This is a genomic window from Sphaerisporangium sp. TRM90804 (assembly GCF_029846175.1).
Taxonomy (GTDB): Bacteria; Actinomycetota; Actinomycetes; order Streptosporangiales; family Streptosporangiaceae; genus Sphaerisporangium.
The window spans coordinates 114,143-171,026 of the sequence record NZ_JARWAC010000006.1; the positions used below are offsets into that span (position 1 = coordinate 114,143).

Genomic DNA, 56,884 nt, shown 5'->3' on the forward strand with positions numbered 1-56,884 from the left:
CGCCGGCGCCTACCTCACCGGGGCCGTCATCCCGGTGGACGGCGGCATCACCGCCGGCTGACCGCCGAGGCTGTGCGGCGCCGGGTCCCCGCCCGCCCAACGTAAGCGACAAACCGTCACAACCGCCCCACAAGTAACACAGAGGTAAAGAAACTCCCTTGTCAGTGACAATCACCGGTGACACGGTGATCACATGCTCATGCGTCACAAGGTGGTCGCACCCGCCGTCCTGGCACTCGCGATCGCCGTCCCCGCCGGGGTGGCCAACGCCGCCCCCACCCCCGCACCCGCTACCGCCGCCGGCACGTGTGACCCCACGCGGACCCCGGCGGCCTACCTCGGCAAGGTCCCGACCCCCAGGAGCGTCCTCGGCTTCGACCTCGGCGAGCGGGAGGTCACCTCGGCCGAGTCCGACACCCTCGTGGACCGGATCGACCGGTCGAGCGACCGCGTCGTCTCGGGCACCCTCGCCACCACGGCGCAGGGCCGCCCGCTGAAGTACGCCATCGTCGGCAAGCCCTCCAACGTCACCAGGGCCGGCCTGGCCGCGACCGAGCTGGCCGTCAAGGCGCTGCGCAGCCCCCTCACCCCCTCGGTGCTCGTCCGGGAGCTCGCCAAGCGGACGCCGGCCATCCTGTGGGTCACCGGCAACGTGCACGGCAACGAGGAGAGCGGCGCGGACGCCGCCCTGAAGACGCTGTACGACCTGGCCGACCGGGACGACTGCGCGGCCAGGCGCATCCTGGACAAGGCGACCGTGGTCGTGCTCCCCGTGCAGAACCCGGACGGCCGCGAGGCCGACAACCGGCGCAACGCGTACGGGTTCGACATGAACCGCGACTGGTTCGCCCGGACGCAACCGGAGACCGACGGCAAACTGGAGATGCTCCGCAAGTACCCGCCGCAGGTCTACATCGACGCGCACGAGCAGGGCGGCACGGCATACTTCTTCCCGCCGAACGCCGACCCGATCTACCACGACATCGCCGAGCCGGCCTACCGGTGGATCAGCGAGCTCTACGGCCAGGCGATGATCGACGAGTTCACCCGGCGCGGCATCCCCTTCACCAACAGGGACGTCTACGACCTGTTCTACATGGGGTACGGCGACACGGTGCCGACCACCGGCTTCAACGCGGCGGGGATGACGTTCGAGAAGGGCGGCAGCTCCCCGATCCCCACCCGGACCGCCGAGCAGTTCCTCACCCAGTGGGTCACGCTGTCCACCGCCGCGGCGAACAAGGACGCGATCCTGACCACGTGGCACGGCATGTTCACCGAGGCGCTCAAGCAGGGCCTGGCGGGCGAGCTGGAGCCGAACCAGGTGTACAACCCGGGCAACGAGGTCCTCACCCAGGTTCCCGACCGGCCCGTCCGGCACTACTTCCTGCGCGCCGACGACCCGGCGAAGAAGGCGGCCGTGCAGTCGATCGTGCGCCGCCTGCAGCGCATGGACGTCCAGGTGTTCACGCTGGCCAAGTCGCTCACCGTCTCGGACTTCAAGGAGTACGGCAGGGCCCCCTCCCGCACGACGCTGCCCGAGGGCACGTACTGGATCCCGATGGCCCAGGGTCAGAAGCACTGGATCCAGGCCATGCTGAACGAGGACGCCTACACACCGTTCCCCTACTTCTACGACGTCACGGCGTGGAGCCTGCCGCTGCTGGCCAACGTGCGGGGCGGCTCCTCCGGCAGCGTGCTGCTGCCGCGGGCCACGCCCGCCAAGGCCGTCCCCGCGGTGGTGTCGCCGCCCGCTCCCGCCGGGAAGCCGAAGATCGGCGTGCTGCAGCTCTCGGCGACCTCCACCGCCGCGGTGGAGTCGACCGGCTGGCTGCGCCACCGCCTCGACCGCGACTGGAAGCTGCCCTTCACCCTGCTCAGCCCGGCCGACGTGGCCGCCGGGAAGCTCGCCGGCCTCGACGTCGTCCTGGCCCCGGCCGGGCCCGCGTCCACCGCCGACGCCGCGCTCGGCGACGCCGGTCGCGAGGCGCTGCGCGCCTGGGTCGGCGGCGGCGGCCGGTACGTCGGCTGGAGCGGCGGCGCGCAGCTCGCGTCGCTGGCCGGGATCAGCACGGCCACCTTCACCGACCCGACCTCCGACGTGCCCGGCTCGCTCTTCCGCGTGAACGTCGCGGGCGGCCCCCTGGCGGCCGGCGTCGGCTCCACCGCCTGGCAGTTCTACTCCTACGACCCGCTGATGCGCGCCTCGAACCCGTCCCACGTGGTCGCCTCGTACCCGGCCGCGGGCTCCGCCGACTGGTTCGTCTCCGGCTTCCAGATCGGCGCAGAGGAGCTGGGCGGCACGGCGGCGGCGCTGTCGGAGCCGGTCGGCCGGGGCCACACGGTGCTGTTCGCCGCCGAGCCCAACTTCCGCGCCTTCACCGACGGCACCGCCCGCCTGCTCGCCAACGCCATCACCGCCCCCCTGCCCGCCGACGCCGGCGCCCGCGCCCGCGCCGTCACCCCCCGGGCCGCGCCCGCCCTCGTCTCCGACCAGGAGACCCCCATCCGCGTCACCGTCAAGCAGGCCGACAAGCCCGCGGTCGCCGCCGCCCTGACGTCCTTCGGCGCCAGGTGGACCGAACAGCCCGCCCCCGGCGGCGCCGTCAGGTTCGTCGTGGCCAACCCCGAGGGCCTCTCCCTCCACGAACACCCCTGGGCCGCCCGGCTCCCCGCCACTCTCAAGACCGCCCGAGTGACCCCCCTGGCCGTCGTCCTCCCCTGACCCCCATCCCCCGGCCCGTTCCCTCCCGCGAGAGAGGGGACGGGCCGCCGCACGAGAGGATGTCGTCGGCGGTGGTCGACGCTCTCGTCGGCGCCCCCGCCGACCCACGCCTCACTCGGCGCTCCGCTCGTCACCGCGGACGCCGAGATGGAGACGGCCGTGAAGCTGGGCGTCGACGTGCGCGTCATACGCGGCTCCTGAGGTCCTCTCCTCGTGCCCGCGCCCGCCCTTGGGTTTCGCGGGGTCAGAGGAGGTTCAGCAGGGCGGTCGTCAGGCGTTCGGGGGTGCCGGGGGCCTCGCTGAGGTAGAGGTAGGGCTCCACGAGTTCCAGCTCTATGAGGGCGGGGGTGGCGTCGGGGAGCCTGACCAGGTCGACGCGGGCGTAGAGGAGGGTCTCGGGGACTTCGGCCAGCACGCGTTCGGCCAGGGCGAGCTGGTCGGGGGCCGGGTCGCGCGCGAGCGTGGCGACGTGGTTGCCGGCGGGGCGGTTCGGGCCGGTGGCCAGCATGGCGTTGCGGCGGCGGGCGTGGCTGAAACGGCCGCCGAGGTAGATGAGCGAGGTCTCGCCCTCGTCCTCGACCATGGTCAGGTAGGGCTGGATCATCGCGGTGAGCCCCCCGGCGGTGATCCGCGCGGCGTGCTCCCGCGCGACGGCCTGGTCGGTGGTGCGGATCGTCGACCGCGCCCCCGACGAGACGCTCGGCTTGACGACGTACTCCTTCCACTCGCCGTCCCAGTCGGGCAGCGTCACCGGCTCGCCGGGCGCGACCCAGTGCGTCGGCACGACCGGCACGCCGAGGTCGCGCAGGTAGACCTTGTCGGTGTTGCGCTCGATCACCCCGGCGGGGTTCAGCAGCCGCGTCTCCCCCGCGGCCCGGTGGGCCCACTCCACGAAGGCGTCCCGCCGCGTGATGTAGTCCCAGGTGGACCGCACCACCGCGGCGTCGAAGTCCGCCCACCGCACGTCCGGCCGGTCCCAGTGCACCGCCCGCCCCTCGATCCCCGCGCGCTCCCACACCGCCAGCAGCACGTCCCTGTCGTCATCTGGACCGTCATACGTGACATAAGCGATCTTCACGACACTCCCCCGGGGATCAAGCGACCAGTACCGTCAGCATCGTACGGACATGTCCGGCCCCCCGGCCGGGCGGTCGTCCCGGGAGACGCGGGCGTGTCGCCGGCCCGGCCGCTCACGGCCCGGGCGGGGTGACGGGCGTTCCTGGCGCAGGTCAAGGCCTGGACGGCCGCACCTAATGCGACGCCGCCCCCTGTCGGGGAGGGTTCTTCGGAGGCGCCCGTGGCGGGTAGACACCTGGTGACGGGGGGAAGTCATGAAGAACATCGTCATGGTCGTCGCGCTCGCCACAGTCGCGGTCTTCGGGACTATCGCGGCCGGATTGCCCACGGACGGCACCGGGAAGCAACCGGTCAGTCCCGAGCAGTACCGGATACTGACGCAGCAGTGCCGGTACGCCAACACGGTCCAGGCCCGCCGGGAATGCCGGATCGACGTGTCGAAGAGGTATGAGGTCGGCAACGCCCCGGCCAAGCTTGACTGCCGCACGTACTCCAGCGTGACGGTCTGCGGCCGGCTCACGCTGAGCGCGGGCGAGCAGCGCTGCGTCACGCAGTCGGTCGAGAGCGGGCTCTCCCCGCGCCGCGCCGAGGTGGAATGTTACGCCTTCGCCTGAGCGCCCGGCCACGCCTCCTGTCGAGCCGGGCGCACGGGTGTGGCGGACACCCCGGGCGGGGCGCTCAGCGCGCCCGCCCACACGACTGTGCGGCCCCGCCGCCCGCGCACATCCCAGCGGCTGTGAGCACACCCCCGCGGACGACGGCCCCGTCCACCGGCGGCCGCGACCCCTGTACGGCCCCGCCGCCCGCGCCCCAGCGGCTGTGACCGCAGCATCCCGGCGGACCCACCCCGGAGGCCGGTGACCCCCGAAACGAAGGCCTCCCGGCCGAGCGGCGAAGTCGCCCGCCGATGCGTCGGGTCACGCGTCCCGGTGGACCCCCTCGACCGCGTCGAGTCTGCCGGTGAGGGCTTCGGCGGCCGCCTGGCCGCTGACGCGAGCGGCGCCGTGGGTGGCGATGTGGACGGCGCCGAGGTCGGTGCGGCCGGGCAGTCCCATCTCGACCACGATGGCGTCCGGGCGGGCCTCAAGCAGGCGGGCGAGCGCGGCCGCCTGCCACGGGTGACGGTGGGCGTCGCGGACGACCACCACCAGGGGGCGGCCGGCGGCGGGATGCAGGACCGCGCCGTTGTGGTGGGCGGTGGCCGTCCAGCTCTGCTCGTCGAAGCGGGCGACGGTGGTCCCCGGGAGCAGCTCGACGAGCGGGCGGGAGATGCCCCAGGGAGTGTTCTTGTCGATCGCCAGGTTCATCGGCGGGGACAGCTCGACCACGTGGGGAGCGCTGGTGAGCGGCAGCGGCGCGCCCCCTTCCGGACCGTTGATCCGGATGGCGCGGCGCGCGGCGGCGAGCCCGGCCGGCGCTCCTGCGGGCGCGCCGTCGACGGCCCCGGCGGGGCGGAGGGCGCCGGACCACGCCGTCAGGGCCGAGACACGCTCGGCCGCCTCGGCGAGGCGGTCCTCCGGCAGGCGGCCCTCGGCGACGGCGTCGGCGACGGCCTCGCGGATCGTCACCACCACGGCGTCGTCGGCGTTCTCGCCCCCCACGCAGACCAGGTCGGCGCCGGCGGCGACGGCCATGGCGCTCGCGCCGCCGATGCCGTAACGCCCCGCGACGGCCGCCATCTCGATGGCGTCGGTGATGATCACCCCCTGGAAGCCCAGCTCGTTCCTGAGCAGGCCGGTGAGGACGCGGTGACTCAGCGTCGCGGGCAGCTCGGGGTCGCAGGCCAGGGTGAGCAGGTGACCGGTCATGATCATGCGGACGCCCTCGGCGATCGCCGCCTTGAAGGGGAGCAGCTCGACCTCGTGCAGCCGCTCTCCGGTCGCGGTGATCGCCGGCAGGCCGTGGTGGGAGTCGACCGCGGTGTCCCCGTGCCCGGGGAAGTGCTTGGCGCAGGCCGCGACGCCCGCCGCCTGGAGCCCCCGTATCCAGGCGGCGGTATGCCGGGCCACCAGCGCGGGGTCGGCGCCGAACGAGCGAAGGCCGATCACCGGGTTGGCGAAGTTGGAGTTGACGTCCGCCGACGGGGCGAAGTCGACGTTCACGCCCGCGGCGGCCAGGTCGTCCCCCAGCCCGCGGGCGATCTCCTCGGTCAGTGCGACGTCGTCCACCACGCCCAGGGCGTAGTTGCCGGGGCGCGAGCTGCCGTCGCGCACCTCCAGCCGGGTGACGTCGCCGGTCTCCTCGTCGATGCCGATGACCGCGTCGGGCCGTTCGGCGCGCAGCGCGGCCGTCAGCTCGGCGAGCTGCGCGAGGTCCACGACGTTGCGGGAGAACAGGACGACGCCCGGAAGCCCTTCACCCAGCCTGCGGCGCAGCCAGTCGGGCGGCGTCCTCCCCTCGAATCCGGGAAGCAGCACCGAATCGGCTAGACGCAGGAGCTCGGGACTGCGCTTCATCACTCTCCTCGCCTGGCGGCCCGCGCCCGCGTGCGTGCCGGCGGGTCGCGCCGGGGCCGCGGGACGGAGCGGATGGGGGCACACCGCGGACCCGGGCACCCTCGGACAACCCGTTAATCTAATAGGAAACTTTCCTATTATCCATACCACTTCACCATGGGTTTCGCGGCGATCAGACTCGCTCGACGACGATGACGCCCGCCTGCCCGCCTTCCTCGGCCATCGTCTGGAGACCGTAGCGGCCGCCGGTGCGCTCAAGCTCGTGCAGCAGCGTCGTCATCAGCCGCGCGCCCGCGGCGCCGGACGGGTGGCCGAGGGCGAGCGCCCCGCCGTTGGGGTTGACGCGGGCGGGGTCGGCGCCGGTCTCGCGCAGCCACGCCGGCACGACGCTCGCGTAGGGCTCGTCGGCCTCCACGACGTCGAAGTCGGTGATCTTCATTCCGGCCCGGCGCAGGGCGTGCGCGGTGGCGGGGATCGGCGCGGAGAGCATCGACGCGGGATCGGCGCCCCGGGACGACGTGTGGCGGATCCGGGCGCGCGGCGTCAGCCCGTGCGCCCGCACGGCCTCCTGCGAGGCGACCAGCAGCGCGGCGGCGCCGTCCGCGAGCGGCGAGCACAGGGCCGCGGTCAGCCTGCCGCCGGCCGGCGGCTCCAGGGCCGCCATCGCGCCGGGCGTGACGGCGCGGCCCGGGCCCTCGTCCACGAGCAGCCCCGCGTAGGGGGCGATCTCGCGCTCGAAGCGGCCCTCCTCGACGGCGGCCAGGGCCCGCCGGCGGGACTGCGAGGCGAACTCCTCCATCACCTCCCGCGTGAGGTCCCACCTGGCGGCCATCGTCTCGGCGCCGCGCAGCGGGGTCACCTCCCGGCCGCCGAACCGGGCGCGCCAGCCCCTGGACCCCTCCGGCGCGGCCGTCCCGCCGGCCGGCCCGGGTCCGCCGGCGCGGTGCACGCCGGCGGCGACGACCAGGTCGGCGCTCCCGGCGCGGACGGCCAGGGCGGCGAGGTGCACGGCGTGCTGCGAGGACCCGGCCCCCCGGCCGACGGTGGTGCCGGGCACGGCCTCGGGCAGGCCTGCGGCGAGCCAGCAGGCGCGGGCGGGGTTGGCCGCCCCCGGGCCGATCGCGTCCACCTGACCGAGCACGACCTCGTCGACCGCGCCCGGGTCGGCACCGGTACGATCCAGGAGCGCGCGGATGGTATGCGCAGCCAGGTCGACGGGGTGGGCCCCGGCCAGGCCGCCGCCCGGGAGCCCCACGGGGGTCCGCACGGCGCCGACGATGTACGCCTCGTTCATGTGCGAGCGGTCCTCCGGTCCCGGCCGCGGCGCGGGGGCGGCGCCGAATCGGTCCAGGTCAGGGTAGCAAGCGCTTGGTCGATCACGGCAGGCCGGGTGAGCAGGCGACTCGCCTCCCGCATCGGGCGAACAAGCGATTGCGCGTAGGCCCATAATGGAGGACGTGAACACGCCGAAGAACTCCGGAGCGCAGGCGGTCGCGGGAGCGACCGGCGGGGGCGCGGCCCGGGGAGGGGCGCCGGGCAGGCGCCAGGGCGGCACGCGACGCGCCGGGGGGAGCACCGCCTCCGAGCGCCGCGACCATCTCGTCAAACTCGCCGCCGAGCTCTTCGCCCGCAAGGGGTTCCAGGCCACCACCGTGCGCGAGATCGCCGACGAGGCGGGCATCCTGTCGGGAAGCCTCTACCACCACTTCGACTCCAAGGAGACGATCGTCGACGAGGTCCTGTCGACCTTCCTCGCCGACCTCATCGGGCGCTACCGCGCGGCACTCGACCACGGCGGCGACGCCCGCGCCGTCCTGTCCGAGATGGTGCGCATCGGCTTCGGCACCCTCGACCCGCACCGCGCCGCGATCACCGTCATGCAGAACGACTGGAACTACCTCAGGTCGCTGCCCGGCGACCGCTTCGACTACCTCATCAAGGCCGAGGACGAGGTCGAGCGCATGTGGGTGGAGCAGATCAAGCGCGGCCAGGCCGAGGGGTCCTTCCGCGCCGACGTCGACCCCAAGCTCACCTACCGCATGATCCGCGACACCATCTGGGTCGCCGTGCGGTGGTTCCGCCCCGGCGGCCGCCTGAACACCGTCGGCCTGGCCGAGCACTACATCACCGTGCTGTTCGACGGTCTGGCCACGGGCGACCGCACCAGCCAGCGGGCATGACCCCGCTCCACAAGGCCGTGCGGCTGGCCCTCACCGAGGTCGCCGACCCCGCCAAGGCTCCGCTGATGCAGGCGTACATGAAGTCCGAGATGCCCTTCCTGGGGGTCCAGACCGTGCCGCGCCGGGCGGCGCTGCGCCGGGTCTTCGCCGAGCAGCGCCTCGAGAGCGCGCCCGAGTGGCGCAGGGCCGTCCTGGCCCTGTGGCGCGACGCCGAGTACCGCGAGGAGCGTTACGCGGCCGTCGAGCTGACCGCCTCGCGCCACTACAAGAGCTTCCAGACGCTGTACACCGTGCCGATGTACGAGGAGATGATCGTCACCGGCGCCTGGTGGGACTACGTGGACGAGCTGGCGATCCGGCGCGTCGGGGCGCTGCTGGCGGCCTACCCCGACACCATGCGCCCCCTGATGCTCGAGTGGGCGCGCGACGACGACCTGTGGCGCCGCCGCACGGCGATCCTGTGCCAGAACTCCTTCAAGCGGCGCACCGACGCCGGCCTGCTGTACGCCTGCATCGAGCCGAGCCTGTCCGACAACGCCTTCTTCGCCCGCAAGGCGATCGGCTGGGCGCTGCGCGAGTACGCCAAGACCGACCCCCACGAGGTCGTCCGCTACGTGCGGCACAAGGGCCTGACCGGCCTCAGCCGCCGCGAGGCCCTGAAGAACCTGCCGTCCGTCTAGAGCCGCGTGGCGGCGCATACCTCCGACGTCTGCGGGGGTGTTCGCCGTACGGCGACGGGGCCCGGCGAGCTGAGCTGCGCCTTCGCGACTCCAAGTGGCGCGGCTGCGGCGCCGCGAAGACAGAAGATCTGACGAGATATCGCCACATGATCAACAGGGCAGGACCTGTCGGCTATATTCGCATCCAGAGGGGTCGTAGAGCGGAGACGTCCAGACGGCGAGGCAGGCACCTATGAGCGAGCAGGAGAAGGCTCCCCCGGGGATCGATCCACGGACGCCCAGCGTGGCCCGCATGTACGACTACTACTTGGGCGGCAAGGACAACTTCGCCTCCGACCGCGAGTCCGCCGAGAGGATCATCAAGATCTTCCCGCAGGCCAAGGAGGTCGCGCGCGAGAACCGCGCGTTCCTCGGCCGGGCGGTGCGGCTGCTGGCCGAGCTCGGGATCCGCCAGTTCATCGACATCGGCACCGGCCTGCCCACCCGCGAGAACGTCCACCAGGTGGCTCTGGAGACGGCTCCCGGCTCGCGCGTCGTGTACGTCGACAACGATCCCATCGTGCTGGTGCACGCCCGCGCCCTGCTCGCCGACAACCCGCGGACGATCGTCATCGACGGCGACCTGCGCGACCCGAAGGCGATCATGGAGCACCCCGAGGTGCGGGCGCACATCGACGTCGACGAGCCCTACGCCGTCATCCTGTGCGCCATCGTGCACTTCGTCGAGGACGACGACGAGGCGACGGGCATCGTCTCCTACCTGCGCGACGACATCCCGCCGGGCGGTGCGCTGGTGCTCTCGCACGGGTTCCACGGCGATCTCGGCGACAGCACGATGGCGGAGGCGCGCGAGGTGTACGCGCGCACGAAGGGCACGCTGAAGCTGCGCGACCGCACGAAGATCGGCGAGTACTTCTCGGGGCTCGACCTGGTGGAGCCGGGCCTGGTGCACGTGCAGGCGTGGCGCCCGGAATACCCGGTGACGGTCGATCCGGGGGCGTCCGGCGGGCTCGGCGGCGTCGGGCTGGTTCCCCGCCGGCCCTGACCCCCGTCTTGGATAGTGCGATTATCCAAACGGGCGGTACCATCCATCCATGCGGATCTCCCAGCTCAGCGCCGCGTCCGGGGTGCCGATCCCCACGATCAAGTACTACCTGCGCGAGGGCCTGCTCCCCCAGGGCGAGGTGACGGCCGCGACGCGCGCCGAGTACACCGAGGCGCACCTGCGCAGGCTGAGGCTGATCCGCGCCCTGCTGGAGGTCGGCCGCCTGCCCGTCGCGGCGATCGGCCAGATCATCGCGGCGGTGGAGGACGAGAGCCTTCCCGTGCACCAGATGCTGGGCACCGCCCACTACGCGCTCGCCCCGCCGGTCGAAGCCGGCCCGGACGACGACCACCGGCGGGCCCGCGAGCGCGTCGACGCCCTGGTCGCCGAGCTGGGCTGGAGCGTCCACCCCGAGGCGCCCACCCGGGACGAGCTGGCCGGCATCCTGGTGCGGCTCGACCAGCTCGGCATGCCGGCGAGCGAGGAGAGCCTGCGCGTCTACGCCTCGATCATGATGCGGCTCGTCTCCGAGCACGAGATGCACAAGATCGCGTTCGACGGCCCCCGGGAGGCCGCCGTCGAGTCGGTCGTGGTGGGCACGGTGCTGTACGGCAAGGCCTTCGACACGCTGCGGAGGCTGGCCCAGGAGTCGGAGTCGGCCCGCATCCTCGGCGCCTGAACCCCTTACGCGGCATCGGGCCGAGTCCCACGTGACCGCCCGGCCGTGGCGGCGACCCGCGGCGACCGTTCCCCCGGCCCGCGCTCGCGGGTTCAGCCGTCCAGCGGGCGGCGCAGCAGCCACAGGGCGGCGCGGCGCAGCAGCGTGCGGTGGGCGGGGCTGTCGTAGGAGCGCGTGTCGTGGCCGAGCGCGTCGTAGACGAGCCTGCCCTGCCCCGCCGGCCGCGCCCACACCAGCGGCTGCCCGAGCGAGGACGCCAGCGGCTGGACGCCCGTGAGCACGTCGAGGTCGCTGTACACCTCGTCCACCAGCTCGAAGTCCGCCAGGCCGTCCACGATCGGATGCCCGCCGTGGACCTTGACCTCGGCCGGGCCGAGCGGCGGGTGGCCGGAGACGCCCCACCTCCAGGAGGCGCCGAGCGTCCGCGCCCAGCCGTCCCAGTCGTCGAAGCAGATGGACGCGGCGTGCACGGCCAGCATCCCGCCGCCCCGGGCGAGGTGGCGCCGCAGGGTGTCACGGCCCTCCGGCGGCAGCCGGAACGGCGCGCCTCCCTCGCCCGCCGACCAGCCGCCGTCGTTCCAGCACCGCAGCGCGTTCACGGTGATCAGGTCGAACTCGGCGCCGGCGGTGAGGGCTCCGGCGATGTCCTCGGTGACGGTGGACTCCACGCCCACCTCGGACAGCACGCCGGCGAGCGCCGCGGACGTCGCGGGGAAGTCGTGCGCGACTCCCCCGGAAAGGATCAGGTTCGTCGCCACGGGGACACCTCATCACAAGCGCGCCCGTTTCCGCCACCGGACGTGCTCCATGACCGGTCGCATGGCGGATGGGCCCTCTGTGGTGCATCGTCGGCGATTGTTAGGCTCTCCGAGGCCGACCAGCGCCGCTCCTTCCCACGGAGGTCTCCATGACGGCTCAGGGTGTGTGCGACCCCCGGTTCACCCGGGTCCGCGAGGTGTTCGAGGGCCATTTCGCCCAGGGCCTGGAGCTCGGCGCGGCGTTCACCGTCCACCTCGACGGCGAGCCGGTCGTGGACCTGTGGGACGGCGTGGCCGACCGGCACACCGGGCGCCCCTGGGAGCGCGACACCCCCGCCCTCGCCTACTCCTGCACCAAGGCCGTGACCGCGACCGCGCTGCTCCTGCAGGCCGAGCGGGGACTGGTCGACGTCGGCGCGCCGGTCGCCGAGGTGTGGCCGGAGTTCGCCGCGCGCGGCAAGGAGCGGGTCACCGTCGAGCACCTGCTCACCCACCAGGCCGGGCTGCCGGTCATGGAGCAGGAGATCCCGCTGGAGGAGTTCGAGGACCAGCCCGCCATGGCCGACCGGCTCGCCCGGCAGGAGCCGCTCTGGGAGCCCGGCACCGCGCACGGCTACCACGCGCTCACCTACGGGTTCCTGGTGGGCGAGGTGATCCGCCGGGTCACCGGCAAGACCGCCGGCGAGGTCGTCGCGCGGGAGATCGCCGGGCCGCTCGGGCTGGAGCTGTGGCTCGGGGCCCCTGGCGACGTCGCCGCCCGCGCCGCACGCCTGTCCGCCGGAGAGCGTGCCGTCCCGGCGAAGGACGCCCCGCCGGGAGGCGGCACCACCGGCCAAGGGCCGATGCCCGCGCCCGCCGAGGAGATGGCCGGCGACCCGGTGTACGAGGCGTTCATGGCCTCGCAGGACAAGAACAGCCTGATGAACAGGGCCCTGGGCAACCCCAACCCCAACCGGCTGAAGGGCGGGGCCAACCATCCGGTGATCATGAGGGCCGGCTGGCCGGCCATGGGCGTCGTCACGACGGCGCGCGGGCTGGCCGGTTTCTACAGCGCCCTGATCGCGGGGCGGATCCTCAAGCCCGAGACGCTCCAGGACGCCACCCGCCGCCGGGTGCGGGGGCCCGACAGGGTGCTCATCCTGGACAGCTCCTTCGGGCTGGGCTACATGCGACCGGCCCTGACCTTCCTCACCCCCGCGAAGGGCGCCGAGACGGCGTTCGGCCACACCGGTCTGGGCGGCTTCCTCGGCCTCGGGGACCCCGCGCACGGCCTGGCCATGGGCTACACGATGAACAAGCTGGCCAACTCGCTCTCGGGCAGCATGCGTTCCTACCTGCTGGCCGAGGCCGTCTACGACTCCCTCGGCTAGCCCGTCCGACGGCCGATTATTCGCCCAAAACCGCCCACAACCTTGCCTTATGCTGAACCGGCATACTCAACGTAATCAAATCGTCACCCTAACGATCTACCATTGTCGTGACAATCGGCGTATCCGATGAGACCTTTTCTGGGGAGACGGGGACATCATCACTCCAAGGGGGCAATGATGAACGCCTGGTCCGTACCTGGTTACCGGGAAGAACGGCTGCTCGGCTCCGGCGGGAGCGGCCGGGTGATGCTGGCCACCTATGTCGCGACCGGCGCCCACGTCGCGATCAAGTACCTCAACGACGAGCTCAGAGCCGACCCCGCCTTCCTCGCCGCGTTCCGCGAAGAGGCGCGCACGATGGTGGAGCTCGGCAGCTCGGAGATCGTGCGGCTGTACGAGTACGTCGAGAGCCCGCTGGGCGCGGCGATCGTGATGGAGCTGGTCGACGGCGTCTCGCTGCGCAAGATCCTGCACGAGAACGGGACCACCAGCCCCGAGGCCGCGCTGGTCGTGCTGAAGGGCTCCCTGCTCGGCCTGTCGGCCGCGCACGGCGCGGGCATCGTCCACCGCGACTACAAGCCCGAGAACGTCCTGGTCCAGGCCGACGGAGTGAGCAAGCTCGCCGACTTCGGCATCGCCAGCCCGTCCGGCGGCCCCGGGCTGCCCTCCGGCACCCCGTCCTACATGGCGCCCGAACAGTGGAACGGCGCCCCCGCCACCCCGGCGACCGACGTCTACGCCGCCACCTGCGTCTTCTTCGAGTGCCTCACCGGGCGCAGGCCCTACCGCGGCGACCACATCGCCGCGCTGCGCCACCAGCACCAGAACGGCGAGATCCCGGCCGAGGCCGTGCCCGCCTCGGTGCGCACGCTGGTCGCGCGCGGCCTCGCCAAGAACCCGGCCGCGCGGCCCGCCAGCGCCTCCTCGTTCATCGACGAGCTGGAGACCGCCGCCCTCGCGGCCTACGGCCCCGACTGGGAGCAGCGGGGCCGCCGCCACCTGGCGGCGCTGGCCGCGCTGCTCGCGTTCGCCTTCCCCACGGCCGACCCCGCCGCGCCGCAGGCGAGCACCAGCCTGGCGCAGACCGCGCTGCGGCGCCCGCTGCGGCACGCGCGGCGCGTCGCCGCCGGCACCGGGGTGGTCGCCCTGGCCGTCATCGTGGCGGTGCTCGCCGCCAACCGCGACGACACCCCGGTGCGCGACGTCGCGCTCGACTCCTCCAAGCCGCCGGCGCAGGCCGTGGTCGACCCACCGACCGACTCCGCCACCGACCCGCTCGGCGGCGTCGACTCCCCCGAGCCCGAGCCGTCCGGCACCGATCCGGGCGTCTCGGTGACGCCGGGGCCGACGTCGTCGTCGGGCGCCGACCCGTCGGAGTCCCCCGAGCCGGGCCCGCAGACCACCCCCTCGACCACGCCCGGGGCGCCGCGGCCGACCCCCACGCCCACCCCCACCCCCACCCCGACTCCTACGCCCAGCGCGACCCCCACCCCCACCCCGACGCAGCACGGCGTCAGCGGCCTGGCCGTGGCCGGGTTCGACGGGCGCGCCGCCACCGTGCGGCTGCGCGCGTCGACCCCGCAGACCGTCACGCTGACCGTGCGGTTCGCCCAGGGCCCGTCGGCCTCCCAGCTCACCCCCGGCTCCACCAGGACGCTCGTCCTGTCGGGCGCCTCCTCCTACACCCGCGTGGTCGACGGCGGCTTCGCCGCGCCGGCGTGCGGGGTGACGGTCACCCGGCGGGCGACGGTGTCCACCACTCCGGCGGCCGCGGACGGCGCGGTCAGCCGCACCACCACCGTGACCGGCGCGCCGTGCCCGCCGCCGCCGGTGGAGAACGTCTCGGTCGGGTGGAACGGCCGCGCCGCCCAGATCGCCGTGCGCGCCGGCGGCACCGGCGAGGTCAAGCTCGCCGCCGAGTTCACCCGCAGGCAGGGCGAGGGCGCCGCCAGGGTCGTCGACCGGGCGAGCCGCACCCTCAAGGGCCGGACGTCCTACGACGTCTCCCTGCGGGGAGACCTCGGCGAGGTCGGCTGCGGCGCCGTGGCCTTCTTCGGCGTCCGCGTGACCACCGACCGCCCCGCCGCCAACGGCACGCAGTTCAAGGAGACCAGGGTGGCCGGGCCCAGGTGCGCGCCGCCGCGGGTCTCGATCGCCTCCTGGAACGGCAACGCGCTGACCGTGCGGGTCACCAGCTCCACGCCCGACCCGGTGTCGCTGACGGCGCTGTTCCGGCAGACCGTCACCGTGGGCGAGCGGACGATCAGCGACTCGGCCGAGCGGCAGGCCACCCTGTCGGGCGAGTCGGCCTACACCCGCGAGTTCTCCGTCCAGTTCGCCACCCCCAAGTGCGGATACGTGGACACCAGGACGGTCTCGGTGACGGCCTCCGCAGACGCCGGCACCGCCACCGACACCGCCAGGGTCGTCCGAGAGGGAGAGCCCTGCGCCGAGCCCACGCCCGAGCCGACCCCGGAGCCCTCAGAACCGCCCACCCGGGAGCCCACCAAGGAGCCGACACGCACCCAGACCCCGCGCGGCGGCGGCTCGCTGCTCTTCTGACCCGCCTCGGGCCCCCCGCGCCGCCCGGGCGGGGCGGCCCCTACCCGGCCGCCGTGACCTTGTGCGGCGGCCGGGCCCTCGCGTTAGCTGGACGGGCGGCCGGTTGATCCGCCCCCCGGGTGGACACCGTCGCGAGCGACGACGACACCCTCGATGGAGGCCAGCGTGAGCGCGCACGTCCAGAAGCTCGGCAACGTCCTGATCCCGGTCGGCGACATGGACGAGGCCATCGCGTTCTACGCCGAGACGCTCGGCCTGGCCGTGAAGTTCAGGGACGGCGACCGCTACGCCGCGCTGGACGGCGGCGGCACCACGGTGGCCCTGGTCGCCGAGGCCGAGCAGGTCGCCGGCGCGGTGACCGCCCCCTCCTACAAGGTCGGCGACATGACGAGCGCCCTGGCCGACCTCACGGCCGCGGGCGCCGAGGTGGTGAGCGGCCCCGAGGACGGCCCGCACGAGGTCCGCACCGTTTTGCGCGACCCCTCGGGCAACGTCCTGGTCCTCTACGCCCCCCTGTAAACCCGCGCCGGCCGTTACTGTGCCGGTCGTGAGTTCACGGCCGGCCGCGGCCCGCTCACCGGAGCCGGGCACTGCGCCGGCTCCCGGTTCAGCGCGTACGCGAACCAGATCCTCTTGCCCTCGCCGGGCGGCACGGGCGCGACGCCCCACCGGTCGGTGAGGGCTTCGACGATCCGCAGGCCGCGCCCGTGCTCCAGTTCGGTGCCCGCCGCGCGCAGCCGCGGCCAGCCGGGGCCGCGGTCGGTGACCGACCCGGTCAGCGTGTCGCCGTCCACGCCGAGCACCAGGTGGATGGGCGGGCCGCCGTGCAGCAGGGCGTTGGCGAGCAGTTCGGTGACGACCAGGAGCATGTCGTCGGTCAGCTCGCGCAGCCCCCATTCGGCGAGCGTGTCCCGGACCACCGCGCGGCACGCGGCCGTGACGCTCGGGTCTGCGGGTAGTTCCCAGCGGGCCTCGCGGCGGCGGGACGGCATGCTGTTCATCCAGATCTCGGGCCTTTCACGCGTCAGGCGCACCGGCCTCGCGACGGCCCCCGTACCGGTCGCGACGACATGGTGACGGGGCGGACCTCCACTTTCCGCCGGGCGGCGGGCGTGCCAACAGGCGGCTGCGACGGGTACATCTGTCGGCCCCGGCGCCGGATGCGCGCTCCCCGCTTCCGGGCCGGCAGAAACCGGTGGTCGCGCCGCCGATTAACGGCAACCGTGCGTAGCCAAACCCCGGCCTTGGCTACTGTCGGTGTCGGCGATACGCATCCACGGGGGTCGGAGGGTACGCGATGCCACGTAAGCCACGCAGCCTGAAAGAGGAGATGGACCGCCTGACCGCGGAATTGCGCGAACGCGGGGCCACCTGGCCGGAGATCGCCGCCGAGTACCGGCGGCGTTACCGGCTCAACTCCCGGCAGGCGTTCCGCGAGGCGCACCGCCACACCCAGGAGCGGGTCGTCGAGGAGTGGAAACGGCTGTGGCCGTCCGAGCCGTTCAGCGTGCGCAAGCTGGGCTCGTGGGAGGCGTGGCCGGCGCTCACCGGCAACGAGCCGCCGCTCGCCGGCCTCAACCGGCTCGCCCGCATCTACCGCTGCCGGGCGGGCGATCTCATCGACGGGGAGGACCACACGGGCGGCGACCAGAACACGCCCGCGGTCCGCGCCCGGAACGTCCCGACATTACATCTCACCGCAAATCTCAAGTTCAGTGACATTAAGGGCCTTCTTGCCAATGAACCGCTCCACCAGCCGATGCCCCCGGGGGAACAGCGTGAACGGGAGTTCGAGCAGCTCGTCCACGCCTTCACCGCTTGGGCGGCACAGATGAACCGGCGTGACGCCCTCGCCCTGATCGGCGCCGCCGCCACGTCCGCCTACGCCTCACCGCTGCTCGACCGCTTCGACGGCGACGAGCCCCGGCGCGTGGCGCTGGCGGCGGCCGATCCCAGCAGGGTGGACGACGCGACGATCGGCCACATCGAGGCCGCGCTGCGCCACTGCATGCGCCAGGAGGACGCGCTCGGCCCGCAGGCGCTGGTGGCCACCGTGCTGGCCCAGCAGAGCCTGGTCACCTCCCTGCTGTCGTCGGGAGTGCCCGAGGGCGCGCGGTCCAAGCTGCTCTCACTGCTGGCCGACATCCGCCGGTGCACCGCCTGGATGCTGTTCAACCTCAACGACTTCAAGGGCGCCGACTACTACTACTCCCAGGCCCGAAAGGCCGCCCACCAGGCCGCCGACGACGCCATGTGCAGCATGGTCCTGGCCAACTGGAGCCAGCTCGCCACCTGGCGGGGCGACCCCCGCCTCGGCGTGGAGCACGCGCTCGGCGCGCTCGCCTGGAGCCGGCGGGCCGGCAGCAAGATGCTCACCGCGTACGCCTGCGACGTCGGCGCCCGCGCCTACGCGGCCGTGGTCAGGCGCTCGGCCAAGGGCGAGCGGCGCGAGGACCACGCGCGCTGCCACCGGTCCATGGAGCAGGCGCGGCGCGAGCTGCACGGGGCGGGGCAGGACGACCCCGGCGCCCGGCTGGTGCACTTCTACGGCGAGGGCCAGTATCTGTCCACCCGCACGGGCTGCCTGCTCGACACCGGCGACGCGGCGCAGGCCCTGGAGGTCGCCGCCGTCGCGGCGGCGGGCATCGACCCGGCGTTCGTCCGCAACGTGGCCTACATCCGGCTGAAGACCGCCCAGGCCCACCTGCGGCTGCGCCACATCGACGAGGCGTGCGAGCAGCTCGGCGACGCCGCGCGCCTGGCGGGCCGCAACACCTCGCCCCGGCTGGTCCGCTCGGTCGTCGAGACGCGCGAGAAGCTCAGCCCGTGGCAGCGCACCCGGAGCGTCACCGACCTCGACGAGCGCCTGCACGCCGCCCGCCTGACCGCCTGACCGCCCGGCGCGGCCGGCCGGGGCCGACCGGCCCGCACCCGGGAGGGCCGGCGGGGTCAGGGCCAGGCCGGCAGGGCGTCGCCGGAGGGCGCGGGGCCGGGCCGGTGCCTGCCGCGCGGCGGGAGGCGCGGGACGCCGGAGGGCAGGAACGCCTCCGCCCGCAGCGCCGACAACCCGATGCGCGGCAGGTCGCGGGCCGCCGGGTACACCAGGAACCTCGGCTCCCAGTACGGCCGGAACTTGGCGTTGAACCGGTACAGCGACTCGATCTGGAACCACCGCGAGAGGAACACCAGGACGCGGCGCCAGGCGCGCAGCACCGGCCCCGCGCCGAGCCGCTCCCCCCGGGCGAGCGCCGAGCGGAACATCGCGAAGTTGAGCGACACCCGGGCGATGCCCAGGGACGGCGCGGCCTGCAGGGTCCTGACGATCAGCAGCTCGTTCAGCCCGGGGTCGGCGGAGCGGTCACGGCGCATCAGGTCGAGCGACACGCCGTCCGCGCCCCAGGGCACGAAGTGCAGGACGGCCCGCAGGCCGCCCCCGGGCATCCGGTGCGCGGTGACGACCAGGCAGCGGTCGTCGGCCAGGTCGCCGACGCGCCCGAGGGCCATGGAGAAGCCGCGCTCGGTCTCGGTGCCGCGCCAGGCCTCGGCGGCGGCGCGCACGCGCCGTCGCTCCTCCTCGCCGAGGTCGCCGACGCGCCGCACGCGGCACTCGTATCCCGACCGCTCGATGCGCTTGACCATCTGGCGGACGTTGCGCATGGCGCGGCCCTCCAGGGTGAACTCCGCCACGTCGACGACGGCCTCGTCGCCGATCTCCAGCGCCGACAGGCCGGCCTCGCGCGTCCACACCACACCGCCGGTCTCCCCGCAGCCGACGACCGCGGGCACCCAGGCGTGCCGCCGGGCCTCGTCCATGAAACACCTGATCGCCGCGGGCCACGCCTCGACGTCCCCGATGGGGTCGCCGCTGGCCAGCATGACCCCGCCGACGACGCGGTAGGCGACCGCGGCCTTGCCCGACGGCGAGAACAGCACGCTCTTGTCGCGGCGCAGCGCGAAGTAGCCGAGCGAGTCCTGCCCGCCGTACCGGTCGAGCAGGTCGCGGACCCGGCGCTCGTCCCGCGGGCACAGCGCGGCGACCGGCCGTTCGGGGCGCAGCACGAGGTAGGCCGTCGTGATCGCGGTGAGCGCCCCCAGGCCGGCGAGCGCCGTGTACACGAAGTCGGCCGCGAGCGCGGAGGAGTACCGCACCTGGCCCTCGACGCCGAACAGGCCGAGCAGGACCTGCCGGAGGCGGTCCCCCGCCGGGACGCTCTCGGCGTAGCCGTGCAGGCCGACGATCACCCAGCCCACGGCCAGGTCGAGCACGGCCAGCGCGAAGAACGCCCACAGGGCTCGCCAGCGCGAACGCGGGTCGGACAGCGCCTGGAACCGGTGCCGGTTGACCAGCAGCACCACGAACAGCAGCACGCTGACGGCGCCGGCGAGGGGGTGCCGCCAGTGCAGGAGCTCGGCGAGCGCGCCGAGCGGCAGCAGCAGCATGACGGCCCGCCAGGCCCGCACCTTGCCGCGTCGCAGCGCGTGCGCGAGCATGATCAACAGCACCCCGACCAGCAGCGAGCCGGCCCTGGCCAGTGTCGTCACCGTACCGGGCAGGACGCCCGCGACCACGCCGACCAGGCCGCCGCGGAAACCGGGGATCACGCCACGCAGGATGTCGAGCAAGCCCACCAGGAGCGCGGCGTACCCGGCGGCCGCCGGCACCCAGGGCCGTGTGACACGCACGCGCGCCGGGCGCGCACCGTCGTCAGGACACACCGGAACGCGGGTCCGTGCTTTCGGCCTCTACAGCGTGAACCATCGTTAACCTGGCCTTATGTCGGTAGGGTGACTCCCTGTCACCAGATTAGAAGACGCCGGAGCGGCCGTACCACGGGGGGAGCGAGGGGTGGGACTCACAGCGACGTCGCTGGTGCTCGCCGTGGGCCTGCTCGCGGCCGGGGCGCTGGTGGCGTCGGTCTGCTGGGCGTGGCCGCGGCTGACCGCCCGCACGCTGCCGGCGATGCTGGGGCGGGTCGGCGTGCTCGCCGGCAACCAGGTGCTCACCCTGATGGTGCTGGGCCTGGTCATGAACAACTACTTCGGCTTCTACGGGAGCTGGAGCGACCTGTTCGGCACCGGGTCGCGTGAGACGATCCCCCTGCTCACCGACGCCGGCCCGGCGCCGGCGGCGCCGGGCGAGCGCGCCAGGGCGGGGGTCCGGGTGCTGGCCACCGCGCCCGTCGGGCCCGCCTCCAAGGACAAAGGGCTGCCCGCCGGGCAGATCCAGCAGGTGGTGGTGGCCGGCGCGTCCTCGGGCCTGAGCTCGCTGGCCTACGTCTACCTGCCGCCGCACTACTTCCAGAAGCAGCACGCCGAGACGCGCTTTCCGGTGATCGTCGCCCTCACCGGCTACCCGGGCGACGCCCGCAACCTGATCACGCGCATGAACATGCCCGCCGTCGCCGCCGCGGCGATCGACCGCGGTGAGATGCCGCCGACGATCCTGGTGCTGATGCGTCCCACGGTCGCCCCGCCCCGCGACACCGAGTGCATGGACGTGCCGCGCGGGCCCCAGGTCGAGACGTACTTCACCAAGGACCTCAAGGAGTCGATGGCCACGGCCTACCGTGTGGGGGCGGACGCCCCGAGCTGGGGCATCCTGGGCGGCTCGACCGGCGGGTACTGCGCGCTCAAGCTCAGCATGCGCCATCCGGAGGCCTACTCGGCCGCGGTGTCCCTGTCGGGCTACTTCAAGCCGCCGGTCGACCCCACCACTGGCGACCTGTTCGGCGGCAGCCGCAGCCTGCGGAACGAGAACGACCTGATGTGGCGCCTGGCCCACCTGCCGCCGCCGCCGGTGTCGGTGCTGGTGGCCACCAGTGAGAAGGGCGAGTCGAACTACGAGCCCACCCTGGAGTTCCTGGACGCCGTGCGCCCGCCCATGCGTGCCTCCTCGCTCATCCTGCGCAGCGGCGGGCACAACTTCACGACGTGGAGCCGCGAGCTGCCGCAGGCCCTGCCGTGGCTGGCCCAGCGCCTGAGACCGCCGGGGACGGTGCCCGAGCCCGGCTCCCCCACCGGCCCGCTCGCGACGCCGTCCGGCGACCCCCGCCCCACGCCGTCCGGCGACCCCCGCCCGACGCCGTCGGGAGACCCCGGCCGGGCCCCGTCCGGGGAGCCCGCCGACGCGCCGCGCGCCCGCCCGGAGACCTCCGGGGCACCGGCGTTCTAGACGCCTCCCGGTCTCACCCGGCGTCGCCGACGGTCCACCGGGTCGGGGTGATGAACAGGCCCGTGGCCTCCACGAGCACCCGGCCGTCGGCGGGCGCGCTGATCGTGCCCTCCACCCAGGCCTTGCGGCCTTCGGTCCTGGCCACCTTCGCCGCGGCCACCACCGGGGTCCCGTAGGGCACCGGCCGCAGGTACCTGAGGGTCAGCGTGCCGGTGACGCCTCCGTTCCCGGCGGCCGCGGCCGCGTCGCCGAGCAGATGATCCATGATCATCGCGGTCACGCCGCCGTGCACGGAGCCGGGCGGGCCCTCGTGGGTGGGGCGGAAGGTGATCTCGGCCCGCGACCCGCCGTCGGCGGGCCTGTCGATGACCAGGGGCAGCGCGTGGGGGTTGCAGCCGCCGGTGACGGCGTTTCCGAGGTGGCGGTGCCGGCCGTCGGGCAGGAACTCGTGCGGCAGCGGCGTCGCGCGCCGCCGGGCGCTCAGCCGCTCGGTGAGCGCCGCCAGCTCGGCGCCGGCCTCAGCCAGCTCCTCCTCGGCGACGTCCGTGAGCACGACGGCGTCCACCAGGTCGCGGACCCGCTGGGTGAGGACGGCCAGCGAGCCGAACCGGGCTTCGTCGTCCGCGCCTTCGAGCGGCGCGAGGTGGAGCGTCATGGGGCGAGTGTAGAACGAGGATCACCGAACCGCGCTCGGTTTGCGGGTGTTTTCGTCATGTTTGGGTAAAGAAATCCGTTTAGCGGTGTGATGCCCGCAGACGGGGTAACCCTCGCCGACCCGCTGTCCCCACGGGGTTTCCGCACGCGCCACCGCCGCTGACAGCCCCCCTGACGCCGACTTGGCACTCTGTTGACCTGGGCTTTTCCTGGCTAACCTCCTCGCCACGGAAACAGCCCTGACGCCCCCCGGCGTCAGCGGCGCTCAGCGGAAGGACCCCTCGACTTCCCATGTCGCCTGAACTCCAAAAAATGATCAAGCTGCTCAAGTCCCAGGTCGGATACTCCGAGCAAGGGGGCGGTTACACCAAGTTCGGAGCCTGGTACGGCCAGACCGTCGAGTTCGACTCGGACTACTCGGCACAACCCTGGTGCGACATGTTCCTGTCGTGGGCGGCGCACAAGCTCGGCTACGAGTCCTGGTTCGGCCAGTTCGCCTACACCGTCGACCACGCCAAGTGGTTCATCTCCCGCGACGCCTGGGGCACCGACCCCGAGCCGGGCGCGGTGGTGTTCTTCGACTGGGGAGGCGGCCACGCCGTGGACGGCATCGACCACGTCGGCATGGTGGTCTCGGTCGACGGCGACGACGTCCACACGATCGAGGGCAACGTCGACGGCCAGTACGTGCGCGAGAAGGTACGCGACGACAGCACCATCGTCGGCTACGGCTACCCCGCCGAGATCCAGGCCGCCATGGCGCCCGAGGTCGAGTTCACCGCGCCGCCCGGCACGAACGTGCTCGCCTCCAGCACCCACGTCGCCGCCTCGTCCCCCCTGGAACCGCCGGCCGGCCTGGGCGCGGGCACCCTGCTCGTCCCCGTGCTCGCCGCCGCGCTGCTCGTCGTGGTCTCCGTGAAGACCCGGCAGGCCTCCCTGCGGCTCGCGGCGGCGGTGACCCGCCGGACCGCCCCGGCGTCCCGGCCTGCGGCGCCGGCTACACCAGGCCCAGCACCCGGGCGGCGTTGTGCTTGAGGATCTTCGGGCGGACCTCCTCCTTGATCGGCAGCTTCTCGAAGTCGGCCAGCCAGCGGTCCGGCGAGATGAGCGGATAGTCGGACCCGAACAGCACCTTGTCCTGGAGCAGCGTGTTCGCGTACTGGACGAGCTGCGGCGGGAAGTACTTCGGGGACCAGCCGGACAGGTCGATGTAGACGTTCGGCTTGTGGGTGGCCACCGCCAGCGCCTCGTCCTGCCAGGGGAACGACGGGTGGGCCAGGATGATCGTCAGATCGGGGAAGTCGACGGCGACGTCGTCCACGTCCATCGGGTTGGAGAACTTCAGCCGCACCCCGCCGCCGCCGCGCACCCCGGCGCCGAGCCCGGTCTGCCCGGTGTGGAACAGCGCCGGCACACCCAGCTCCTCCAGCGCCTCGTACAGCTCGTACGCCATGCGGTCGTTGGGGTGGAACGCCTGGACGTTGGGGTGGAACTTGATCCCCCGCACACCGTGCTCCTCCACCAGGCGCCGCGCCTGCCGCACCGCCGCCCGGCCCTTCCAGGGGTCGATGCCGGCGAACGGGATCAGCACGTCGGCGTTGTCCGCGCACGCCTGGGCGATCTCCTCGTTCGGCACGGGCGGGTGCCCGGTGGCGGTCTCGGCGTCGACGGTGAACACGACCGCCGCCATGCTTCGCTCCCGGTAGAAGGCGGCCATCTCGGGCACGGTCGGCCTGCCCTTCCCGGCCAGCTTGAAGTACCGGTCGGCGCCCTCCTTCAGCGTGCCCGACAGCGACTCCGCGCCGTCCGCGGACACCTCGGCATGGGTGTGGACGTCGATCGCCACCAGGGACTCGACGTTCATCCGGACCACCTCCAACGCGCCCGCAGCCGGGCGTTCGACCGGGTTCGCCGTCGGCTCACGGCTCGCCGTGCACGGCCCGGAGCCGGGCCTTGAGCACCTTGCCGGCCGCGTTGCGCGGCAGGGCCGGGACGAACTCCACCAGTTTCGGAATCTTGTACCGCGCCAGCCGCCCGTCGAGATGCGCGAGGAGCTCGCCAGGCTCGGCCGTGGACCCGGCTGCCAGCACCACCAGAGCCTTGCCCACCTCGCCCCACTTCTCGTCCGGCACCCCGATGACCGCGCACTCGGCCACCGCCGGGTGGGAGTACAGGACGTCCTCCACCTCGGCCGGGTAGATGTTCTCACCCCCGGAAATGATCATGTCCTTGACCCGGTCCACGATGCGGACGTAGCCCTCCTCGTCGGCGACCGCGAGGTCGCCCGACCGGAACCAGCCGTCCTCCGAGACCGCCTGGGCGGTCTCCTCCCGAAGGCCCCAGTAGCCCGTCATCACGTTCGGCCCCTGCACCAGGACCTCCCCCGTCTCGCCCGGCGCGGCGTCCCGCCCGTCGGCGGTCACCAGCCGCACGTCGGAGAAGAAGCACGGGACTCCGGCCGTGCCCGCCTTGCGCACCGACTCCCCGGCGGCAAGGAACAGTGCGCCGGGTGAGGTCTCGGTCATGCCGTAGCCCTGCAGGAAGGTCAGGCCGCGGTCCTGGTAGGTGCGGATCAGCGGCTCGGGCACCGGCGCGCCGCCGCAGACCAGGTGGCGCAGGCTCGACAGGTCGGCGTTCTGCCACCGGGGCGAGCGGGCGAGGAAGCCGAACATCGCCGGCACGCCGAACATCATCGTCACCCGCTCGGACTCCACCAGGTCGAACACCGTGTCGACGTCGAAGGACGACAGCAGGATGACCCGCCCGCCCTTCAGGACGGTGGGCACCAGCGTCTGCCCGAGCGCGGCGATGTGGAACAGCGGGGCGCTCACCAGGGCCACCTCGTCGTCGGCCAGCGGCACGTCGACCAGCAGGTTGAAGGTGTTCCACGTCAGATTGGCGTGGCTGAGCACCGCGCCCTTGGGACGCCCCGTGGTGCCGGAGGTGTACATGATCAGGCACGGCTCGTCGAGGCCCACCGCCTCGTCGGCCGGGCCCGGGTCGGCGCCGGCCAGCAGCCGCTCGTAGTCCCCCGTCACCGACAGGTGGCGCGCCACCGGCAGCGCCGCCCCCGCCACCTCGTGCCCGGGGCCGCAGACCAGCACGGCCGGCGCCGCGTCGTGCAGGATGTACGCCAGCTCCGGCTCGGTGAGCCGGGTGTTGAGCGGGACGAACACCGCCCCCAACGCGCCCGCGGCGAAGAACGTCTCCACCAGCGCCGGATGGTTGGCGCCGAGGTAGGCGACGCGGTCGCCGTGCCGCGTCCCGAGGTCGCGCAGCGCCGCGGCCAGCCGGTCGACCCGCTCGCTCAGCTCGGCGTAGGTCCACTCACGGCCTTCGTGGGCCAGCGCGACGCGGCCCGGCGTCATGCGCGCCCGCCGCCGCGGCCACGATCCCAGTCCCTGGTTCCGCATGATGCTCCCTGGAGGGTCGGGTGATCTCCTCAACCTAGGCGTAGCGGGGGACGGCTGTCACCGCCCCCCGTCACCGCGGGCGCCGGCGATCTGGCCATCCGGGCCGGGCCCCGACAAGATGGGGAGACCTGGCGGACGACCGGGGAAAGCCCCGTGCCGCCGGCCGTCCGGATCCCGCCGCCGAAGGCGCGGGCGCGAATATGCTTGAACGCTGGACCGCGCTGAGAAGTGAGAGGATGACCACCCCCCCGTGGCGACCACCCCCGTCCCCTCGCGCGCGAGCCGCGCGCCCGCCTCCGGAGGCGGTGAGGCGTGGCGTACGACAGGCACCTGAGCGGCGCCGACCGGCCCGCCGTCCTACGCCGGGCGGAGTCCGTGCTGCTCAGGCCGCCGGCGACCATCCTGGTCCACGGCGAGGCGGGCATCGGCAAGACCCACATGCTCTCCGAGATGGAGGCGATGGCCCGCGCGATGGGCTACCGCGTGCTGCGCGGCCAGGCCCGCGACTTCGGCAGCGGCCTGGCCTACGCCTCGCTCGCCGACGCGCTCGGCTCGCTGGAGACCATCCCCTCCGCGCGCGAGCCGCTCAAGGAGCTGTTGGACGCCATCGACGAGGCCGCGCTGGGCGTCCCCGGCGTCGGCCCGGCGGTCCGCACCGCCAACCTGCTGGAACGGCTTCCCGGGCGCACCCTGCTCGCCATCGACGACGTGCACCTGGCCGACGCCGACACCCTCGGCGTGCTGTCGTACCTGCCGCGCCGGGTGCGCGGCCTCGCCGTGGCCGGCACGGCCAGACGCCTGCCGCCCATGGACGCCGACCTGGTCGTCCAGCTCAGCCCGCTGTCCTTCGGCGAGGTCGCCGAGCTGGTCACCACCCTGCTCGGCCGGGCCCCGAGCGAGACGATCGTCCGCCGCGTCCACGACGAGAGCCGGGGCAACCCGTGGTTCGTGCAGGAGGCGGTGCTGACCCTGGTGCAGGGCGGCGCCGTCCAGTCCGCCTACCCCGGCCCGCGCCGCGGCGCCATCCTGGGGCGACTGTTCCAGCGCGACCGCGGGGCGCGGGGCCTCGCCCGGGTGCTCGCCGCGCTGCGCCGCACCCGTCCGGCCGGCATGTCCGACCTCGAAGCACTGGCCGAGATCGCCGGGCTGCACCCGCACGACGCCGAGCGCGCCTTCGACGGCCTCGTCAGGGACGGTCTGCTGGTCCCGGCCGACGACGGCGCCTACGAGTTCGCCCACCCGCTGGTGGCCGAGGCCCTCTACGCCGACCTCGGCCCGGCCGAGCGGCGCCGCGTCCACGCCCGCATCGCCGAGCTGCTGAAGCGGCGCGGCCTCAGCGGCACGCGCCGCGTCCTCGAATGGGCCGCGCACGTCGCCGAGGGCGGCGCGAGCGCCGAGGCGCTGCCGGCCGTGCTGCGCGCGGCCGAGCTCACCCGCTGGACGGCCCCGCTGTCGGCCGGCCACTGGTACGGGCGCGCCGCCGAGCTGGCCCCGGCCGGCGAGCGGGGCGTGCTGCTCGCCCGGCAGGCGCTCTCGTACTGGAAGGGCTCGCGCCCGGCCGACGCGCTGCGCGCCGGGCAGGAGGCGCTCGCCGTGCTGCCCCCCGGACGCAGGCACACCCGCACGGCCCACACCATGGTCAACGCCGCGCACGCCATGGGCCGGTACGAGGTCGCGGTCGCCATCGCGACCGAGCAGCTGCCGCACGCCGACAACCCGGCGGCCCTGCTCGCCCAGGAGGCCGTCCTGCGCACCCAGCTCGGCCAGGACGGCGCCGAGCTGGCGCGGCGCGCGTGGCTGGCCCTGCCCGAGTGCCCGCCGGAAGACCGGGTGATCGCCCTGAGCGCCCTGGCCGGCAACGCCGTCATCAACGGCAGGTGGCCGGAGGCCGAGCGTGCCCTCGACACGCTGCTGTCGGCCTCGGCCGCGCTGCCGCCCGCCGGTCGGCTGGCCGCGCTGGAGTCGGCGGCGCACCTGCTGGCCAGCGGCGGCCTGCGCACCCGCACCCTCGGCCTGCTCGACCAGGCCGAGCAGATCTACCGCGGGCTCGGCTGGCACAACATCGCCGGGCAGCACGTGCGCACCATGGCGGTGGTGCGCCGGCTGGGCGGCGAGTGGGAGCACGCGCTGCGCGACATCCGCTCCGACGCCACCGCGCTCGCCGACGCCGGGCTGTGGGAGAACCACGCGCTGCTGCGCAACGTCGAGCTGGAGATCCTGCTCGACCAGGGCCGGTACGCCGAGGCCGAGGTGCTGCTCGGCGAGCCGCCGCCGAAATGCGTGCTCCAGATGTCGCTGCGCGCGGTGTTCCGCGCCAAGCACGCGCTGGGCCGGGGCGACCGGGCCGCCGCCGCCCGGCTGCTCGACGAGGCCGTCGCCGACGGGCCGCCCGACGTCCTGCACCGCGCGTACGCCCTGCGTGTCCACATGCACGGCGTGGCCGGGGAGCGGGAGGCCGCGCGGGAGGCGGCCACCGCCCTGGCCGAGGTCGCCGGCACCGGCACGCCGCGGGCCCGCATCGTGTCGGAGCTGGCGAGCGCGTCCGCCTTCACCGACAAGGCCAGGGCCGAGGGCGCCCTGGAGACCGCGCGCGTGGACGGTCTGCGGTTCGAGGAGGGCATGGCCCGCCTCATCCTCGGCAGGCTGGGCGACGCCACCCAGCTCGTCCGCGCGCACGCCATCTTCGAGGAGCTGGGCGCCGAGCCGTGGCGCGACCGCACGGCCCACCGCCTCAGGGAGGCCGGCCTGGCCCCCGCGTCGGCCTCCGCCCTCACCCCCGCCGAACGCCGCGTCATCGAGCTGGTCGCGGGCGGCATGTCCAACCCCCAGATCGCCGAGGAGCTGCACTACAGCCGCAAGACCGTGGAGGTCTACCTGACCCGCGTCTACGCCAAGACCGGTCTGCGCTCGCGCGTCGAGCTGGCCGTCGCCTACGAACGCGGCGAGGTGTGACCGGGCGGGCCGCCGAAGACCCCGAGGTCCCAGGTGTAGGGAGTTCCCTACTGCTGCCGCGCGGGGCGGCGGGTCAGGCTTGCTGCCATGAGATCGCCCATCCTCGACCACGCGGACGCCGTCTGGCGCGGGGCGGCGACCCCGCGGGAGGTGCCCCTGCGGGACCTGCGCTCGAGGGGGGTGCAGGAGGTGGCGGAAGGCGTGGTCATGTGGCCGGCCTTCGGCAATGTGTACGGCATCAGGGGCGATGGCGGCCTGGCTCTGTTCGACACCGGCAACGTCGTCGACGCGCCGAACCTGCACGCGGCGGTGCGGGCCTGGTCGGACGAGCCGGTCCGCTACGCCGTCTTCTCCCACGGCCACTTCGACCACGTGGCCGGGATGGAGCTGTTCGACGCCGACGAGGGGCCGCGCCCGGCCGTCATCGCCCACGAGAACGTCGCCGCCCGGTTCACCCGGTACGCCCGGACGGCCGGGTACAACACCGTGATCAACCAGCGGCAGTTCGGCTTCTCCCGCCTGACCTGGCCGACCGCCTACCGCCAGCCCGACCTGGTCTACCGCGACCGGATGAGCGTCTCGCTCGGCGACGTCACCTTCGAGCTGCGGCACTCGCGCGGGGAGACCGACGACGCCACCTGGGCCTTCCTGCCCGAGCGGGGGGTGCTGCTGACCGGCGACCTGTTCGTGTGGGTCACCCCGAACGCCGGCAACCCGCAGAAGACCCAGCGCTACCCCGACGAGTGGGCCGTCGCGCTTCGCGCCATGGCGGCGCTGGAGGCGGAGGTGCTGCTCCCGGGGCACGGCCTGCCGATCACCGGGGCCGACCGCGTGCGGCGGGCGCTGATCGACACCGCCGACTACCTGGACAGCCTGGTCGAGCAGACGCTGGAGCTGATGAACGCGGGCGCCCGCCTGGACGAGATCCTGCACACCGTGCGCCCGCCGGAGGCGCTGGCCGCCCGGCCGTACCTGCAGCCGCACTACGACGAGCCGGAGTTCGTGGTGCACAACATCTGGCGGCTCTACGGCGGCTGGCACGACGGCAACCCCGCCCACCTCAAGCCCGCCCCCGACGGCGTACTCGCCACGGCCCTGGCCGACCTGGCAGGAGGCGCCCCCGTGCTCGCCGCCCGCGCCGCCACCGCCGCCGCCGACGGCGACCTGCGCCTGGCCTGCCAGCTCGCCGAGCTGGCCATGCAGGCCGACCCGCTCGACCACAAGGTGCACGAGATCCGCGCCCGCGTCTACACGCTCAGGGTGCAGCAGGAGGCGTCCACCATGTCGCGCGGCCTGTACACCTGGGCCGCCGCCGAGTCCCGCAGCATCACCGCCGGCAAGGACCTCCTCGACGTCTACCAGGAGATCGCCGGCGGCCGCATGTGGTGGGTCCCCCCGCCCTCCGCCCAGGACGCCTGACCCACCCTCCCCGACCACGCGGGGCGGGTGGCGGGGCGGCGCTCACAGGTAGGTGGCGTAGTCGTCCAGGACGGGCAGGATGGTGTCGGCGGGGGCGCACGGGAGCTGCAGGATGACCTCCTGGACGCCGAGGGCGGCGTAGTGGTCGAGCTTGCCGCGGCTCGGGACGGTGCCGAACGGGACCACCCTGACGGTCGCGGGGTCGCGGCCGGCCTTCTCGTAGGCCTCGCGGAGCAGGGGCAGGGCGTCCTTGATTCCCCTGCCGCCGATCGGCATCCAGGCGTCGGCGTACTCGGCCACGTGGGCGAACATCTTGGGGCCCGCGGCGCCGCCGATGTAGACCGGCGGCCCGCCCACGGGCTTGGGCCACGACCACGAGGGCTCGAAGTTCACGTGCACCCCCTCGAAGCCGGCGACCTCGGCGTTCCACAGGCCCTTCATGGCCAGAACGTGCTCGCGGACGACGTCGCGGCGCGTGGCGTACTCGACCCCGTGGTCGCGCATCTCCTCGACGTTCCAGCCGAAGCCGACGCCGAGGACCATGCGCCCCCCGGACAGGTGGTCGAGCGTGGCCACGGCCTTCGCCGTGACGATCGGGTCGCGCTGGGCCGCGAGCAGGATGCCGGTGCCGACGGTGATGCGCTCGGTGACCGCCGCGGCGTAGGCCAGGCAGACGAGCGGGTCGAGGATGCGCTTGTACTCCTCGGGCAGCGGCTGGTCTCCGCCTGGCCACGGGGTCTCGCGGGAGACCGGGATGTGGGTGTGCTCGGGCGCGTAGAACGAGGAGAACCCGCGCTCCTCGGCCGCGCGCGCCAACTGGGGGACCGGCATGGCCTGGTCCGAGGTGATCATCGTGACGCCCAGCCGCATGACGCCGTCCCTTCGTGGCCCGTCGAATCCGCCCTCACCGTAACCCAGCGACCCCGGCTCCGCCGAGAGGATCCCACTCCTGCCCGCACCGGGGCAGGTCAGGCGGTGGGGGTGATCGTGGGGCGGACCAGGCGGCGCAGGAGGTCCTCCAGTTCCCCGGCCGGGTCGGCGGTCAGGCCTGCGTGTACCGGGCCGGTCTGGACGATCGTGCTGCGCGGGGCGGTCAGCCAGCGGAAGCGGCTGCCGAGGGACTGGTCGCGCAGGGGGCCGGAGTCGTCGGAGCAGGCGCGCTCGAAGGCGGACAACGCCCTGCGCACGCCCTGGACGTCCACCCGCTCGTCGAGGGCGCGCAGGCGCGGCTCGTCGAGCTCGGTGCGGGCGCACAGGTACCCGGACGGCTGGGAGTAGAGGATCACCCCGGCGTTGATCAGCTCACCGCGCACCACGCAGGGCATGACCCTGATCACCGCGTACTCGTACACCGTTCTCATCGCGCGGCCTCCGGCAGCCAGGCGCGCGGGCCGTGGGCCCGGGCGAGCAGGTGGTCGACGTACGCGCGGCGCACGGCCTCGGCGTCCCCGAAGCCGGGCTCGCCGTCGAGCCAGGCGTCGGGGACCAGGCCGACGACCGTGCGGAGCAGGTCTTCGGTGATGAGGCCCGGCAGCTCGGCGTCGGCCTCCTCGACGCGGGTGGCGAAGGGCGCGAGCACGTGGTCGCGGGCGTCGAACCCCCGCTGGGGGTCGGCCGTGCGCCAGTTGTGATGGAACCACAGCGCCGCGCCGTGGTCGATCAGCCAGGTGTCGCCGTGCCAGACCAGCAGGTTGGGGTTGCGCCAGCTTCGGTCGACGTTGTGGATCAGCGCGTCGAACCACAGCACCCGGGAGGCGAAACCGGGATCGGGTGTCCAGGCGAGCGGGTCGAAGCCGAGCGAGCCCGGCAGGTAGTCGACGCCGAGGTTCAGGCCGTCGCTCGCCTGGAGCAGATCTTGGATCTCCTGGTCGGGCTCGCGGGCGCCGATCTGCGGGTCGAGGTCGACGATCCGCAGATCGGGCGTGCGAAGGCCCAGGCGGCGCGCCAGCTCGGCCGCGATGATCTCGGCGACGAGCACCCGCCGCCCCTGCCCCGCGCCCCGGAACTTCACGACGTACGTTCCGAGGTCGTCGGCCTCGACGATGCCCGGCAGCGACCCGCCCTCTCTCAGCGGCACGACGTAACGGGTCGCCGTCACCTGTTCGATCACGCGCCCAGGGTATCGACGCCACCACGCTCCCCGGACCCGGGTGCCGCCGCCTGTGGACGACCCGGCGACGCCGGCGCGGAAGGCCGGTCAGAACAGGACGGACATGAAGGTGTCGACCTCTTTGAACCCCACCTTGCGGTAGGCCGCGCGGGCCGGGAGGTTGAAGTCGTTCACATACAGCGTCACCGTCGGGGCGAAGTGCCGCAGAGTCTGCTCCACCACGGCCGCCATGCCCGCCACGGCGTGGCCGCGGCCGCGAAGGTCGGGGTGCACCCACACGCCCTGGATCTGGCAGGCCTGCGGCGTCACCGCCCCGACCTCGGCCTTGAAGACCACCCGGCCGTCCTCGATGCGGGCGTAGGAGCGGCCGACGCGGATCAGCTCCGCCACCCGGGAACGGTACAGGGCGCCGCCGTCCCCGAGGTCGGGAGAGATGCCGACCTCCTCGGTGAACATCGCCACGCACGCGGGGAGCAGGGTGGCGAACTCCTCGGGCCGGACGCGGCGCACCAGGGCGTCGGCGGGCACCGGCGAGGGGGAGGAGATCGCCATCACGGGCTGGGCCCAGCGGATCGCCCGCGCCGGGCCCCAGTAGGGTTCGAGCCGCTCCCACAGCTTCTCGACCGCGTCGGCCGGGCCGACGATCGAGGAGCACCGGCGGCCCTGCTTTCGGGCGCGGTCGACGAACGCCTGGATGGCCTCAAGGCCGGCGTTGACCGGAACCAGGTTGGCTCCGGCGTAGCAGAGGGAGGTCAGCCCGCCGCGCGGGCCGAACCCCCACATCTGCCCGCCGAGACGGGCCGGGCTGAGCCCTACGGACCGCACCCGCGAGGCGACGAAGACGTTGGCGATGGGATCCGCGTCGAGTAGCGCGAGCACCTCTTCGCGGTCCTGGTCGTCGAGCACACGCGACGCCGATGTTCGCAGCATCACGCGCTTAGCCTACGCGACCGCCCCGATTTTGGAACGAACCGACCCTAGTCCCCGAGAATCGCCTGCGACAGTCGCATGTGCCCGCCGCCCGAGACGATCGGAGGCAGGGGACGCGGGTCGGGCCCGGTGTCACAGGCGGCGTCGGGCCGGCGTCCGGGGTTCTGGGCCGCCCCGCCGCCGGGAAGGCTCCCGTCGCGCAGGTAGGCGGCCAGGTGGCGGTCGACGCACGCGTTGCCGCCCAGGGAGACCCCGTGGTTCCCGCCCCCCTCGACCAGCAGACGCGAGCTGGGGAACCGGTTGCGCACCCGCAGCGCCCCCGGGTACGGCGTGGCCGCGTCGTGCCTGGACTGCACCAGCAGGATCGGCGGCAGGTGCGCCACGCCGCCCACCCGGACCGGCGTGCCGCCCTTCTCGGGCCAGAACGCGCACGGGGCGTTGTACCAGGCGTTGGGCCAGGCCATGAACGGCGCCCTGGCGTTGATCTGGACGGTGTCCGCGTGCCAGCGCGCCCAGTCGCGGGGCCACTCGGCGTCGCGGCACTGCACCGCCAGATACACCGCGTAGCTGTTCTCGGCGGCGGCGTCGTGCTCGACGTGCTGCCGGTAGGCGGCCTCCAGCTCGTTGGCCCGGTTCTTGCGCATGTACGAGGAGAAGGCGTTGGCGAGCTGCGGCCAGATCGCGTTGGAGTACCCGCCGACGGTGTAGATGTCGTCCAGCTCGCTGGCGCCTACCAGACCGGCGGGCCGGTCGCCCAGCCGGGCGCGCATGGCGTACCAGGCGGTCGTCACCTCGCGCTCCGTGCGGCCGAGGCGGTAGGCGTCGTGGTAGCGCGCCACCCAGGCGAGGAAGGCCCGGTGCCGCCGGTCGAACGCGTAGTCCTGCGCGACGTTGGCGTCGTACCAGACGTCGTGCGGGTCGACCACGCTGTCGAGCACCAGCCGCCGCACCCGGTGCGGGAAGAGCGTGGCGTAGACGGCTCCCAGGTAGGTGCCGTAGGAGTACCCCAGGTAGCTGACCTTCTGCTCGCCGAGGGCGTGCCGGATGGCGTCCATGTCACGGGCGGAGTTCTCCGTGGTCATGTGCGGCAGCACCGAGGGGTAGCGGACGCCGCACGCGTCCGCGTACCTCCTGGCCCGGGCCATGAGCGACGCCTGGGCCGCCTCGTTCCTCGGCACCTGGTCAAGGCGCGGGGCGGCGAAGTGCTTCTTTGGATCGGCGCAGCTCAGCGCGGGCTCGCTCGCGCCGACGCCGCGCGGGTCGAACCCGACCACGTCGTAGCGCGAGGCGACGTCCTTGGGCAGCGCGGCGGCGACGTAGCGGGCGAGCTGCACCCCGGAGGCACCCGGGCCGCCCGGGTTGACGAGCAGCACGCCCAGGCCGCCGGCGTGGTCGTGCGAGGCGGAGCCCTTGATGCGGTTGAGCGCCAGGCTGATGGTCGGCCCGCCGGGCCGGCTGTGGTCGAGCGGCACCTTGACGGTCGCGCACTCGACGGCCGCCCCCGCCCTCACGCCCGGGCACGCCCCCCACACCACCCCCTCTCCGGGAGCGGCGCCGGTCGCCCGTGCCCCTCCGGTCAGCCCGGCGACCAGCGCCGTCACGCCCAATGTGACCCCGAAGAACCGCTTCACCCGTCACTCCCTCTGCTGGTGTGGCAGAGGTGATGCTCCCGGACGCGACCGTACGGCCACCGCCCGCCCGGGCCATTGTTTACCTATTCGTAGCCATGCGATTGCTCTGCGTGGTGAATTCGGACGGCCGCGTACCGTGCACCCACGGCCACCGGTCCGGCATCCTCACCCGGCGACGCGCTGGATCGCGACCATGGCCGCGTCGTCCCCCAGCCGGCCGCCGACGTAGGCCAGAAGGTCGTCGCGCACGTGCTCCACCAGCGCCTCGGGGTCGCCCCCCGGCCAGGCCGCGACCCGCTCGGCCAGCGGGTAGAACGTCCCGTCGGAGCGGCGGGCCTCGATGACCCCGTCGGTGTAGAGCAGGAGCGTGTCGCCGACGTCGAAGGGAAAGGACTCCGGCCGGTACGCCGGCTCGGCCAGCTCGCCCAGCCCGAGCGGCGGCGACGGCTCGGCGGCCTCCAGGAACGTGACGTGGTGGTCGCGCACCAGCAGCGGCGGCGGGTGCCCGCAGTCGATCATCTCGATCACCGGCTCGTCGTCGGGGATCTCCAGCACGGCCGCGGTGATGAAGTTCTCCATCGCCTCCTGCCACATCGCGGCGTGCTGCTCCAGGTCGGCGCCGACGCTCTCCTCCAGGTACACCACGACGTCGGGCAGACTGGCGCGGCGGCGGGCGGCCTCGCGGAACGAGCCGAGGAACAGGGCGGCGTCGGAGACCGACGGCAGGCCCTTGCCCCGGACGTCGCCGATGACCAGCCGGGTGGCCGCGGTGCCGCGGGCGACGGCGTACAGGTCGCCGCCGATCTGGGCCTCCTCGTCGGCGGCCAGGTAGATGCTGGCGATCGTGAGCGGCCCCACCCTGGGCGGGATGGGACGCAGCAGCGCGCGCTGGGCCGCCTCCGACACCGACCTCAGGCGGGTGAGCTGCTCCTTGTGGCGGTCTCGCAGGAAGGAGAACACCACGAGGAACGCCGACACCACCACCAGGGCGACGAGCTGGGTCTGCATGGTGCGCGTTCCCAGGAAGTCGCCGTGCAGGTCGAGCAGCACCTGCGCGGCGATGGCGACGACGCCGATCAGCCCGGTCATCCAGGGCCCGGCGAACGACGCCGTGATCGCGGGCGCCGCCACGAGCAGCGCGGTCAGGCGGATGTCCCGCGGGGCCAGGATGTCGGCGACGCTGATGACCGCCACCAGCGCCAGCGGGATCAGCACCAGCGCGCCGCCCGACCTCCATGAATGGCGCAAACCGCACAAACGGTCCCGAAGTTGCACCCTTCCTGCTTACACCCGCCTATCCCCCCACAGGAAGACATTCACCTCAGGCGACTACAAAGCTCCCGCGCGTCAGCCGACGACGACCTCGGGACCGGTGGCGCCGTCGTCGTCGAGATCGACGTCCACGCCCATCTCCTCGGCGAGCCGCAGCGCCTCCTCGATCAGGGTCTCGACGATCTGCGACTCGGGCACGGTCTTGACCACCTCGCCCTTGACGAAGATCTGCCCCTTGCCGTTGCCCGACGCCACGCCGAGATCGGCCTCGCGCGCCTCGCCGGGGCCGTTCACCACGCAGCCCATGACGGCCACCCGCAGCGGCACCTTCAGCCCGTCGAGCCCGGCGTGGACCTGCTCGGCCAGCGTGTAGACGTCGACCTGGGCCCGCCCGCAGGACGGGCACGAGACGATCTCCAGCCCGCGCTCGCGCAGGTTGAGCGACTCCAGGATGCCGATGCCGACCTTGACCTCCTCGACCGGAGGGGCGGAGAGCGAGACCCGGATGGTGTCGCCGATGCCCTCGGCCAGCAGGGCGCCGAACGCCACCGCCGACTTGACCGTGCCCTGGAAGGCGGGGCCGGCCTCGGTGACGCCGAGGTGCAGCGGGTACTCGCACCGCCGGGCCAGCAGCCGGTACGCCTGGATCATCACCACCGGGTCGTGGTGCTTGACCGAGATCTTGATGTCGCGGAAGCCGTGCTCCTCGAACAGCGAGCACTCCCACAGCGCCGACTCCACCAGCGCCTCGGGCGTGGCCTTGCCGTACTTGGCGAGCAGCCGGGGGTCGAGCGACCCGGCGTTCACCCCGATGCGGATCGGCACGCCGTGGTCGGCGGCGGCGCGGGCGATCTCGCCCACCTTGTCGTCGAACTTCTTGATGTTGCCCGGGTTGACCCGGACCGCCGCGCAGCCGGCCTCGATGGCGGCGAACACGTATTTGGGCTGGAAGTGGATGTCGGCGATCACCGGGATCTGCGACTTGCGCGCGATGATCGGCAGCGCGTCGGCGTCGTCCTGAGAGGGCACCGCGACCCTGACGATCTGGCACCCCGAGGCGGTGAGCTCGGCGATCTGCTGCAGGGTGGCGTTGATGTCGGCGGTCACCGTGGTGGTCATCGACTGGACCGATACCGGGGCGTCTCCGCCCACCGGCACGGAGCCGACCATGATCTGCCGGGACACCCGCCGCTCGGCCAGCGGCCTGGTGCGTACCGAGGGGATTCCCAGCTCAACAGATGTCATCTTTTTCCAGCACCTTGATAGTCGGCTGCACGCTCAGACGAGGCCCAGTCTAGGTAACCCCGCGGACCGCGGGGTTACGGACCGCAGGTATCGCGGCGTCCTCAACCGGCCGTCAGCTCCGCGGCGCGGGCCCGCGCCCAGGCGTCGGCCGCCAGCACCTCGGCCACCGAGCCCGCCGGAGTGGTCGTGTGCTCGCCCACGACGGCGGCCACCGTGTCGACGATGCCGAGGAAGGGCAGCCGCCCGGCGAGGAAGGCGTCGAGGCACACCTCGTTGGCCGCGTTGTAGACGGCGGGGGCCGTGCCGCCCTGGGAGCCGACGTGCCGGGCCAGCGCCACGGAGGGGAACGCCTCGTCGTCGAGCGGCTCGAACGTCCAGGAGTGCGCGCGGGACCAGTCGACCGGGGACGCCGCGCCCGGCACCCGGGCAGGCCAGCCGAGGGTGAGCGAGATCGGCAGCCGCATGTCGGGCGGGCTGGCCTGGGCGATGGTGGAGCCGTCGACGAACTCGACCATGGAGTGGATGACCGACTGCGGGTGCACGACCACGGTGATGCGGTCGAACGGGATGTCGAACAGCAGGTTGGCCTCGATGACCTCCAGCCCTTTGTTGACCAGCGTGGCGGAGTTCAGCGTGATGACCGGGCCCATGTCCCACGTGGGGTGCTTGAGCGCCTGCTCGGGCGTGACGCCGGCCAGCTCGCCCCGGCCTCGGCCGCGGAACGGGCCGCCGCTCGCCGTGACGACCAGCCGCCGCACGGCCGCGGGGTCGTGACCGGAGGGGCCGGCCGCCCACAGGCACTGGGCCAGCGCGGAGTGCTCGGAGTCGACCGGCAGGATGCGCCCGGGGCCGGCCAGCCGCTTCACCAGCGGCCCGCCGATGATCAGCGACTCCTTGTTGGCGAGCGCCAGCACCCGGCCGGCCTCAAGCGCGGCCAGGGTGGAGGTGAGCCCGACGGCCCCGGTGATGCCGTTGAGCACGATGTCGCAGGGCCACCCCGCCACCTCGGCCACGCCCTCGGGGCCCGCCAGCACCCGGACCCGCCCGACCAGCTCGCGAAGCGCGGGAACGGCGCGCTCGTCGGCCACCGCGACGACCTCGGGCCGGAAGCGCTCCACCTGACGGGCCAGCGTCTCGACCTGGCCCCCGCCCGCCACCAGCCCGGCCACGCGGAAGCGCGCGGGGTCGCGCTCGATGACCTCCAGCGCCTGGGTGCCCACCGAGCCGGTGGAGCCGAGGACGACGATCGACCGCCGCTCACCGGGGCCGGGAAGGGCGGGCGGGCCCGCGTGGGCGGGATGCGCGTGGTCGGCGGCCCGGCCGCCTTCCGGGCTCGCCGGGACGGCCGTGGGCGCGAGAGGCGTCTGCATGGCCCCATTATCTCGGCCCCGCCCTCCCCCGCCGGGCTTGGTGTCCCACCTGTGGACGACCGCCGGCCGCGCGTGGCCGTTCCGGCGGCCGGGATCGGCGCCCCGCGCCGTCCGTGCCGCGCGGGCCCGGGCGCCCCGGCGGGGGGCCGGCGCCCCCGGAGACCGGGCGCCGGGCGGCGGCCGGGCGTCACCAGAGCGACGGGTGGGAAATCAGGAGTTCTATGCCCGAATCTCCCCATATCCGTCTCGGCAAATGACGAGAAAAGCGGCATTCAGCCGCACTACGTTCACCCCGGCACGAGATAGCACCCCGATCGCCGCGGGCGCCGGGCGAGCGATCACCGAAGACCCCCCAAGGCCCGGACCGGCGCGACCAGCACCATGGAGGACCCGCATGCACCCCACGGCACGACGTCTGCTCCCGATCCTGGCGATAGCGCCCACGGCCGCGGCGGGCATCCTGCTGTCCGCCCCGGCCGCCGACGCCGCCAAGCCCCCCCGCCCCGTCGTCCACGACGCGGCCGACACCTCCAAGGAGCAGCGCGCCGTCAAGGAGTTCTGGACGGCGTCCAAGATGGCCGCCGCCAAGCCGCTCGTGCTGGTCAGGGCGCGCGGCGGTCGCACGACCGCCGCGCCGAGCGTGCGCGGGACCGCCAAGACGGTCAAGCCCGCGGCTCCGGACGCCCGCGCCGTCCGGCGCGCGGCCGCCCCCGCCGAGCCCGGCGCGCCCGCCTCCCCGGCGCCCCCGGCCGCCTCCCCCAGCGCCTCGGCGGCCCCGGAGGCCGCGCCCCCGGCGCCCGACGGCGACGCCCGGGTCACGGCGGGCCGCTCCTCGGGCGCCCCGTGGGCGGCGGGCGGCGCCATCGTCCGCACCGAGGGCCGGATCTTCTTCACCTACCAGGGCCGCAGCGCCTCCTGTTCGGGCACGGCCGTCAACAGCGCCAACAAGAGCGTCGTGATCACCGCCGGGCACTGCGTGAAGCTGGGCGGCGCGTTCCACACCAACTGGGTCTTCGTGCCCGGCTACGACGCGGGCCAGCGCCCGTACGGCACGTGGGTGGCCACCAGCCTGCTCACCACCCCGCAGTGGGACAGCGCGGAGGACATGAACCACGACATGGCCGCGGCCGTGATCGCCCCGCTCAACGGCCAGAAGCTCGTCGACGTGGTCGGCGGGCAGGGCGTGGCGTTCAACCAGGCGCGCGCGCTTCGCATGTACGCCTTCGGCTACCCGGCGGCGAGCCCGTACAACGGGTCGAAGCTGATCTACTGCAGCGGGCGGGCGTTCGAGGACTACCTCATCTCCACCAGCCAGGGGCTCACCTGCAACATGACCGGCGGCTCCAGCGGCGGCGGGTGGTTCCTCAACTTCAGCGAGAGCACGGGCACCGGCACGTTGAACTCCGTGAACAGCTTCAAGTACAACTTCGCCCCGTACTGGATGTTCGGCCCGTACTTCGGCGCGGAGGCCCAGGCGGTCTACACGACGGCCCAGAACGAGGGCCTCACCTGATTTGCCGAAAGCGACGGCGTGGTCACGGACCGTGGTCCAGACTCGAGAGCCATGACCCCGATCCTCCGCCTGATCGCAGCCGTGCCGCTCGCCGCCGGTCTGGTGGGCTCGCCGCCCGCCGGCCCGGCGGCCGACGACCCAGCCGTCACCAGGAGCGAGGGGCCGGCGGCCCCCGGCCGGGGCCTGGCCGGGGATGCCTCCCCGCCGCCCGGCGCGCTGGGGGTGGTGGAGCACGCGGCGCCGGCCGCGGCGGCCGAGCTGCGCGCGCTGCGCTACTGGACCCCCCGGCGCATGGCCGAGGCGGTGCCCGCCGGCCTGCTGGCCGGCCTCACCCGCTTCCGCGCCCTTCCCGGCGTCGGCGGCCTGACCTCTGACGCCCTCCCGCTGGGCGGCACGGCCGGGCGGGCGGCGCGGCCACAGGCGCCCGAACGACGGCCCGCCGCGCGTGCCGTCGCCCCACCCGCCCCCGGGGCAGGCGCGGCCCGGCTGACGGCCGCTCCCCCGGCGAGCACGAGCGGGGCTCGGTGGGCGGCCGGCGGCGCGGTCACGCGCACCACCGGGCGCGTGTTCCTGACCCTGAACGGGGTCGACTTCGTCTGCTCGGCGGGCGCGGTCCGCAGCCGCAACCTCGACGTCGTGGTCACGGCCGGCCACTGCGTCAAGGACGGCGCGGGGGCGTGGGCCCAGAACTGGACGTTCGTCCCCGGCTACGCCTCCGGGCGGCGGCCGTACGGCGTCTTCGCGGCCCGCCGCATGTTCGTACCCGAGCCCTGGGCGCGCGGCGGCGACGACGACCACGACGTGGCCATGGTCGCCGTCGCGCCCTCCGGAGGGCGCCGCCTCAACGACGTGGTCGGCGGCCAGCGCATCGCGTTCAACCAGCCGCGCGGCATGGCCGCCCACGGTTTCGGCTTCCCCGCCGACCCGCCCTACGATGGCGAGCACCTGGTCTACTGCGCGGGCGTCGCCCGCGGGGATCCCCACGGCCAGACCCTCGACCAGGGCCTGCGCTGCGACCTCACGGCGGGGTCGAGCGGCGGCCCGTGGCTCAGCTCCTTCGACCCCGCATCCGGCCGGGGGGTGATCACCTCGGTCAGCAGCTTCAAGTACAGCGACGACCCGGGCACGATGTACGGGCCCTACTTCGGCGAGCACACCAGGCGGCTGTTCGAGGTGGCCGAGCGTGCCTGATCCGGCTTCGCGCGCACCGGCCGGGCCCGGGCGGCCGGGGCGGCTACAGGCTGAGGCCGGTCAGCACCATCACCTTCTCGTAGGTGTAGTCCTCCATCGCCGCGCGCAGGCCCTCGCGGCCGACGCCCGACTCCTTGACGCCGCCGTAGGGCATCTGGTCGGCCCGGTAGCTCGGCACGTCGCCGATGACGACCCCGCCCACCTCAAGCTCCTTGTGGGCGCGGAAGGCCACCGACAGGTCGCTGGTGAAGACGCCTGCCTGCAGGCCGTACCTGGAGTCGTTGACGGCGGCGAAGGCCTCGTCCACCGAGGCCACCGGCCGCAGCACCAGCACCGGGCCGAACACCTCCTCGCGCACCACCTTCGCGTCGCCGGGCACGTCGGCGAGCACGGTCGGCGCGAAGGTCGCCCCGTCCCTGTCGCCGCCGGTCAGCACCCGCGCGCCGCCCGCGACGGCCTCGGCGACCCACCGCTCCACCCGCTCGGCGGCCTCCACCGAGACCATCGGGCCGACCTGCGTCTTCTCGTCGGCCGGGTCGCCCACCACGAGGCTGTCCACGGCGGCCACGAGCTTGGCGGTGAAGGCGTCCAGCACGGTGCGCTCGACGATCACCCGCTGGACGGCGATGCAGCTCTGCCCGGCCTGGTAGTTGGAGAACAGCGCGACCCGGCCGGCCGCCCAGTCGAGGTCGGCGCCGTCGAGCACCACCGCGGCGGCGTTGCCGCCCAGCTCCAGCGTGACGTGCTTTCGCGGCACCCGGTCCTTGATCGCGTAGCCGACCGGCCCCGATCCGGTGAACGACACCACCGGCAGCCGGGGGTCGTCCACGAGCGCTCCCGCGCGGTCGTTGGGCACCGGCAGGACCGACACCATGCCCGCGGGCAGGCCGGTCTCGGCGATGATCTCGCCGAGCACGAGCGCGGTGAGCGGCGTCGCCGGAGCCGGCTTGACGATCACCGGCGCGCCGACGGCCATGGCCGGGGCCACCTTGTGCGCCACGAGGTTGAGCGGGAAGTTGAAGGGCGTGACGGCCAGCACCGGCCCGTACGGCTGCCTCGACACGTAGGCCAGCCGGCCGGCGGCGGCGGGCTCGGTGTCCAGGCGCTGCACCTCGCCGCTGAAGCGCCGGGTCTCCTCGGCGGCGAACCGGAAGGTCGCCACCGCGCGGGCGACCTCACCGCGGGCCCAGAAGATCGGCTTGCCGTTCTCTGCGCTGATCAGCCGGGCGACCTCGTCGGCGCGCTCAGAAAGGCGGCGCGACACGTAGGCGAGCGCCTCGGCGCGCACGTGGATCGGCAGGGCCGCGGCCTCCTTGCGCACCGCGTGCGCGGCGGCGACGGCCCGCTCCACCTGCTCGGGGGTGGGCACCGAGGCGGTGCCGACGACCCGGCCGTCGTGGGGGTTGGTCACCGTGAGCTCGGCGTCGCCCGTGGCGGGCGAACCGGCGAGCCAGAAGGGGCGTGCGTCCATGTCTTCGACCGTATGCCAAGGGGCGGGCCCCGGACCTACTCCACCGCGGACAACCGGGTCAGCCAAGAAGGACATTCCGCATAAGAGGTGGTTCTTTCCCACTTCTGTAACAGACATGCCGCGATTTCAGGATGTTTCTCTCGCGTGGCGTTTGAAGCTCTCGGCACATGGTTAAGTCACACTGCGGGTCCGTGCGGGGACCCCTGGAGAGAAGGGGCTAGGTCTCTCATGGGTTCGCCGGCGCCGCCGCTCGGCCTCCAAGGAGCGTACTCGGCGGGTAGCCGGTCCTCCCACGATGAGCTGCGAGGTCGCCTCATCTCCGTCGCGGGTGAGCTGTTGCTCACCCACGGTCCCGACAGCCTCACGGTGCGGCGCATCGCCACCGAGGCCGGGTGCTCCACCACGGTCGTCTACACCATGTTCGGCAACAAGGAGGGCCTGGCGGAGGCGCTCTATCTTGAGGGCTTCGAGCGGTTCCGCCTGCGGCTCGCGGCCGTGCCGCGCCGGTCCGACCCACTGGAGTACCTCACCTCCCTGGGCCCGGCCTACCGCGAGGCGTGCCTGGCCGAGCCCGGCTACTACAGCGTGATGTTCGAGAAGGCCATCCCCGGCTTCGAGCCGAGCGAGCGGGCGCGCACCCTGGCCAGGGCCGCGGTCAACATCCTCGACCGGGCCATCGCCGACTGCATCTCGGCCGGGTACATCGTCCCCACCCAGCCGCGCAAGATCGCCGACTGCCTGTGGGCGGCGGCCCAGGGCGCGGTGAGCCTCGAACGCGCGGGCCACCTCAGGGACGACCGCGTCTACCTGTCGGTGACGCTCGCGGCCATCAGCCGCTACCTGGTCCGCAAGGACGTGCTGCCCGTCCCGCTCTGAACGCTCAGCGCCACCCACAGCTCGGCGCGCGCCGCCGGGTCGTCCAGGTCGCGCCCGAGCAGCTCGCCCACCCGCCTCATGCGGTACCTCAGCGTGTGCCGGTGGACGCCGAGGCGCTGGGCGGCGGCGTCCCAGTGCCCGTTGCAGGCGAGGTACGCGCGCAGAGACTCCACCAGGTCGGCCCGGGAGCCGTACTCGCGCAGCGGGGCCAGCAGCGCGGTGGCGAAGCCCGCCAGCAGTGCGGGGTCGACCAGCGACAGCAGCCCCTGTCCGGCCAGTTCGGCGAAGCGGGCCACCGGGCTCGCCGAGGCCAGGGCGCGCCGTGCCTGGTCGAACCCGGTCGCCACCTCATCGAGGCCGACCGGCGTGCCGACCCCGGCCCGGCCGGCCGCCCCGGCGGCCCGCTCGGCCTGATCGGCCAGGTCCTCGGGCACGACGGCGATCACCAGCGACTCCCAGGGGGCCGTGAAGCCGGGCAGCGTGTCCATCAGCTCCTCGGCGTCCCGCGGCTCGCAGGCCAGGACGACGACCGGGCCGCCGGGGATCGTGCCGCCGACCGCCTCCAGGGTCTCCTCGGCCGCCCGCCGCTCCCCGGCCAGCAGCAGCCGCAGGACGGCGGCGCGGACCCGCCGGGTGGCGGCGACCTGGTCGGCCCCCTGCTCCAGGGAGAGCGTCAGCAGCGAGCCGGCGGTGGTGACGACGGTGTTCCCCACCGGCGAGAACGGCCGCCGGGACCCGACCGCGAGGAAGCCGCGGACGCGGCGACGGTCGGCGAGCGGCTGCACGACGACGTGCTCGTGCGGCCCCGAGAGCGCCAGGCCCGCGGGCGGCCCGGGTGCGCGCAGCCTGCCCAGCTCCGGCAGCACCAGGCCGGCGCCTTCGGCGGCCCCCTCGCCGGCCAGGTGCAGCGCGGTCCCGGCCTCGTCCAGCAGCGCGGCCCATCCGTGGATCTCCCTGGCCAGGCGCTCGACGACCGCGCCGAGCCCGCCGGGCCTGAGCGCGGCGCGGGTGAGCCGCCCCTGGGCCGCGACGGCGTCGCCCAGCTCCTCGTGCCGCTCGGCGGCGAGCAGTTCGCTGACGGCCTTGCCGATCGCGATGAACGGCGTCTGCCTGGGAACCTCCACCAGGGGCAGCCCGGCCCGCGCGGCCTCGTCGAGGAAGGCGGGCGGGACCTCGTCGTGGCCCAGCCCCACGCCGAACCCCATGCCCGTCACCCCGCGCGCGACCAGGCTGGCGACGTAGGCGGGGGCGTCGTCCGGGCCGAGCCGCATCCCGGTGGTCAGCACCAGCTCGCCGCCTTCGAGGAAGGGGGTGGGGTCGGCCAGCTCGCTGACCGCCACCCAGCGCACCGGGCGATCCAGCGCGGCCTCACCGGCGAGGACCCGCAGGCGCAGCGGCGCCATCCCCACCACGCGCCGCAGGGTCGGAGCCATCCCAGCCCCCAGGACGGACTTATACAACACGGACAAGAAAGACGTCCTTATTGTGCCATGTCGCCAGGTCGGCAGCGGGGTGCCGGGCACGTAGCGTCGCAGACATGAGCACCGAGCCTGACACGCACCAGCCCCCGGTCGCGCCGCCCGCGCACGGCGGCCCCACGCTCGCGCAGGAACGCCGCCTGGTCACCGAGATCCCCGGCCCGAGGTCGCGGGAGCTGTTCGCGCGCAAGCGCGCGGCCGTGCCGCAGGGCATCGGCACGACGCTGCCGGTCTTCGTGACCCACGCCGGCGGCGGGGTGCTCGTGGACGCCGACGGCAACTCGCTGATCGACTTCGGCTCCGGCATCGCGGTGACCACCGTGGGCAACGCGGCGCCGCGTGTGGTCGAGCGGGTCCGCAAGCAGGTCGCCGACTTCACGCACACCTGCTTCATGGTCACGCCGTACGAGTCGTACGTGCGGGTGTGCGAGCGGCTCAACGAGCTCACCCCGGGCGACCACGAGAAGCGCTCGTTCCTGCTCAACTCCGGCGCCGAGGCCGTGGAGAACGCGGTGAAGGTGGCCCGGCACGCGACCGGGCGGCAGGCCGTCGTCGTGTTCGACCACGGCTACCACGGCCGCACCCTGCTGACGATGACGCTCACGGCCAAGAACATGCCGTACAAGCACCGCTTCGGCCCGTACGCTCCCGAGGTGTACCGCATGCCGATGGCGTACCCGTTCCGCTGGCCGACCGGGCCCGAGAACTGCGCGGCCGAGGCGGCGGCGCAGGCGATCGACGCGATCGACAAGCAGATCGGCGCGGGTAACGTCGCCGCGATCGTGGTCGAGCCGATCCAGGGCGAGGGCGGCTTCATCGAGCCGGCCCGCGGCTTCCTGCCCGCCATGGCCGAGTACGCGCGGGCCAACGGCATCGTCTTCGTCGCCGACGAGGTGCAGACCGGATTCGCCCGCACCGGGCACCTGTTCGCCTGCGAGGACGAGGGCGTCGTGCCCGACGTCATCTGCACGGCCAAGGGCATCGCGGGCGGCCTCCCGCTGGCCGCCGTGACCGGCAGGGCCGAGCTGCTGGACGCCGTCCACGTCAGCGGCCTGGGCGGCACCTACGGCGGCAACCCGCTCGCCTGCGAGGCGGCGCTGGCGGTGCTCGACACCATCGAGGCCGACGGCCTGGTCGAGCGTGCCCGGCGGATCGGGGAGATCACGCTGCCCCGGCTCAGGGCGCTGGCCGGCCGCTTCCCCATCGTCGGCGACGTCCGGGGACGCGGCGCGATGACCGCGATCGAGCTGGTCGCGCCGGGCACCACGGACCCGGACGCGGCCGTGACCGGCGAGATCGCCCGGCGCTGCCACGCGGAGGGGCTGGTGGTGCTGACCGCGGGCACCTACGGCAACGTCCTGCGCTTCCTGCCTCCGCTTTCCATTCCCGACCATCTTCTGGAGGAAGGGCTCTCCATCCTGGAGAAGGCCATCGCGTCCGTTTAGTAACGGCACAAAAGGGGCACCCGGCTTGCTGCGGCGTGTCCCTTTTGTCGTAAAAGGGGGCACGCCATGCCATCGATTTAACCCGTCCTTGGCATCGGCCTAGTCGATCACAGCGCGCAGTGGGGTTATAACGGTCGGGTACGAGGCACTCAAACCACGGGAGCGTGATGAGCTGGGATCCGTCCGGAGCGACACGGCTCAACCTGACGTTCGACCCAGAAGACCTCACCGGCCCGCAGCGCGACGGGGACGCCTGCGTCGTCTGCCACAAGAAGTGGCCGCGGCCCCGCATCCGCGTGGGACGGCTGCCGGACGACGCGCCGGTCATGGCCTGCGAGGAGTGCGCCAAGGCGCTGCTGCCCGCCACGCCCGCGCCGCGCCGCGACCCGTCCTCCTCAAGGAGCGCCGCGCTGCCCTGAGCGCGGTCACTGCTCGCGCATCCCCCAGGGGGCGCCGTACTCCCGCAGCAGGTCGAGGAACGGGACGGGGTCGAACGCCTCGGGGCCCAGGACGCCGCGGCCCTTCCAGGCGCCCCCGGCGAGCAGCTCCAGCGCGACGACGGGGTTGACCGCGGTCTGCCAGACCACGGCCTGCGTGCCGTACTCGCGCATCGTCCACTCGTTGTCGACCACGTGGTACAGGTAGACCTCCCGGCGCCGGCCGTCCTTGCCGGCGCCCTTGATCCACGTGCCCGCGCAGGTCTTGCCGCTCATCCGGTCGCCGAGGGTCGCCGGGTCGGGCAGGCAGGCGGCCACGACGTCGCGCGGCGACACCTCCACACCACGCACCCGCACCGCGGCGGTGGAGTCCAGGCCGAGCTTGTGCAGGGTCCTGAGCACGTCGATGAACTCCGCGCCGAGGCCGTACTTGAACGTGACGCGCCCGGCCGGCACCCATCGGGGGATCAGCAGCACCTCCTCGTGCTCCACGTTCACGCACTCCACCGGGCCGATGCCCTCGGGGAAGTCGAACACCTCCGGCTCGCTGAACGGCTCGGTGGTGTGCCAGGCGCCGTTCTCCCAGATCACCGGCGGGTTGAGGCACTCCTCGATGGTGGTCCAGATCGAGAACGTCGGCGCGAAGCCCTGCTCGCCGTCGGGGCCGCGCACGACCAGGTTGGAGCCGTCGCGGATGCCGATCTCGTCGATGGAGGCGAACAGGTGGTCGGCCGCGTAGCGGGCGAAGACGTCGGCGAGGCCGGGCTCCACGCCCATGCCCAGCAGGGCCAGGCCGCCCCGGTCCTCCCACTGCTCCGCCAGGGCGAACTGCTCGTCGCCCAGCTTGACGCCGGGCACCTCGTACGGCCGGCGCGGGTGCGGGCGCGACAGGGACATCGCCATGTCGAGGTAGTCGGCGCCGGCGTTCAGCGCGGCGTGGAACAACGGCATGTCGAAGCGGGGATCGACCGCGTTGAGCAGCACGTCGCAGCGGTGCTCGCGCAGCGCGGCCTCCACGGCCCCGGGGTCGGAGGCGTCCAGCGCGATCGCGCTGAAGCGCGGATGTCGCCGCCGCCCGCCGTCCTCAGGCGTGCCTGCGGGGGACGCCTGCGCGGCGACCGCCTTCTCGGCCTTCGAGAGGTCTTGATCGGCGACGACCATGTGCTCGAAGAAGTCACGGCGGGCGGCGATCGGGACCACCGCGGAACCCACGCCACCGGCACCCACCAGGAGAATTCGCATGCGCACGACGGTACCAACTGACTGGTCGACCATTCAATGGGGGTCCGCGAGAGCAGACCGGGGCATGCGGGTACAAGGGGCGCCGCGGCGGGCCGCCGGCCCGCTCGCGGCTCACCCGGTCGGACGGATCACCATGCGAGCGGCCTGCCGGGCCGCTCCCTCGCGCCGGCTCAGTCGACGAGCGCGCGCCACCGGGCCGTCCACTCGGCGTAGTCGGTGCACCGCTCGCCCCGGGGGCAGTCGACGCCCGGGCGGACCGCGAACTCGATCTTCTTCAGCCAGGCGTCGTCGTCGAGGCGGTAGGCCGAGCACACCCGCGCCGTCCTGCGCTCGCAGGCGTCGGGGTTGGCGGGGGCGAGGCCCGTCCACGCCGCTGCCTCCCGCTGCGCCGACTTCGAGCTCATGTAGTCGAGCCAGCGGTAGGCGCAGTTGGGCGCGGTCGCGCGGGCGGACACCATCCACGCGTCCACGAAGCCGGTGGTGGCCTCATCGGGCACCGCCTTCACGGCGCGATCGGCCCTGCGCAGCATGTCGAGGTGGTAGGGCAGGGCCCGGCCGATGCGCGCCGTCCCCCCGGCCAGCGCCTGGAGCGCCTCGATCGGCTCCTTCCAGTACAGCCGCTCGCCGTCGTCCGGCCCCGCCAGGAAGCTCATCACGGCGTCGAGCTGAGCCCGCGTGAGCTGGAACGGGTCGTCGATGCCCAGGGCGGGCCGCTGCCGCGCGAGCGCGAGGGCGGCGTCGGCGATCGTCAGCGGGCTGTCCCTGAACATCGCCGGGCCGGCGTCGGTGAAGAGATCTCGCCCCTTCATGGCGCGCTTCCCGGTGGCGTCGTACAACGTCACATACGAGCCCCACAGGTACGGCACGCCGTACACGCGGCCCCCGGCGGCGACCGAGCGGCGGGTCCTCAGCCGTTCGGCGAGGTCGTCGTAGTGCGGAACCAGCGCGGTGTTGATCGGGACGACCTTGCCCTCGGCGATCAGCCGCCCCGCGACCTCCGGGGGCGCGGACACGACGTCGTGCCGGATCTGGTCGACCGCCTTGTCCATGTCGCCGGGGGTCTGCGGGAAGCGCAGGTTGACCCGGCAGCCGGTCTCACGCTCGAAGGGCACCACCCAGTTGGCCCTCGGGTCGCTGCCGCCGTATTCGGCGTAGCCGCGGAAGGTGAGGACGGTGACGGCGCCCTCCGCCGGCCCGAGCGCCGAGGGCGACGACGTCGCGGCCGGGGTGGGGGTCGGCGTCGGCCGCGGGGTGGCCGTGAGAGCGGGCGTCCGTGAGGGAGTGGGGGCGCCGGAGGAGGCGGGCGCCGGCGTGGTGGTCAGCGGCACGCCGGCTCCGGCGGACCGAGGCGGGACCGCAGGCCCTCCGCACGCGGTGACCAGCACGGTCGCCGCGGCGAGCGACACCGCTAGACCGGCCCGGAGCCGCCCCGTCGCGATCACTTCAGCCCCCTCGCACCCGCCGTCCTGCCCGGGAGCCTACCGGCCCGCGGAAAACGGGAGCCCGGAGTCGCCCCCGGCGGGCGGCGGGGGCGGGTTCCGATGGACGGCGGGCGCGGGCCTCGACGGCCGCGCGCCCACCGCCACCTCATCCGCCTGGCCGGGTCAGGGCAGGCAGACGCGCTGGACCACGGCGATGGTCGTGGCACAGGGCGCCCACGGGTACACGGGCACCGGCCGGACGACCGGCACGGGCCGCACCAGCGCCACGGGCCGGACGACCGGGACGGGCCGCACCAGCGGCACGGGCCGCACCACCGGAGTGGGGACGAGCGTCACCGGGGCACCCGTGACACCGAACTCCCCGGGAGGACCGGCAGGGCCCTCGGGTCCGGGAGGTCCTTCGGGTCCCTGCGGTCCCTCGGGTCCCTGCGGTCCGGCGGGCCCGGGCGGGCCGCCGAGACCTTCAGGGCCGGCCGGGCCCTCCGGTCCGGGCGGACCCTCGGGACCCTGCGGCCCCGCGGGGCCGGGCGCTCCGTCAGGACCAGGGGCGCCGTCGGGACCGGGCGCACCGGGCAGGCCGGGCGCTCCATCCGGTCCGGGGAAGCCCTCGGGCCCCTGCGGGCCCACGGGGCCAGGCGCACCGGGAGCACCATCAGGGCCCGGTGCTCCGGGGAGGCCGGGCTCACCATCAGGGCCAGGGGCGCCGTCGGGGCCGGGCGCGCCGGGCGCGCCGTCGGGACCGGGCGCACCGTCGGGGCCGGGCGCACCGTCGGGGCCGGGCGCACCGTCGGGGCCGGGCGCTCCATCCGGCCCGGGAGCACCCTGGGGCCCCTGCGGGCCTACGGGGCCAGGCGCGCCGGGAGCACCGTCAGGGCCCGGGGCGCCGTCGGGACCGGGCAGACCCGGCGCACCGTCGGGACCGGGCAGACCGACCGGACCGACCGGCCCCTGCGGACCCACCGGACCAGGCGCACCATCCGGGCCGGGTGCTCCAGGCATGCCGGGCGCACCATCCGGACCGGGCGCTCCGGGCAGGCCAGGCGCACCGTCGGGACCGGGCGCTCCAGGCATGCCCGGCGCACCATCCGGTCCAGGCAGACCCGGCGCACCGTCGGGACCGGGCGCTCCAGGCGGGCCCTGCGGCCCGGGCGGCCCAGCCATACCGGGCGGAACCTTGCAGAGCCTCTGCGGCAGGAAAAGCGCCGCGCAAAGCGGGATGGTACCCGGCTCTACCGGGATGGCCGTGGGACGGCCGACCGTGGAGACGGTGACGCCCGGGGGAACTGGGCATGCCACATAACAGTTGATAGCGCCGTATGTACCAGATCCGAATAGAAAGGCACCACCCGGATTTCCGTAGACGACCCCGGCCCCGGCGTAACCGGTCGCCACGGGACGGGGTGGCGGACCCGCCACGGCTTCGGCGCCCGCAGGAGCAGGCGAATGGATGAGCGCGACACCGGTGAGCACGCCGCTCACCAAAGCGCGCTTCGTATAATTAGTCACCCTTTGATTGTCCCACCAGCGGTCTTTGAAAGCCCCTGGCGACCACAATGTTTTGCCAGCTGATAAAGTCGGCGACCACGTTTTCCCGAACCGGTTGGAAAACCTGCGCGGCGCGATGTATCTCTTTGCCTGCGGCCAATACTCGCCACGAGAACAATACATCGAAGTATTTAACGTAAAACGCCCGGACTAAGCAATATAAATGCGTCGCATTGGCCCGGGAGCGGCGGCCTCCCCATGGTCACCCGTTGGTGGGGAACCCCAGGTTCACGCCGCCGTGGCTCGGGTCGAGCCAGCGGGACGTGACGACCTTGCCACGCGTGTAGAAGTGGACGCCCTCGGTGCCGTGGACATGCGTGTCGCCGAACAGCGAGGCCTTCCAGCCGCCGAAGCTGTAGAACGCCATCGGCACCGGGATCGGCACGTTGATGCCGACCATGCCGACCTCGACCTCGTTCTGGAAGCGCCGCGCGGCGCCGCCGTCGTTGGTGAAGATCGCGGTGCCGTTGCCGTACTCGACATCGTTGATGATCTTCATCCCCTCCTCGTACGAGGAGATGCGGACGATCGACAGCACCGGGCCGAAGATCTCGTCCCGGTGGACCGCCGACCCCGGCGCCACCTGGTCGACGACCGTGGGGCCGAGCCAGAAGCCCGGGGTGCCCGCGGCGGTCGTGCCGCCCTTGACCGGCGTCTCGCGGCCGTCGACGACGATCTTGGCGCCCTCGGCCACCGCGGTGTCCAGGTAGGAGGCGACCTTGTCGCGGTGCGGGCCGGTGACCAGCGGGCCCATGTCGGAGGCGGGGTCGTCGCCGGGCCCGACGGTCAGCCGGCCCACCCGCTCGACGATCTTGCCGACCAGTTCGTCGCCCACCGGGTCGACCGCGAGCACGACCGAGATCGCCATGCAGCGCTCCCCCGCCGAGCCGAAGCCCGCGTTCACGGCGGCGTCGGCGACCAGGTCGAGGTCGGCGTCCGGCAGGACGAGCATGTGGTTCTTGGCGCCGCCGAGCGCCTGCACCCGCTTGCCGTGCCGGGTGCCGGTCTCGTAGACGTACCGCGCGATCGGCGTGGAGCCGACGAAGGAGACGGCGCGCACGTCGGGGTGCTCCAGCAGCCGGTCGACGGCGGCCTTGTCGCCGTGCACGACGTTGAAAACGCCGTCCGGCAGGCCGGCCTCCTTCCACAGCGCCGCCATGAGCATCGAGGCCGACGGGTCGCGCTCGGACGGCTTGAGCACGAAGGTGTTGCCGCACGCGATCGCGACGGGGAACATCCACATCGGCACCATCGCCGGGAAGTTGAACGGCGTGACGCCGGCGACCACACCCAGCGGCTGGCGCAGCGAGAAGGAGTCGACGCTGGTCGAGACGTTCTCGGAGAAGCCGCCCTTGAGCAGGTGCGGGATGCCGCAGGCGAACTCCACGACCTCCAGGCCGCGTGCCACCTCGCCGAGCGCGTCGGAGTGCACCTTGCCGTGCTCGGCGCTGATCAGCGCGGCCAGCTCGCCGCGGCGGGCGTACATCAGCTCGCGGAACCGGAACAGCACCTGGGCCCGCCTGACCAGCGAGGCGTCCCGCCACGCCGGGAACGCCGCCTTGGCCGCCGCGACCGCGGCGTCCACGTCGGCGGCGGCGGCGAGGTCGACGTGGCCGCTGACGGCGCCCGTGGCGGGGTCGAAGACCTCGCCCCTGCGCTCGGGCCGCGCGGCCGCCGTCTCGGCGCCGTCGATCCAGTGCGTGATGCGCTTCACCGGCCGCTCCTCCCGCGTCACTTGCCGACCTCCTCGTTGACGGTCTCCAGCGCGGCCCGGATGATGCCGAGCCCCTCCCTGGCCTCGTCGTCGGTGAGCGTCAGCGGCGGCGCCATGCGCAGCGTGCTGCCGTAGAGCCCGCCCTTGCCGGCCAGCAGGCCGCGCTTCTTGGTCTCCTCCATGAACCGGCCGGCCAGCGCGGGCGCGGGGGCGCCGGTGGCGGGGTCGACCAGTTCGAGCGCGAACATCAGGCCCTTGCCGCGGACCTCGCCCACGATGGGCAGCCGGGTCTTGGCCTCCCGCAGCCCGTCGAGCAGGATCGCGCCGGTGACGGCCGCGCGCGACTGGAGGTCGTGTTCGAGCACGTAGTCGAGGGTGGCGTTGGCGGCGGCCATGGCGATCGGGTTGCCGCCGAAGGTGGACAGGCCGATGGCGTGCGGGGCGTCCATGAGGTCGCCGCGCGCCACCACGCCGCCGACGGCGAAGCCGTTGCCCAGGCCCTTGGCGAAGGTCATCATGTCGGGCGTCATGTCGTGGTTCTGGATGCCGAAGAACGCCGACCCGGTGCGGCCCCAGCCGGTCTGCACCTCGTCGGAGATGAAGAGGATGCCCTCCTCGTCCAGGACCTCCTTGTAGGCCCGGAACAGCCCGTCGGGCGCCATGGTGAAGCCGCCGACGCCCTGGATCGGCTCGGCGATCAGCGCGGCGACGTCCCTGGAGACGGCGGTGGCGAGCAGATGGCGCAGGTCGTCGACGCACACCGCGATGTAGTCGGCGTCGGAGAGCCCGCGGAACTGCGCGAGGTGGCGGTCGGCGCCGTGCAGGAAGTGCACGTTGAGCGGCGACAGCGAGTTGTTCTTCCAGGTGCGGTTGCTGGTGATCGCGATCGCGCCGAAGCTGCGGCCGTGGTAGCTCTGCCGCATGGCCAGCACCTGGTCGGTGCCGCGGGCGTAGGTCGCGAGCAGCAGCGCGGCCTCGTTGGCCTCGGTGCCGGAGTTGGTGAAGAAGACCTTCGCGTTCTCGATGCCCGACAGCCTGGCGATCTTCTCGGCGAGCTCGACCTGGCCGCGCATCAGGTAGAGCGTGCTGGTGTGGACGATGCCCGAGGCGAGCTGGCGGTCCACCGCCTCGCGCACCTCGGGCACGTCATAGCCGATCATGTTGGTGAGGATGCCGGCGAAGAAGTCGAGGTAGGCGCGGCCTTCGGCGTCGACGACGCGGTTGCCCTTCCCCCGCACGATCTCGATCGGCTCGTCGTAGTAGAGGGACATCCAGCTCGGCATGACCGCACGGTGGCGCGGCAGAAGGTCGGACATAGTCAGATTATCGCGATTGGCAGTCATCGCTCCTACCTTCACTGTGTCGGCGCACCGGGGAATCACCTTACAGGTTGCTACCCTTCACCTTCTAATGTCCGGTAAGTAGGTCGACATAATGTCAGGACATAATTCAAGCACCGGTCAGGCCACGGGCTCGCGCCGGAGCTCGGCCACCGGAACGGCGCGCGGGCGCAACAGCACGAACGCGAGCACGCCCGCCGCGACGGTGAACGCGGCGCCCACCCACGCCCCGAACGACATCGCCGACACGAACGCCTCCTTCGCGGTGACCGCCAGACCGGCGTCGTCCAGCCTCAGCGCCTCGCCGATCGAGTCGCGGGCGGCGGCGGGCGCGCCGTCCGGCATGCGGGCGGTGTAGACCCCGGCGAGCACGCTGCCGAGCACGGCCACGCTCAGCGCCATGCCTGCCTGCTGCATGGTGTCGTTCAGCGCCGAGCCGACGCCGGCGTGCTCGGGCGGCACCGCCCCCATCAGGGTCGCGTACGCGGCGGGCCCCGCGAGGCCTCCCCCGACCCCCATGAGCATCAGCCCGGTGATGAGCATGCCGTACCCGTCGTCGATGCCGATGAGCCCGAGCACCGCGAAGCCGCCGGCGATCACCAGCAGGCCGGTGGCGATCAGCAGCCGATTGCTGACCCGCTGACCGAGCGCCGCCCCGACCCCGTTGAACACCGCGGCCGCGACGGCGTACGGCAGGAGCGCGAGGCCCGCCTGCAGGGGTTTGTAGCCCAGGACGAACTGCAGGTACTGCGTCAGCATGAGCAGCAGCGCGCCGGTGCCGAACGACATCAGGAGGATGGAGAACGACGACCCCCGGAAGTCGCGGTCGCCGAACAGCGACAGCGGCAGCATGGGATGCTCGCAGCGCCGTTCCCACAGCACGAAGCCCACCAGCGCCACGATCGCGACGGCCGTTCCGGCCAGGCCCGTGACCGACGTCCACCCGGCGCGCGGGGCCGCGATGACCACGTACACCAGGGCGCCCATGCCGACGGTGGCCAGCAGCGCGCCGACGGGGTCGACGGGGCGGGCGGGCGCGCGCGACTCGGGCATCAGCAGCACGGCGGCCACGACCGCGACGGCCGCGATGGGGATGTTCAGCAGGAACACCGAGCCCCACCAGTAGTGCTCCAGCAGGAAGCCGCCCACCGTCGGCCCCGCGATCACGCCGACCATCGCCACCGCGCTCCAGGCGGCGATGGCCTTGCGCCGCTCCGACTCGTCGAAGACGGTGATCAGGATCGACAGGGTGCTCGGCATCAGGAACGAGCCGCCGACGCCCATCAGCGCGCGAGCGCCGATGAGCTGCCAGGGCTCCTGGGCGGCCATCGCCACCGCGGACGCGCCGCCGAACAGCACCAGCCCGATGATCAGGAAGCGGCGCCTGCCGTACCGGTCGGAGAGGCTTCCCGCGGTGAGCAGCAGCCCGGCGAAGACCAGGATGTAGGCGTCGATGATCCACTGGATGTCGGCCGAGGTCGCCCCCAGGTCGCGGATCAGCGACGGGATGGCGAGGTTCAGCACCGTGTTGTCCACGACCAGGACGAGCAGGCTCAGGCACAGCACGGCGAGGATCCACCAGCGCCGGGGGTCCTTCCCGTCCTGCCCGTCCCGCTCTTCTCGTACAGCGTTCGAGTTCACTCGCACACTGTACGAGGGAAGCCGCACGATGTGCGAGCCGTTTTATCCTTGAGCGAACAAGGGAGCGAACGGTGCCAGACAAGTCATGGTTCACCACGGTCTGGGCGCGCGAGGCGGAGCGCCCGAGCGGCCGAGACCAGCCCGCGCTGAGCCGTGACCAGATCGTCCGAGCCGCCGTCGAGCTGCTCGACGCCGAGGGGCTCGACTCCCTCAGCATGCGCAAGCTCGCCGCCAGGCTCGGCTCGGGCGCCACGAGCATCTACTGGCACGTCGCCAGCAAGGACGAGCTGCTGGAGCTCGTGCTCGACGAGGTGTACGGCGAGGTCGCGGTCCCCGACCCCGCCGCCGTCGGCTGGCGGGACGCCGTCGCGGTGCTCGCCTACGGCCTGCGCGGCGCGCTGGTCAAGCACCCGTGGGCCATCACGCTGGTCTCCTCGCGGCCCGCCCTCGGCCCGAAGTCGCTGGCCGCCAACCACGCCCTGCTCAAGGCGTTGGAACTGGCCGGCTTCCCGCACACCACCGGCGACTACGCCGCCGCGGCCGTCCTCGCCTACGTCCTGGGCGCCACCACGCCCGAGGTCGCCTGGCTGAACACCATCGGCCGGTCGGAGGTCGCCACCGAGGAGTGGCTGAAGGCCATGAGGCCTCAGATCGAGATCGCCGCCGCCGACTACCCCGACCTGGTGTGCCGCCTGACCGACCTACAGGACGGCGACGTCATGGCCATGCGCCATCTCAGCTTCGACTTCGGCCTCGTGGCCCTGCTCGACGGCCTCGAAGCCCGGCTCAGGCAGGCATGAGGGCCGGAACCCGACACTGTGTCACGTAGGGGGCAGTCGAGTTTACACG

General features: G+C 73.4%; 47 protein-coding genes (1 of these 47 only partly in view). 21 read left to right on the top strand and 26 right to left on the bottom strand.

Annotated elements, in window-relative coordinates; all coding sequences use genetic code 11:
• Together PYR91_RS07265 and PYR91_RS07270 are read left to right on the top strand one after the other, a co-directional pair.
• Positions 1 to 61, top strand: partial view of an SDR family oxidoreductase gene (locus tag PYR91_RS07265; protein WP_279778419.1) — the end only. It extends 698 nt beyond the left edge of the window; only the last 61 of its 759 coding nucleotides appear in the window; the start codon falls outside the window, past its left edge; the stop codon is at positions 59 to 61.
• Positions 62 to 193: 132 nt separating this feature from the next.
• The gene (locus PYR91_RS07270) at positions 194 to 2,725 is read left to right on the top strand and encodes a M14 family zinc carboxypeptidase (protein WP_279778420.1); all 2,532 of its coding nucleotides are present in this window, start codon (positions 194 to 196) and stop codon (positions 2,723 to 2,725) included.
• Between the two features lie 244 nt (positions 2,726 to 2,969).
• Here PYR91_RS07270 and PYR91_RS07275 read toward each other — a convergent pair whose 3' ends face one another.
• Positions 2,970 to 3,803, bottom strand: coding sequence for a hypothetical protein (locus PYR91_RS07275; RefSeq protein ID WP_279778421.1), 834 nt, complete (start codon positions 3,801 to 3,803; stop codon positions 2,970 to 2,972).
• A 253-nt stretch (positions 3,804 to 4,056) separates the two neighbouring features.
• Here PYR91_RS07275 and PYR91_RS07280 point away from each other — a divergent pair, with 253 nt between their 5' ends.
• Positions 4,057 to 4,416 (top strand): hypothetical protein, encoded by a 360-nt coding sequence (locus tag PYR91_RS07280; protein WP_279778423.1) that lies wholly within the window; start codon positions 4,057 to 4,059, stop codon positions 4,414 to 4,416.
• Positions 4,417 to 4,719: 303 nt separating this feature from the next.
• Here the strand turns inward: PYR91_RS07280 and PYR91_RS07285 are convergent, their stop codons facing one another.
• Entirely contained in the window at positions 4,720 to 6,258 is a 1,539-nt protein-coding gene (locus PYR91_RS07285; protein ID WP_279778424.1) for a glycoside hydrolase family 3 N-terminal domain-containing protein, read from the bottom strand.
• Between the two features lie 172 nt (positions 6,259 to 6,430).
• A complete protein-coding gene (locus tag PYR91_RS07290; protein ID WP_279778425.1) occupies positions 6,431 to 7,552 on the bottom strand; it encodes an acetyl-CoA C-acyltransferase in 1,122 nt (373 codons plus the stop codon).
• 163 nt (positions 7,553 to 7,715) lie between these two features.
• Between PYR91_RS07290 and PYR91_RS07295 the strand changes: the two genes are divergently transcribed.
• The 4 genes from PYR91_RS07295 to PYR91_RS07310 all read left to right on the top strand — a co-directional run bounded on the left by PYR91_RS07295 (position 7,716) and on the right by PYR91_RS07310 (position 10,842).
• Positions 7,716 to 8,438 carry a TetR/AcrR family transcriptional regulator gene (locus tag PYR91_RS07295; protein ID WP_279778426.1) on the top strand — a complete coding sequence of 241 codons (723 nt, stop codon included), beginning with the start codon at positions 7,716 to 7,718 and terminating at the stop codon, positions 8,436 to 8,438.
• Positions 8,435 to 9,118 (top strand): DNA alkylation repair protein, encoded by a 684-nt coding sequence (locus PYR91_RS07300; RefSeq protein ID WP_279778427.1) that lies wholly within the window; start codon positions 8,435 to 8,437, stop codon positions 9,116 to 9,118. The genes PYR91_RS07295 and PYR91_RS07300 overlap by 4 nt, the downstream gene beginning before the upstream one ends.
• Before the next feature lie 232 nt (positions 9,119 to 9,350).
• Positions 9,351 to 10,163 carry an SAM-dependent methyltransferase gene (locus tag PYR91_RS07305; RefSeq protein ID WP_279778428.1) on the top strand — a complete coding sequence of 271 codons (813 nt, stop codon included), beginning with the start codon at positions 9,351 to 9,353 and terminating at the stop codon, positions 10,161 to 10,163.
• 49 nt (positions 10,164 to 10,212) lie between these two features.
• Entirely contained in the window at positions 10,213 to 10,842 is a 630-nt protein-coding gene (locus PYR91_RS07310; RefSeq protein ID WP_279778429.1) for a MerR family transcriptional regulator, read from the top strand.
• Between the two features lie 92 nt (positions 10,843 to 10,934).
• On the opposite strand, the gene PYR91_RS07315 is transcribed toward PYR91_RS07310, so the two are convergent.
• Positions 10,935 to 11,600: a ThuA domain-containing protein gene (locus PYR91_RS07315; protein ID WP_279778430.1), complete on the bottom strand. Its 666-nt coding sequence runs from the start codon at positions 11,598 to 11,600 to the stop codon at positions 10,935 to 10,937.
• Between the two features lie 149 nt (positions 11,601 to 11,749).
• On the opposite strand from PYR91_RS07315, the gene PYR91_RS07320 reads away from it, so the two are divergent.
• From PYR91_RS07320 to PYR91_RS07330, 3 genes are all read left to right on the top strand, one after another.
• Positions 11,750 to 12,970 (top strand): serine hydrolase, encoded by a 1,221-nt coding sequence (locus PYR91_RS07320; protein ID WP_279778431.1) that lies wholly within the window; start codon positions 11,750 to 11,752, stop codon positions 12,968 to 12,970.
• A gap of 177 nt (positions 12,971 to 13,147) precedes the next feature.
• On the top strand, positions 13,148 to 15,532 hold the full coding sequence (locus tag PYR91_RS07325; RefSeq protein ID WP_279778432.1) for a serine/threonine-protein kinase: 2,385 nt from the start codon (positions 13,148 to 13,150) through the stop codon (positions 15,530 to 15,532).
• 165 nt (positions 15,533 to 15,697) lie between these two features.
• Positions 15,698 to 16,051, top strand: a complete 354-nt coding sequence (locus PYR91_RS07330; RefSeq protein WP_279778434.1) for a VOC family protein — start codon at positions 15,698 to 15,700, stop codon at positions 16,049 to 16,051.
• Positions 16,052 to 16,065: 14 nt separating this feature from the next.
• Here the strand turns inward: PYR91_RS07330 and PYR91_RS07335 are convergent, their stop codons facing one another.
• On the bottom strand, positions 16,066 to 16,533 hold the full coding sequence (locus tag PYR91_RS07335; protein ID WP_279778436.1) for an ATP-binding protein: 468 nt from the start codon (positions 16,531 to 16,533) through the stop codon (positions 16,066 to 16,068).
• Positions 16,534 to 16,829: 296 nt separating this feature from the next.
• On the opposite strand from PYR91_RS07335, the gene PYR91_RS07340 reads away from it, so the two are divergent.
• Positions 16,830 to 18,425, top strand: a complete 1,596-nt coding sequence (locus tag PYR91_RS07340) for a hypothetical protein (protein WP_279778437.1) — start codon at positions 16,830 to 16,832, stop codon at positions 18,423 to 18,425.
• 56 nt (positions 18,426 to 18,481) lie between these two features.
• On the opposite strand, the gene PYR91_RS07345 is transcribed toward PYR91_RS07340, so the two are convergent.
• Positions 18,482 to 20,215: a phosphatidylglycerol lysyltransferase domain-containing protein gene (locus PYR91_RS07345; RefSeq protein WP_279778438.1), complete on the bottom strand. Its 1,734-nt coding sequence runs from the start codon at positions 20,213 to 20,215 to the stop codon at positions 18,482 to 18,484.
• Between the two features lie 163 nt (positions 20,216 to 20,378).
• On the opposite strand from PYR91_RS07345, the gene PYR91_RS07350 reads away from it, so the two are divergent.
• Complete coding sequence (locus PYR91_RS07350) at positions 20,379 to 21,704, top strand: alpha/beta hydrolase-fold protein (protein WP_279778439.1); 1,326 nt, start codon at positions 20,379 to 20,381, stop codon at positions 21,702 to 21,704.
• 13 nt (positions 21,705 to 21,717) lie between these two features.
• On the opposite strand, the gene PYR91_RS07355 is transcribed toward PYR91_RS07350, so the two are convergent.
• Positions 21,718 to 22,359: a PaaI family thioesterase gene (locus PYR91_RS07355; RefSeq protein ID WP_279778440.1), complete on the bottom strand. Its 642-nt coding sequence runs from the start codon at positions 22,357 to 22,359 to the stop codon at positions 21,718 to 21,720.
• Positions 22,360 to 22,670: 311 nt separating this feature from the next.
• Here PYR91_RS07355 and PYR91_RS07360 point away from each other — a divergent pair, with 311 nt between their 5' ends.
• Complete coding sequence (locus tag PYR91_RS07360) at positions 22,671 to 23,393, top strand: CHAP domain-containing protein (RefSeq protein ID WP_279778441.1); 723 nt, start codon at positions 22,671 to 22,673, stop codon at positions 23,391 to 23,393.
• On the opposite strand, the gene PYR91_RS07365 is transcribed toward PYR91_RS07360, so the two are convergent.
• Together PYR91_RS07365 and PYR91_RS07370 are read right to left on the bottom strand one after the other, a co-directional pair.
• Positions 23,356 to 24,222, bottom strand: coding sequence for an amidohydrolase family protein (locus PYR91_RS07365; protein WP_279778442.1), 867 nt, complete (start codon positions 24,220 to 24,222; stop codon positions 23,356 to 23,358). The two genes, PYR91_RS07360 and PYR91_RS07365, sit on opposite strands and share 38 nt — an antisense overlap.
• 55 nt (positions 24,223 to 24,277) lie before the next feature.
• Positions 24,278 to 25,771, bottom strand: a complete 1,494-nt coding sequence (locus PYR91_RS07370; protein ID WP_279778444.1) for a long-chain fatty acid--CoA ligase — start codon at positions 25,769 to 25,771, stop codon at positions 24,278 to 24,280.
• Between the two features lie 312 nt (positions 25,772 to 26,083).
• Between PYR91_RS07370 and PYR91_RS07375 the strand changes: the two genes are divergently transcribed.
• Together PYR91_RS07375 and PYR91_RS07380 are read left to right on the top strand one after the other, a co-directional pair.
• Positions 26,084 to 28,723 (top strand): LuxR family transcriptional regulator, encoded by a 2,640-nt coding sequence (locus tag PYR91_RS07375; protein WP_279778445.1) that lies wholly within the window; start codon positions 26,084 to 26,086, stop codon positions 28,721 to 28,723.
• A gap of 87 nt (positions 28,724 to 28,810) precedes the next feature.
• Entirely contained in the window at positions 28,811 to 30,142 is a 1,332-nt protein-coding gene (locus PYR91_RS07380) for an alkyl sulfatase dimerization domain-containing protein (protein ID WP_279778446.1), read from the top strand.
• A 42-nt stretch (positions 30,143 to 30,184) separates the two neighbouring features.
• Here PYR91_RS07380 and PYR91_RS07385 read toward each other — a convergent pair whose 3' ends face one another.
• The 8 genes from PYR91_RS07385 to dxr all read right to left on the bottom strand — a co-directional run bounded on the left by PYR91_RS07385 (position 30,185) and on the right by dxr (position 38,700).
• Complete coding sequence (locus PYR91_RS07385) at positions 30,185 to 31,012, bottom strand: LLM class F420-dependent oxidoreductase (RefSeq protein ID WP_279778447.1); 828 nt, start codon at positions 31,010 to 31,012, stop codon at positions 30,185 to 30,187.
• 98 nt (positions 31,013 to 31,110) lie between these two features.
• Positions 31,111 to 31,503, bottom strand: coding sequence for a DUF3037 domain-containing protein (locus tag PYR91_RS07390; protein ID WP_279778448.1), 393 nt, complete (start codon positions 31,501 to 31,503; stop codon positions 31,111 to 31,113).
• Entirely contained in the window at positions 31,500 to 32,252 is a 753-nt protein-coding gene (locus PYR91_RS07395) for a HipA family kinase (protein ID WP_279778449.1), read from the bottom strand. Before PYR91_RS07395 ends, PYR91_RS07390 begins: the two co-directional genes overlap by 4 nt.
• 87 nt (positions 32,253 to 32,339) lie before the next feature.
• Positions 32,340 to 33,182 (bottom strand): GNAT family N-acetyltransferase, encoded by an 843-nt coding sequence (locus PYR91_RS07400; protein WP_279778489.1) that lies wholly within the window; start codon positions 33,180 to 33,182, stop codon positions 32,340 to 32,342.
• A 47-nt stretch (positions 33,183 to 33,229) separates the two neighbouring features.
• The gene (locus PYR91_RS07405; protein WP_279778450.1) at positions 33,230 to 34,813 is read right to left on the bottom strand and encodes an alpha/beta hydrolase; all 1,584 of its coding nucleotides are present in this window, start codon (positions 34,811 to 34,813) and stop codon (positions 33,230 to 33,232) included.
• Between the two features lie 165 nt (positions 34,814 to 34,978).
• Complete coding sequence (locus PYR91_RS07410; RefSeq protein ID WP_279778451.1) at positions 34,979 to 36,061, bottom strand: PP2C family protein-serine/threonine phosphatase; 1,083 nt, start codon at positions 36,059 to 36,061, stop codon at positions 34,979 to 34,981.
• Positions 36,062 to 36,160: 99 nt separating this feature from the next.
• Positions 36,161 to 37,330, bottom strand: a complete 1,170-nt coding sequence (gene ispG, locus PYR91_RS07415) for a flavodoxin-dependent (E)-4-hydroxy-3-methylbut-2-enyl-diphosphate synthase (RefSeq protein ID WP_279778452.1) — start codon at positions 37,328 to 37,330, stop codon at positions 36,161 to 36,163.
• A 101-nt stretch (positions 37,331 to 37,431) separates the two neighbouring features.
• Positions 37,432 to 38,700, bottom strand: coding sequence for a 1-deoxy-D-xylulose-5-phosphate reductoisomerase (dxr, locus tag PYR91_RS07420; RefSeq protein ID WP_279778453.1), 1,269 nt, complete (start codon positions 38,698 to 38,700; stop codon positions 37,432 to 37,434).
• Between the two features lie 394 nt (positions 38,701 to 39,094).
• On the opposite strand from dxr, the gene PYR91_RS07425 reads away from it, so the two are divergent.
• Together PYR91_RS07425 and PYR91_RS07430 are read left to right on the top strand one after the other, a co-directional pair.
• Complete coding sequence (locus PYR91_RS07425) at positions 39,095 to 40,213, top strand: peptidase (RefSeq protein WP_279778454.1); 1,119 nt, start codon at positions 39,095 to 39,097, stop codon at positions 40,211 to 40,213.
• A gap of 51 nt (positions 40,214 to 40,264) precedes the next feature.
• Positions 40,265 to 41,404 (top strand): hypothetical protein, encoded by a 1,140-nt coding sequence (locus PYR91_RS07430; RefSeq protein ID WP_279778455.1) that lies wholly within the window; start codon positions 40,265 to 40,267, stop codon positions 41,402 to 41,404.
• 43 nt (positions 41,405 to 41,447) lie between these two features.
• Here the strand turns inward: PYR91_RS07430 and PYR91_RS07435 are convergent, their stop codons facing one another.
• The gene (locus tag PYR91_RS07435) at positions 41,448 to 42,875 is read right to left on the bottom strand and encodes an aldehyde dehydrogenase family protein (RefSeq protein ID WP_279778456.1); all 1,428 of its coding nucleotides are present in this window, start codon (positions 42,873 to 42,875) and stop codon (positions 41,448 to 41,450) included.
• A 228-nt stretch (positions 42,876 to 43,103) separates the two neighbouring features.
• On the opposite strand from PYR91_RS07435, the gene PYR91_RS07440 reads away from it, so the two are divergent.
• Positions 43,104 to 43,751 (top strand): TetR/AcrR family transcriptional regulator, encoded by a 648-nt coding sequence (locus tag PYR91_RS07440; protein ID WP_279778457.1) that lies wholly within the window; start codon positions 43,104 to 43,106, stop codon positions 43,749 to 43,751.
• Here PYR91_RS07440 and PYR91_RS07445 read toward each other — a convergent pair.
• Complete coding sequence (locus PYR91_RS07445; protein WP_279778458.1) at positions 43,712 to 45,184, bottom strand: PucR family transcriptional regulator; 1,473 nt, start codon at positions 45,182 to 45,184, stop codon at positions 43,712 to 43,714. The two genes, PYR91_RS07440 and PYR91_RS07445, sit on opposite strands and share 40 nt — an antisense overlap.
• 104 nt (positions 45,185 to 45,288) lie before the next feature.
• On the opposite strand from PYR91_RS07445, the gene gabT reads away from it, so the two are divergent.
• Both gabT and PYR91_RS07455 read left to right on the top strand, forming a co-directional pair.
• Positions 45,289 to 46,674 carry a 4-aminobutyrate--2-oxoglutarate transaminase gene (gabT, locus tag PYR91_RS07450; protein ID WP_279778460.1) on the top strand — a complete coding sequence of 462 codons (1,386 nt, stop codon included), beginning with the start codon at positions 45,289 to 45,291 and terminating at the stop codon, positions 46,672 to 46,674.
• A 167-nt stretch (positions 46,675 to 46,841) separates the two neighbouring features.
• Positions 46,842 to 47,093 carry a hypothetical protein gene (locus PYR91_RS07455; RefSeq protein WP_279778462.1) on the top strand — a complete coding sequence of 84 codons (252 nt, stop codon included), beginning with the start codon at positions 46,842 to 46,844 and terminating at the stop codon, positions 47,091 to 47,093.
• Between the two features lie 6 nt (positions 47,094 to 47,099).
• Here PYR91_RS07455 and PYR91_RS07460 read toward each other — a convergent pair whose 3' ends face one another.
• The 7 genes from PYR91_RS07460 to PYR91_RS07490 all read right to left on the bottom strand — a co-directional run bounded on the left by PYR91_RS07460 (position 47,100) and on the right by PYR91_RS07490 (position 56,035).
• Positions 47,100 to 48,353, bottom strand: coding sequence for a saccharopine dehydrogenase C-terminal domain-containing protein (locus tag PYR91_RS07460; RefSeq protein WP_279778463.1), 1,254 nt, complete (start codon positions 48,351 to 48,353; stop codon positions 47,100 to 47,102).
• A 170-nt stretch (positions 48,354 to 48,523) separates the two neighbouring features.
• The gene (locus PYR91_RS07465; RefSeq protein ID WP_279778464.1) at positions 48,524 to 49,681 is read right to left on the bottom strand and encodes an extracellular solute-binding protein; all 1,158 of its coding nucleotides are present in this window, start codon (positions 49,679 to 49,681) and stop codon (positions 48,524 to 48,526) included.
• Between the two features lie 276 nt (positions 49,682 to 49,957).
• A complete protein-coding gene (locus tag PYR91_RS07470; RefSeq protein ID WP_279778466.1) occupies positions 49,958 to 50,131 on the bottom strand; it encodes a hypothetical protein in 174 nt (57 codons plus the stop codon).
• A gap of 503 nt (positions 50,132 to 50,634) precedes the next feature.
• Positions 50,635 to 50,904: a hypothetical protein gene (locus PYR91_RS07475; protein WP_279778467.1), complete on the bottom strand. Its 270-nt coding sequence runs from the start codon at positions 50,902 to 50,904 to the stop codon at positions 50,635 to 50,637.
• Positions 50,905 to 51,542: 638 nt separating this feature from the next.
• Positions 51,543 to 53,054: a CoA-acylating methylmalonate-semialdehyde dehydrogenase gene (locus tag PYR91_RS07480; RefSeq protein ID WP_279778469.1), complete on the bottom strand. Its 1,512-nt coding sequence runs from the start codon at positions 53,052 to 53,054 to the stop codon at positions 51,543 to 51,545.
• 17 nt (positions 53,055 to 53,071) lie between these two features.
• The gene (locus PYR91_RS07485; protein WP_279778471.1) at positions 53,072 to 54,370 is read right to left on the bottom strand and encodes an aspartate aminotransferase family protein; all 1,299 of its coding nucleotides are present in this window, start codon (positions 54,368 to 54,370) and stop codon (positions 53,072 to 53,074) included.
• 144 nt (positions 54,371 to 54,514) lie between these two features.
• Positions 54,515 to 56,035 carry an MFS transporter gene (locus PYR91_RS07490; RefSeq protein ID WP_279778473.1) on the bottom strand — a complete coding sequence of 507 codons (1,521 nt, stop codon included), beginning with the start codon at positions 56,033 to 56,035 and terminating at the stop codon, positions 54,515 to 54,517.
• Positions 56,036 to 56,106: 71 nt separating this feature from the next.
• On the opposite strand from PYR91_RS07490, the gene PYR91_RS07495 reads away from it, so the two are divergent.
• Positions 56,107 to 56,835, top strand: a complete 729-nt coding sequence (locus PYR91_RS07495; protein ID WP_279778475.1) for a TetR/AcrR family transcriptional regulator — start codon at positions 56,107 to 56,109, stop codon at positions 56,833 to 56,835.
• Positions 56,836 to 56,884 lie beyond the last annotated feature (49 nt).

What these genes read in the sequence shown, in the direction of transcription:
- PYR91_RS07385 (WP_279778447.1), bottom strand. Translation starts at nt 31,012, where the DNA reads ATGCGGCTGGGCGTCACGATGATCACCTCGGACCAGGCCATGCCGGTC.
- PYR91_RS07325 (WP_279778432.1), top strand. Translation starts at nt 13,148, where the DNA reads ATGAACGCCTGGTCCGTACCTGGTTACCGGGAAGAACGGCTGCTCGGC.
- PYR91_RS07270 (WP_279778420.1), top strand. Translation starts at nt 194, where the DNA reads ATGCTCATGCGTCACAAGGTGGTCGCACCCGCCGTCCTGGCACTCGCG.
- gabT (WP_279778460.1), top strand. Translation starts at nt 45,289, where the DNA reads ATGAGCACCGAGCCTGACACGCACCAGCCCCCGGTCGCGCCGCCCGCG.
- PYR91_RS07425 (WP_279778454.1), top strand. Translation starts at nt 39,095, where the DNA reads ATGCACCCCACGGCACGACGTCTGCTCCCGATCCTGGCGATAGCGCCC.
- PYR91_RS07485 (WP_279778471.1), bottom strand. Translation starts at nt 54,370, where the DNA reads ATGTCCGACCTTCTGCCGCGCCACCGTGCGGTCATGCCGAGCTGGATG.
- PYR91_RS07355 (WP_279778440.1), bottom strand. Translation starts at nt 22,359, where the DNA reads ATGACGCTCCACCTCGCGCCGCTCGAAGGCGCGGACGACGAAGCCCGG.
- PYR91_RS07400 (WP_279778489.1), bottom strand. Translation starts at nt 33,182, where the DNA reads ATGCTGCGAACATCGGCGTCGCGTGTGCTCGACGACCAGGACCGCGAA.
- PYR91_RS07370 (WP_279778444.1), bottom strand. Translation starts at nt 25,771, where the DNA reads ATGCGGAACCAGGGACTGGGATCGTGGCCGCGGCGGCGGGCGCGCATG.
- PYR91_RS07435 (WP_279778456.1), bottom strand. Translation starts at nt 42,875, where the DNA reads ATGGACGCACGCCCCTTCTGGCTCGCCGGTTCGCCCGCCACGGGCGAC.
- PYR91_RS07380 (WP_279778446.1), top strand. Translation starts at nt 28,811, where the DNA reads ATGAGATCGCCCATCCTCGACCACGCGGACGCCGTCTGGCGCGGGGCG.
- PYR91_RS07460 (WP_279778463.1), bottom strand. Translation starts at nt 48,353, where the DNA reads ATGCGAATTCTCCTGGTGGGTGCCGGTGGCGTGGGTTCCGCGGTGGTC.
- PYR91_RS07335 (WP_279778436.1), bottom strand. Translation starts at nt 16,533, where the DNA reads ATGAACAGCATGCCGTCCCGCCGCCGCGAGGCCCGCTGGGAACTACCC.
- PYR91_RS07445 (WP_279778458.1), bottom strand. Translation starts at nt 45,184, where the DNA reads ATGGCTCCGACCCTGCGGCGCGTGGTGGGGATGGCGCCGCTGCGCCTG.
- PYR91_RS07280 (WP_279778423.1), top strand. Translation starts at nt 4,057, where the DNA reads ATGAAGAACATCGTCATGGTCGTCGCGCTCGCCACAGTCGCGGTCTTC.
- PYR91_RS07455 (WP_279778462.1), top strand. Translation starts at nt 46,842, where the DNA reads ATGAGCTGGGATCCGTCCGGAGCGACACGGCTCAACCTGACGTTCGAC.
- PYR91_RS07360 (WP_279778441.1), top strand. Translation starts at nt 22,671, where the DNA reads ATGATCAAGCTGCTCAAGTCCCAGGTCGGATACTCCGAGCAAGGGGGC.
- PYR91_RS07320 (WP_279778431.1), top strand. Translation starts at nt 11,750, where the DNA reads ATGACGGCTCAGGGTGTGTGCGACCCCCGGTTCACCCGGGTCCGCGAG.
- PYR91_RS07340 (WP_279778437.1), top strand. Translation starts at nt 16,830, where the DNA reads ATGCCACGTAAGCCACGCAGCCTGAAAGAGGAGATGGACCGCCTGACC.
- PYR91_RS07285 (WP_279778424.1), bottom strand. Translation starts at nt 6,258, where the DNA reads ATGAAGCGCAGTCCCGAGCTCCTGCGTCTAGCCGATTCGGTGCTGCTT.
- ispG (WP_279778452.1), bottom strand. Translation starts at nt 37,330, where the DNA reads ATGACATCTGTTGAGCTGGGAATCCCCTCGGTACGCACCAGGCCGCTG.
- dxr (WP_279778453.1), bottom strand. Translation starts at nt 38,700, where the DNA reads ATGCAGACGCCTCTCGCGCCCACGGCCGTCCCGGCGAGCCCGGAAGGC.
- PYR91_RS07310 (WP_279778429.1), top strand. Translation starts at nt 10,213, where the DNA reads ATGCGGATCTCCCAGCTCAGCGCCGCGTCCGGGGTGCCGATCCCCACG.
- PYR91_RS07305 (WP_279778428.1), top strand. Translation starts at nt 9,351, where the DNA reads ATGAGCGAGCAGGAGAAGGCTCCCCCGGGGATCGATCCACGGACGCCC.
- PYR91_RS07290 (WP_279778425.1), bottom strand. Translation starts at nt 7,552, where the DNA reads ATGAACGAGGCGTACATCGTCGGCGCCGTGCGGACCCCCGTGGGGCTC.
- PYR91_RS07300 (WP_279778427.1), top strand. Translation starts at nt 8,435, where the DNA reads ATGACCCCGCTCCACAAGGCCGTGCGGCTGGCCCTCACCGAGGTCGCC.
- PYR91_RS07430 (WP_279778455.1), top strand. Translation starts at nt 40,265, where the DNA reads ATGACCCCGATCCTCCGCCTGATCGCAGCCGTGCCGCTCGCCGCCGGT.
- PYR91_RS07365 (WP_279778442.1), bottom strand. Translation starts at nt 24,222, where the DNA reads ATGAACGTCGAGTCCCTGGTGGCGATCGACGTCCACACCCATGCCGAG.
- PYR91_RS07390 (WP_279778448.1), bottom strand. Translation starts at nt 31,503, where the DNA reads ATGAGAACGGTGTACGAGTACGCGGTGATCAGGGTCATGCCCTGCGTG.
- PYR91_RS07440 (WP_279778457.1), top strand. Translation starts at nt 43,104, where the DNA reads ATGGGTTCGCCGGCGCCGCCGCTCGGCCTCCAAGGAGCGTACTCGGCG.